Annotated in this window: 45 protein-coding genes and 9 pseudogenes (2 of these 54 running past the window's edge); 41 read left to right on the forward strand and 13 right to left on the reverse strand. The window is 59.2% G+C overall.

The genetic code is table 11. The features are described 5' to 3' along the window. The 8 genes and pseudogenes from RBRH_RS06670 to bla all read left to right on the forward strand — a co-directional run. Window positions 1-1,140, forward strand: the 3' portion of a protein-coding gene (locus RBRH_RS06670) for an MFS transporter (RefSeq protein ID WP_013435303.1). Its footprint begins 129 nt before the window's first position; only the last 1,140 of its 1,269 coding nucleotides appear in the window; its start codon lies off the left edge, out of view; it ends in the stop codon at window positions 1,138-1,140. 141 nt (window positions 1,141-1,281) lie between these two features. Then, window positions 1,282-2,392, forward strand: a pseudogene (locus RBRH_RS06675) (OpgC domain-containing protein). Between the two features lie 685 nt (window positions 2,393-3,077). Beyond that, a complete protein-coding gene (locus tag RBRH_RS06680) occupies window positions 3,078-3,281 on the forward strand; it encodes a cold-shock protein (RefSeq protein ID WP_041753508.1) in 204 nt (67 codons plus the stop codon). Window positions 3,282-3,491: 210 nt separating this feature from the next. Next, a complete protein-coding gene (locus RBRH_RS06685) occupies window positions 3,492-3,746 on the forward strand; it encodes a hypothetical protein (protein WP_041753510.1) in 255 nt (84 codons plus the stop codon). Window positions 3,747-4,135: 389 nt separating this feature from the next. After that, window positions 4,136-4,585 carry a hypothetical protein gene (locus RBRH_RS06695; protein ID WP_013435311.1) on the forward strand — a complete coding sequence of 150 codons (450 nt, stop codon included), beginning with the start codon at window positions 4,136-4,138 and terminating at the stop codon, window positions 4,583-4,585. A gap of 255 nt (window positions 4,586-4,840) precedes the next feature. Then, window positions 4,841-5,053 carry a hypothetical protein gene (locus RBRH_RS19650; RefSeq protein WP_013435313.1) on the forward strand — a complete coding sequence of 71 codons (213 nt, stop codon included), beginning with the start codon at window positions 4,841-4,843 and terminating at the stop codon, window positions 5,051-5,053. Between the two features lies 1 nt (window position 5,054). Beyond that, a pseudogene (locus tag RBRH_RS06705) lies at window positions 5,055-6,139 on the forward strand (multicopper oxidase domain-containing protein). A 181-nt stretch (window positions 6,140-6,320) separates the two neighbouring features. Next, the gene (bla, locus tag RBRH_RS06710) at window positions 6,321-7,262 is read left to right on the forward strand and encodes a class A beta-lactamase (RefSeq protein ID WP_041753515.1); all 942 of its coding nucleotides are present in this window, start codon (window positions 6,321-6,323) and stop codon (window positions 7,260-7,262) included. Between the two features lie 245 nt (window positions 7,263-7,507). Here bla and RBRH_RS06715 read toward each other — a convergent pair whose 3' ends face one another. The 3 genes from RBRH_RS06715 to RBRH_RS06725 form a co-directional block, all read right to left on the reverse strand. Beyond that, complete coding sequence (locus RBRH_RS06715; protein ID WP_049786455.1) at window positions 7,508-7,753, reverse strand: hypothetical protein; 246 nt, start codon at window positions 7,751-7,753, stop codon at window positions 7,508-7,510. A 166-nt stretch (window positions 7,754-7,919) separates the two neighbouring features. Next, complete coding sequence (locus tag RBRH_RS06720) at window positions 7,920-8,339, reverse strand: Hsp20/alpha crystallin family protein (RefSeq protein WP_041753517.1); 420 nt, start codon at window positions 8,337-8,339, stop codon at window positions 7,920-7,922. Between the two features lie 37 nt (window positions 8,340-8,376). After that, window positions 8,377-8,817, reverse strand: a complete 441-nt coding sequence (locus tag RBRH_RS06725; RefSeq protein WP_041753520.1) for an Hsp20/alpha crystallin family protein — start codon at window positions 8,815-8,817, stop codon at window positions 8,377-8,379. Between the two features lie 273 nt (window positions 8,818-9,090). Here RBRH_RS06725 and RBRH_RS06730 point away from each other — a divergent pair, with 273 nt between their 5' ends. The 4 genes from RBRH_RS06730 to dinB all read left to right on the forward strand — a co-directional run bounded on the left by RBRH_RS06730 (window position 9,091) and on the right by dinB (window position 16,193). Further along, entirely contained in the window at window positions 9,091-11,688 is a 2,598-nt protein-coding gene (locus RBRH_RS06730) for a penicillin-binding protein 1A (RefSeq protein ID WP_255743470.1), read from the forward strand. Window positions 11,689-11,917: 229 nt separating this feature from the next. Then, on the forward strand, window positions 11,918-13,015 hold the full coding sequence (locus RBRH_RS06735) for an NAD(P)H-dependent flavin oxidoreductase (RefSeq protein WP_041754270.1): 1,098 nt from the start codon (window positions 11,918-11,920) through the stop codon (window positions 13,013-13,015). 362 nt (window positions 13,016-13,377) lie between these two features. Beyond that, on the forward strand, window positions 13,378-14,547 hold the full coding sequence (locus RBRH_RS06740) for a chitinase (RefSeq protein ID WP_269764295.1): 1,170 nt from the start codon (window positions 13,378-13,380) through the stop codon (window positions 14,545-14,547). A 479-nt stretch (window positions 14,548-15,026) separates the two neighbouring features. Next, entirely contained in the window at window positions 15,027-16,193 is a 1,167-nt protein-coding gene (dinB, locus tag RBRH_RS06745) for a DNA polymerase IV (protein WP_013435325.1), read from the forward strand. A gap of 149 nt (window positions 16,194-16,342) precedes the next feature. On the opposite strand, the gene RBRH_RS06750 is transcribed toward dinB, so the two are convergent. Beyond that, entirely contained in the window at window positions 16,343-16,993 is a 651-nt protein-coding gene (locus RBRH_RS06750; protein WP_013435326.1) for a GntR family transcriptional regulator, read from the reverse strand. A gap of 219 nt (window positions 16,994-17,212) precedes the next feature. Between RBRH_RS06750 and bioB the strand changes: the two genes are divergently transcribed. From bioB to RBRH_RS06800, 10 genes and pseudogenes are all read left to right on the forward strand, one after another. Beyond that, entirely contained in the window at window positions 17,213-18,253 is a 1,041-nt protein-coding gene (bioB, locus tag RBRH_RS06755) for a biotin synthase BioB (RefSeq protein WP_157864370.1), read from the forward strand. Between the two features lie 17 nt (window positions 18,254-18,270). Continuing rightward, window positions 18,271-18,483 (forward strand): annotated as a pseudogene (locus RBRH_RS20170) (8-amino-7-oxononanoate synthase); the annotation flags it as partial. A 410-nt stretch (window positions 18,484-18,893) separates the two neighbouring features. Next, complete coding sequence (locus RBRH_RS06765; protein WP_157864371.1) at window positions 18,894-19,169, forward strand: hypothetical protein; 276 nt, start codon at window positions 18,894-18,896, stop codon at window positions 19,167-19,169. Window positions 19,170-20,222: 1,053 nt separating this feature from the next. Continuing rightward, on the forward strand, window positions 20,223-21,260 hold the full coding sequence (locus tag RBRH_RS06770; protein ID WP_049786458.1) for a LysR substrate-binding domain-containing protein: 1,038 nt from the start codon (window positions 20,223-20,225) through the stop codon (window positions 21,258-21,260). A gap of 171 nt (window positions 21,261-21,431) precedes the next feature. Beyond that, window positions 21,432-22,637 carry an ABC transporter substrate-binding protein gene (locus RBRH_RS06775; protein WP_013435332.1) on the forward strand — a complete coding sequence of 402 codons (1,206 nt, stop codon included), beginning with the start codon at window positions 21,432-21,434 and terminating at the stop codon, window positions 22,635-22,637. A gap of 12 nt (window positions 22,638-22,649) precedes the next feature. Then, window positions 22,650-23,567 (forward strand): branched-chain amino acid ABC transporter permease, encoded by a 918-nt coding sequence (locus tag RBRH_RS06780; RefSeq protein ID WP_013435333.1) that lies wholly within the window; start codon window positions 22,650-22,652, stop codon window positions 23,565-23,567. 14 nt (window positions 23,568-23,581) lie between these two features. After that, complete coding sequence (locus RBRH_RS06785; protein WP_049786379.1) at window positions 23,582-24,619, forward strand: branched-chain amino acid ABC transporter permease; 1,038 nt, start codon at window positions 23,582-23,584, stop codon at window positions 24,617-24,619. Beyond that, complete coding sequence (locus RBRH_RS06790; RefSeq protein ID WP_013435335.1) at window positions 24,616-25,386, forward strand: ABC transporter ATP-binding protein; 771 nt, start codon at window positions 24,616-24,618, stop codon at window positions 25,384-25,386. Before RBRH_RS06785 ends, RBRH_RS06790 begins: the two co-directional genes overlap by 4 nt. Next, window positions 25,383-26,099, forward strand: coding sequence for an ABC transporter ATP-binding protein (locus RBRH_RS06795; RefSeq protein WP_013435336.1), 717 nt, complete (start codon window positions 25,383-25,385; stop codon window positions 26,097-26,099). Before RBRH_RS06790 ends, RBRH_RS06795 begins: the two co-directional genes overlap by 4 nt. An 85-nt stretch (window positions 26,100-26,184) precedes the next feature. Then, window positions 26,185-27,048, forward strand: coding sequence for an alpha/beta hydrolase (locus RBRH_RS06800; RefSeq protein ID WP_041753528.1), 864 nt, complete (start codon window positions 26,185-26,187; stop codon window positions 27,046-27,048). A 188-nt stretch (window positions 27,049-27,236) separates the two neighbouring features. Here RBRH_RS06800 and RBRH_RS06805 read toward each other — a convergent pair whose 3' ends face one another. Together RBRH_RS06805 and RBRH_RS06810 are read right to left on the reverse strand one after the other, a co-directional pair. Next, window positions 27,237-28,370 (reverse strand): alkene reductase, encoded by a 1,134-nt coding sequence (locus RBRH_RS06805; protein WP_041754276.1) that lies wholly within the window; start codon window positions 28,368-28,370, stop codon window positions 27,237-27,239. Between the two features lie 67 nt (window positions 28,371-28,437). Continuing rightward, window positions 28,438-29,166 (reverse strand): annotated as a pseudogene (locus RBRH_RS06810) (MFS transporter); the annotation flags it as partial. 103 nt (window positions 29,167-29,269) lie between these two features. Between RBRH_RS06810 and RBRH_RS06815 the strand changes: the two are divergent. Then, window positions 29,270-30,172, forward strand: coding sequence for a LysR family transcriptional regulator (locus RBRH_RS06815; protein ID WP_041753530.1), 903 nt, complete (start codon window positions 29,270-29,272; stop codon window positions 30,170-30,172). Between the two features lie 133 nt (window positions 30,173-30,305). Here the strand turns inward: RBRH_RS06815 and RBRH_RS06820 are convergent, their stop codons facing one another. Further along, entirely contained in the window at window positions 30,306-30,950 is a 645-nt protein-coding gene (locus RBRH_RS06820; RefSeq protein ID WP_041753532.1) for a MarC family NAAT transporter, read from the reverse strand. Between the two features lie 637 nt (window positions 30,951-31,587). Between RBRH_RS06820 and RBRH_RS21280 the strand changes: the two are divergent. The 7 genes and pseudogenes from RBRH_RS21280 to RBRH_RS06860 all read left to right on the forward strand — a co-directional run. Next, a pseudogene (locus RBRH_RS21280) lies at window positions 31,588-31,738 on the forward strand (transposase); the annotation flags it as partial. Window positions 31,739-31,983: 245 nt separating this feature from the next. Beyond that, on the forward strand, window positions 31,984-38,385 hold the full coding sequence (locus RBRH_RS21055) for a non-ribosomal peptide synthetase (RefSeq protein WP_013435346.1): 6,402 nt from the start codon (window positions 31,984-31,986) through the stop codon (window positions 38,383-38,385). Continuing rightward, window positions 38,357-40,975: a condensation domain-containing protein gene (locus tag RBRH_RS21545; RefSeq protein WP_013435347.1), complete on the forward strand. Its 2,619-nt coding sequence runs from the start codon at window positions 38,357-38,359 to the stop codon at window positions 40,973-40,975. The genes RBRH_RS21055 and RBRH_RS21545 overlap by 29 nt, the downstream gene beginning before the upstream one ends. 36 nt (window positions 40,976-41,011) lie before the next feature. Continuing rightward, the gene (locus RBRH_RS21550; protein ID WP_232509277.1) at window positions 41,012-41,365 is read left to right on the forward strand and encodes a hypothetical protein; all 354 of its coding nucleotides are present in this window, start codon (window positions 41,012-41,014) and stop codon (window positions 41,363-41,365) included. A 63-nt stretch (window positions 41,366-41,428) separates the two neighbouring features. Beyond that, window positions 41,429-41,824, forward strand: a pseudogene (locus tag RBRH_RS06850) (chromosome partitioning protein ParB); the annotation flags it as partial. 166 nt (window positions 41,825-41,990) lie between these two features. After that, on the forward strand, window positions 41,991-42,269 hold the full coding sequence (locus tag RBRH_RS06855) for a type II toxin-antitoxin system RelE/ParE family toxin (protein WP_041753537.1): 279 nt from the start codon (window positions 41,991-41,993) through the stop codon (window positions 42,267-42,269). Then, entirely contained in the window at window positions 42,238-42,591 is a 354-nt protein-coding gene (locus tag RBRH_RS06860) for a HigA family addiction module antitoxin (RefSeq protein WP_013435352.1), read from the forward strand. Before RBRH_RS06855 ends, RBRH_RS06860 begins: the two co-directional genes overlap by 32 nt. A 673-nt stretch (window positions 42,592-43,264) precedes the next feature. Here the strand turns inward: RBRH_RS06860 and RBRH_RS19655 are convergent. Both RBRH_RS19655 and RBRH_RS18790 read right to left on the reverse strand, forming a co-directional pair. Further along, window positions 43,265-43,501 carry a hypothetical protein gene (locus RBRH_RS19655; protein WP_013435353.1) on the reverse strand — a complete coding sequence of 79 codons (237 nt, stop codon included), beginning with the start codon at window positions 43,499-43,501 and terminating at the stop codon, window positions 43,265-43,267. A 304-nt stretch (window positions 43,502-43,805) separates the two neighbouring features. After that, window positions 43,806-44,076: pseudogene (locus RBRH_RS18790) on the reverse strand (IS5/IS1182 family transposase); the annotation flags it as partial. A gap of 257 nt (window positions 44,077-44,333) precedes the next feature. On the opposite strand from RBRH_RS18790, the gene RBRH_RS06865 reads away from it, so the two are divergent. From RBRH_RS06865 to RBRH_RS06875, 3 genes are all read left to right on the forward strand, one after another. Then, window positions 44,334-45,086, forward strand: coding sequence for a hypothetical protein (locus tag RBRH_RS06865; RefSeq protein WP_013435356.1), 753 nt, complete (start codon window positions 44,334-44,336; stop codon window positions 45,084-45,086). 284 nt (window positions 45,087-45,370) lie between these two features. Then, window positions 45,371-45,625, forward strand: a complete 255-nt coding sequence (locus RBRH_RS17160) for a type II toxin-antitoxin system Phd/YefM family antitoxin (RefSeq protein ID WP_013435358.1) — start codon at window positions 45,371-45,373, stop codon at window positions 45,623-45,625. A 7-nt stretch (window positions 45,626-45,632) separates the two neighbouring features. Next, entirely contained in the window at window positions 45,633-46,037 is a 405-nt protein-coding gene (locus tag RBRH_RS06875; protein ID WP_041754277.1) for a type II toxin-antitoxin system VapC family toxin, read from the forward strand. A gap of 183 nt (window positions 46,038-46,220) precedes the next feature. Here the strand turns inward: RBRH_RS06875 and RBRH_RS06880 are convergent, their stop codons facing one another. After that, the gene (locus tag RBRH_RS06880) at window positions 46,221-47,663 is read right to left on the reverse strand and encodes an ISNCY family transposase (protein WP_232509278.1); all 1,443 of its coding nucleotides are present in this window, start codon (window positions 47,661-47,663) and stop codon (window positions 46,221-46,223) included. A gap of 142 nt (window positions 47,664-47,805) precedes the next feature. Between RBRH_RS06880 and RBRH_RS18795 the strand changes: the two genes are divergently transcribed. The 8 genes and pseudogenes from RBRH_RS18795 to RBRH_RS06910 all read left to right on the forward strand — a co-directional run bounded on the left by RBRH_RS18795 (window position 47,806) and on the right by RBRH_RS06910 (window position 54,072). Beyond that, the gene (locus RBRH_RS18795) at window positions 47,806-48,189 is read left to right on the forward strand and encodes a hypothetical protein (RefSeq protein WP_013435361.1); all 384 of its coding nucleotides are present in this window, start codon (window positions 47,806-47,808) and stop codon (window positions 48,187-48,189) included. A gap of 269 nt (window positions 48,190-48,458) precedes the next feature. After that, entirely contained in the window at window positions 48,459-49,016 is a 558-nt protein-coding gene (locus RBRH_RS18800; RefSeq protein WP_013435363.1) for a hypothetical protein, read from the forward strand. Window positions 49,017-49,035: 19 nt separating this feature from the next. Beyond that, window positions 49,036-49,281: a hypothetical protein gene (locus RBRH_RS18805; RefSeq protein ID WP_157864373.1), complete on the forward strand. Its 246-nt coding sequence runs from the start codon at window positions 49,036-49,038 to the stop codon at window positions 49,279-49,281. 61 nt (window positions 49,282-49,342) lie between these two features. Next, the gene (locus tag RBRH_RS06890; protein ID WP_013435364.1) at window positions 49,343-50,497 is read left to right on the forward strand and encodes an IS110 family RNA-guided transposase; all 1,155 of its coding nucleotides are present in this window, start codon (window positions 49,343-49,345) and stop codon (window positions 50,495-50,497) included. A 476-nt stretch (window positions 50,498-50,973) separates the two neighbouring features. Continuing rightward, on the forward strand, window positions 50,974-52,008 hold the full coding sequence (istA, locus tag RBRH_RS06895; protein WP_332415382.1) for an IS21 family transposase: 1,035 nt from the start codon (window positions 50,974-50,976) through the stop codon (window positions 52,006-52,008). Beyond that, window positions 52,005-52,778 carry an IS21-like element helper ATPase IstB gene (gene istB, locus RBRH_RS06900; protein WP_013435366.1) on the forward strand — a complete coding sequence of 258 codons (774 nt, stop codon included), beginning with the start codon at window positions 52,005-52,007 and terminating at the stop codon, window positions 52,776-52,778. The genes istA and istB overlap by 4 nt, the downstream gene beginning before the upstream one ends. 124 nt (window positions 52,779-52,902) lie before the next feature. Then, window positions 52,903-53,079: pseudogene (locus tag RBRH_RS06905) on the forward strand (IS5/IS1182 family transposase); the annotation flags it as partial. A 159-nt stretch (window positions 53,080-53,238) separates the two neighbouring features. Then, entirely contained in the window at window positions 53,239-54,072 is an 834-nt protein-coding gene (locus RBRH_RS06910; RefSeq protein WP_041753548.1) for a hypothetical protein, read from the forward strand. Window positions 54,073-54,159: 87 nt separating this feature from the next. Here RBRH_RS06910 and RBRH_RS06915 read toward each other — a convergent pair. The 3 genes and pseudogenes from RBRH_RS06915 to RBRH_RS06925 all read right to left on the reverse strand — a co-directional run. Then, a pseudogene (locus tag RBRH_RS06915) lies at window positions 54,160-55,674 on the reverse strand (SpoVR family protein); the annotation flags it as partial. A 104-nt stretch (window positions 55,675-55,778) separates the two neighbouring features. Further along, the gene (locus RBRH_RS06920; RefSeq protein WP_013435370.1) at window positions 55,779-57,050 is read right to left on the reverse strand and encodes a YeaH/YhbH family protein; all 1,272 of its coding nucleotides are present in this window, start codon (window positions 57,048-57,050) and stop codon (window positions 55,779-55,781) included. 143 nt (window positions 57,051-57,193) lie between these two features. Beyond that, window positions 57,194-57,671 carry the 3' portion of a PrkA family serine protein kinase gene (locus RBRH_RS06925; protein ID WP_013435372.1) on the reverse strand. Its footprint extends 1,445 nt past the window's final position, so the window shows 478 of its 1,923 coding nt (coding positions 1,446-1,923); its start codon lies off the right edge, out of view; its stop codon occupies window positions 57,194-57,196.

Below are 57,671 nucleotides of genomic sequence, written 5' to 3' on the forward strand. Positions count from 1 at the left end.
CAGGGAGAAATCGGCATCGCGCTGTCGGTGGGCACGATCACGGCAATGGTCAGCCAGGTGCCGGCCGGTGCGTTGATCGACGCGACGCAGAACAAGCGTGCCGCGGCGATGGCGGCGATCGTTGCAATCGCGATCTGCGCGCTGCTGCTGGCCGGCAGCCCGACGACGATTCCTGTGCTCGCTGCGGAGGTGTTCCACGGCTTTGCCAGTTGCATGTTGACGCCGGCTCTCGCGGCGTTGTCGCTCGCGCTGGTCGGCCGCCACGCGTTAGGCGACCGGCTGGGCCGTAACGCGCGGTTTGCCTCGATCGGCAGCGCGGTGGCGGCCGGGTTGATGGGATTGTTCGGCGAATATGTGTCAGTGCGCTCGGTGTTTTGGTTGACGGCTGCATTGACGCTGCCAGCCATTGTCGCGTTATACATGATCGATCCGTCTCATCTGGGTCCGGCGCGCGCCGCGCGCGACCTGCGACGGCGGCCCCTGCCGGCGGAGACGGCGACGGCGCCGCCGCGCGAGAGCATCGGCGAGCTGTTGCGGGATCGGCGCATGCTGACATTCGCCGCGTGCATCGTGTTGTTTCACTTGTCCAATGCGGCCATGTTGAATCTGGCGGCCGGCGAAGTCACCGCGCATATGGGCGACAACGTGCAACTGGTGATTGCCGCGTGCATCATCGTGCCGCAGATCATCGTGGCACTGCTCTCGCCGTGGGTTGGGCGCTCGGCGCAGCGATGGGGGCGCCGGCCAATCCTGTTGCTGGGCTTTGCCGCGCTACCGGTGCGGGCGCTACTGTTCGCTGGCATCACCACGCCGAGCCTGCTGGTGCCGGTGCAAGTCTTCGACGGGCTGAGCGCCGCGGTATTCGGCGTGATGCTGCCGTTGATCGCGGCCGATGTGGCCGGCGGCAAGGGCCGCTACAACCTGTGCATCGGCGTATTCGGCCTGGCTGCCGGCATCGGCGCGACGCTGAGCACCGCGCTTGCCGGACTGGTCGCGGACCATTTCGGTAACGGCGTGAGCTTCATCGGCTTGGCGGCAGCCGGCACATTGGCCGTGCTGCTAGTCTGGCTGGCGATGCCCGAAACGCGCGAGGCCGACGCAACGGACGCCGACATGCCGCCGCTCGCGCGTGACGTGTGAAAGGCATTGACGAGTGAAGACGCGGGGTTCAATGGCATAATATAGGGCTGTACCGATCGCGCAGCGCTTTGTCTTAATGACGGGCGGTGCACGGTGGGCTCCCGGCCTGCCTTGCCTTTTCATCCATCCCCTTCGTATTTGATGCAGCCATCGACTGCTCGCTTGGCCGAGCTCGACTTTTTTCGTGGCCTCGTATTACTGATCATCGTCGTCGATCACATCGGCGGCAGCATGTTGTCACGTGTGACGCTGCACACCTACGCGCTGTGCGATGCGGCCGAAGTATTTGTGTTTCTGGGCGGCTACGCCACTGCCATCGGGTGGACCACGCTCGCCGCGCGTTGCGATGAGGCCGCTGCGCGTCGGCGTTTCATCCGCCGTGCATGGGAAATTTACCGTGCTTTCCTCGTCACCGCCGGCTTGATGTTGCTCGTCAGCGCGATTTTGCGCGCGTTCAGCATCGAGGCGCCGAATATGGCGTCGTCTGACCTGGACGGGTTGATTGCGTCGCCTGTGGTGGTGCTGCGCGACATCTTGTTGTTTCGACGGCAGCCCTATTTGGCGTCCGTGTTGCCGATGTATGCGTTCTTTGCGCTGGCGGTACCGGTGATCATCCCGCTCGCGCGCAGCCGGCCCTGGTTGCTGGCGGCGTGCTCGCTCGCGCTGTGGTGCCTGGCCGGTGACGCGTACTGGCTGCTGCCGGCCGCCCAGGAGAACCGGTGGGACTTCAATCCGTTCGCCTGGCAAGCGATGTTCACACTCGGCGCGCTGGCACGCTGCCAGCCAATCTACGTTGGCCTGCGTCGTTTGCGCGCAGGCTGGGTTGTCAGCGTCGTCGCGCTGCTTACAGTGCTCGTCTGCGCGTATTGTAAATTGTCCGTCGATGGCGCGTCGTACAGTGTGATGAAGCGCGATTTGCAATGGCCCCGCGTGGTCAATTTTCGTCGCACTCGCCTGGCTGGTGACGAACCTGGTGCAATATGGCTGGATGCGTCGGCTGGCCGGATGGGTGCCGTGGATCGGCGTTGTAGGGCGCAAGGGCCTATTGTGCTTTGTGGCGGGTACGGTAATTTCGCTCAGTGTTGATTCGGTACTCTACTGGTGGACCGACGGGTGGCTCGATGTGCCGCTCGGGCTCGTCGCCGATGCAGTGGCGATCGCCTCGTTGCTGCTCGTGGCTGGCTGCGCAGATCCGCTCAAGCGATGGCTCGGGGCAGCCGCCGGTGCACGCCGCACGGCCGGCGCAGCTTGAGCGCGTACGTATCAACTTCGCGTGGCGGGCAACACGCTGCGGCCGTATAGTGAACCAACACGGCGAAGTCTGCAGATGCCGGCCTGCGGTCCGTCATGCCAGTGCGCCCGGCGGCACATCCTCGTTGCAGCGCCGCGCGAGGCTTGGTGTCGTCACCGGGCATGTCCGGCTGGCGCCATCGAAGTCGGAATGTGTGGCGCCGGAAACACATCTAATGAGTATTCCAGAAGTGTCGTGAACCGGTATATACGAGGTTTCGTAGTGGCGCGACACTGGAAGGGCCGCCGCGTCCGAGCCGCTCTCGTGACAGGATGTCCGCGACTGAGACCGTCAGGCCGGTATGGCAGACAGCGCGGCGCTCGCGCGGCAGCGCAGTGAGGATGTAACGGCATAAGCACTGGCCACGCGGAACGTGTCAGTTTGTTGGCCGCCGGGCGCGTACTGTGTCCACTATCAGAATCATCCACTATCAGGATTTTTATTGCTTAAGCATGGCCATGCGCGAAAACGTTTGACTGTATGCATCATCTCGCGTATCTTTGCTGACTGAAGTTTTCAGATGTCCGATTGCTGTTCATCATCTGTCCGCGACCCACGCGGTACGCTCGTTGTCCTCTCCCTCTTGATCGCTTCCGTACTGCCGCACTAAGCGGGAAACATTTATTTTCTTTTGAGGGATTCTTCTATGGATACCGGTATCGTTAAGTGGTTCAACGACAGCAAGGGTTTTGGTTTCATCACGCCGGACGCGGGGGGTGAAGACCTGTTTGCGCATTTCTCCGAAGTCACCGGAGAGGGATTCAAGACGCTGGTGGAGAATCAGCGCGTCAGCTATCAAGTCAAGCGTGGCCCGAAGGGCCTGCAGGCTGCCAACATCAAGCCGTTGTAAGCGCTATACGTCCGGATGTGTCCGGACGACAGACTGCCTCGCGTCCGTGGGGCAGTAGTATTGCCCGCCAGTCTCCCGCGCCGTGCCGTCTTCCGACCGCTCGGCCGTCGATCCAGCGCTTCGCGCTCCCATCTGAATGCGCCCATCCACCCTGGGTGTCGCCCGTTCGTGGCCACTGGCCGGCTGTGTCACATCATAAAGATAAAGACAATGCACAATCAAACTATTCAAATGTACCGCGGTTATGCGGTGCAGCCTTCCGCGCATCGGTTGCCCGATGGCTGTTTTTCTTCTAACGTGACGCTGGAACGGGAAAATTCGCCGTTGTCGTCGTCGCCGTTGACTGCAGTGGCGAGCGCAGCGACGTTATATTCTTTTTATTCGCTCGATTATTTTAGTTCTGAACAAGAGGCGGTTCGCTATTCGAATCGCTGGGCCCAGCAGTGGATTGATATGCGCGGCTGAACACCGTCGCCCACGGCTGCCCCGAATACGGCGCATCGGCTGATCGAGGCGCGGCGAGTTCCAAGCGTCCGGCAGGGCCATGATGCGGCCGGCTTCCCGGTCCGATTCGAAAGGGCCCATGCCATGCTGCCACAGCAACGCCCGGACGGCATCAAACATTAAAAAACGTTCATATCGACGTCGTGACGGCGGCCGACGAGCGACTCGTCCACCTCAACGTTGGCGCCGCTTGGCAAGTACTGCTCGACGATGGCTGACCCATCGTTGCGAATCCATTTGAGCATACTGATGGCACGCGCCGATGCAGCACTGTGTATGTGGCGAAGGCGCAAGGCCGCAGCGCTGTGATGACCGCTTAGCAGCCATCAGTTTATGCTAAACTGCCGCGCATGTCCGTTTGGCGCAGAGCTTCTATCGTCTTGCTGCTGGTGCTGGGTTTGCCGATCCGGCTCGCGGTGGCATCCGTGAATTGTGATCTATCGCAGTTCACGCCGCCTGTCGCGCATGCGCAGTCCGCTCATGTCAAGAGCGCCGTGCGCAGTACCGATTCGCATGAGGTGTTGGCCGCCCGGGCGATATCGCCGGACGCTTCATGCGTGGCCGCGTCCGATGGCACGCATACCGACCATCGAGGTCATTGTGACCACGCATCGCATCATGGCGCGGGCCAGTGCAGTGGTGGCGCAAACTGCTGCGTCAGCGCGCCGTTGCCGTGTGTCGGCGCGATTGCCGACATCCATGCATTCGTCCACCTCCATTTGCTGCCTCAGCCGTCCGTTGGCGCAATCCGCTTCCTGACTGGCGGTATTGATCGGCCTCCAAGCGCGCATCTCGTCTGAGTTCATCGTCCGCTCGCCGGTGCAGGCGAAGCGGTGACCTGTCGGCCGGCCGTCACGCCGGCCCTTGGACCTTGTTCGAGATCATCATGCGCAAGCTGTTTACAGCGCTCGCGTGCGCCGCGACTCATGTGCCGCAGTTCGTCACGCCGAGTCCGCTTTCCCCGGGCCGGCCGACGCCAGTGCGTCGGTTCCGGTTGTCACCGTGCCACCGGCCTTTGCCGAATATCGCCGATACGACAATAGTGACGCCGTCGAGTGGATTCGGTTGAATCGCGCGCTTGCGCCGGGCCGTGGCGAATCGGCCGCGCCGAGCCGTTCCAAACGGATCTGGAGCGTGCGCTCGGCGGCCGTTTGCCGACGGTGGCGCAGCACACTGGGGCTGTGGCGGCGGCGGTAAGCGTTCCTGTGGCAAGCCAACCGACGACACGCAGGCCGGCTGCTGCCCACGAGCAGCAGGAGGAGCACTGAGATGGTCACACGCCGACAATTTTTGAACGGCTCCGGCGCCGCATTGCTGGGAGCGGCCCTAGTCAGCAAGGCCGGTGCGGCAGCGTTGCCGGAGGCACCGTCCAGCGCCAGTGCCGCCACCCAGCCGCCGTTGGCTCCGCGAGAGGGCCGGCCGTACAATCCGGTCGTCACGCTTAACAGTTGGTCGCTGCCGTGGCGTATGCGCAATGGTTGGAAGGAGTTCCATCTGGTGGCCGAGCCGGTGATGCGCGAGATCGCACCGGGGATGCAAGCGAACCTGTGAGGCTATAACGGGCAGGCGCCGGGCCCGACGATCGAAGCGGTCGAAGGCGACAAGGTGTGCATCTTCGTGACGAACCGCTTGCCCGAGCACACCACCGTGCATTGGCATGGGATGCCGCTGCCATGCGGGATGGATAGCGTGGGCGGACTGACGCAGCCGCATATCCCGCCCGGCAAAACGTTTGTCTACGAGTTCCAGCTCGAGCGGCACGGCACCTTTATGTATCACCCACATGCCGACGAAATGGTGCAGATGGCGATGGGCATGATGGGCCTGTTCATTGTCCATCCGAAAGCGCACGGCGTGATGCCAGTTGACCGAGATTTTGCATTCTTGATGTCCGCGTATGACATCGATCCCGGCAGCTTCACGCCAAGGGTGAACGAAATGACGGATTTCAACGTCTGGAGTTGGAATGCACGGGTGTTTCCCGGGATCGACCCGCTGCCGGTGCGCCGCGGCGAGCGTGTGCGGATTCGCTTCGGCAATCTGACGATGACCAATCATCCTATCCATCTGCACGGGTACGCATTCGAGGTGACGGGAACCGATGGGGGCTGGATCGCGCCGGCAGCGCGATGGCCGGAAGTGACCGTGGATGTCAGTGTCGGCCAGATGCGGGCGATCGAGTTCGATGCATCGCGCCCAGGGGATTGGGCCTGGGCCGCGACGACTACCGGGATCCGGGCTGGTACCGGCACCCCAAGGGAACGGTCGCGTACGAATACGCCCAGGAGCCGGCCGCCACGCGCGGGACAGACGATGGATATGGCCCGGTTCTTTCAAACCACCATAAAGGATGATGAAATGAGCGCAGCTTCGGAAAAATAGGGGGTCTGCGTCCACTGCCAGGCGTTAATTTTTTTAGTGTCCTTGCAATTATCATTGCCTATTACCCACAAGGAAAAGGACTGATAATTCTCTCTATTGGGCAATACTGTTGGGCAACAACATTTTCTGCTTCGACTAACAAAAGGAAAGCTAATGCGTTATTGTCGCTCCCGTCGCGCGCTGCTGCGCGCCTGTGCAATGCTCCCGTGGATGCCGACGCTGGCAGCGTGTGCGGCGCAGGGACCGAGCGCCTCGGCGCCAGGGTCATCCGCGTTGCTAGGGCCGGCCACATTGCAAGGGCCGGCTGCGTTGCCACTCGAGGCGCTTGCGGCACTGGAAGCGCGCATGCGCGGGCGCCTCGGCGTTTGCGCGATCGACACGGGTAGCGGCGCGCAACTCGTGCACCGTGCAGCGGAGCGTTTCCCGTTCTGTAGTACGTTCAAGGCGGTGCTTGCGGCAGCCGTACTGGCCCGCAGCGGGGATACGCCCGACTGGTTGTCGCAGCGCGTCCGATATGGCTTGGCTGACGTGGTCAGCTATTCGCCGATCAGCGGGCAACATGCCGGCGACGGAATGCGCATTGATGAAATGTGCGCGGCAACGCTGCAGTACAGTGATAATACGGCAGCGAATCAGTTGATGAAGGTGCTTGGCGGACCGGATGCGGTGACGGCATTCGCCCGCTCGGTGGGCGATGCCACCTTTCGGCTGGATCGCTGGGAGCCAGATTTGAACACGGCGATACCCGGGGACGTGCGCGACACATCGACGCCGGCGGCGATGGCGAACACGTTGCGCGCAGTGATGCTGGGCGATGGATTGCGTCCGTGGCAGCGACAGCGATTGCAGCAATGGATGCTGGACAATCGCACGGGCGACAAGCGAATCCGTGCCGGTGTGCCCGCGCAGTGGCGCGTTGCCGACAAGACGGGTACCGGGGAGCACGGAACCACCAACGACATCGGAGTCCTTTGGCCGCCCGGACGAGCGCCGATTGTGCTGTCCGTCTATTTCACACAGCCACGGCGGGATGCGCCGGCGTGCGACGAGGCGATCGAGCAAGCCACGCGTATCGTGGTCGACGCGCTGAGTTGAATGCATGCCCTGGCGAGTCGCCATTCGGATCGATCATGAACGAGACTTTGTCGGATATGCCATCAAGCGCCCAATTGGGCAACCAGTTCATGCGTTGGCGGGCGCTGCATTGCGTCAAGTAGGCGCATGCCGCCGAGCTGTTTGGTGTCAGCCAGGCGACGATTTCCTGCTGGGAGGCGGGCTTACAACAAGTGGAGTGGGCCGAGCGGCGACGCGCGGCGCACTGTGCGCCCGCGCCTGCTTTGCTAGAGCGCGTCTCCCACGCCGGCGTGTAGTGGTGGCGGCGTGCGGATGGTCTCCAGCCGGCTCGCTGCGGCGAGCAGCGACTGGCCGGTCGGCGTAAGCATCGCACGGCGATGTCCTTCGGCGGGATCTTCCAACTCGACGAGTTGCCGCTCGAGCAGCGTGTCTAGCTCGGCACGGTTCATGTCGATCTGCTCCGGTGCGCTGCGAATCAGCATCAACGTAGCGAATTCGTGTGGGCTCAGCATCTTCGTCTCCAATCGTCCATGAAGCTGCGATCCTGTCGCCTGGGATTGCAAGATAAAGCGGCGAGATGACAGGCCAATGACAGCGGCCGCCCAGCGCTCCGACGCGCAATCGCGTCGGAGCGCAAGCCGTCGAGCGGCCACCGGTCCGCTCGACTCCTGACGGCGTTCAGCCGATGCTGACGTCGATCCGGCGAGGCTTAGCCTCGTCGCGGCGTGGAATGGTCAGCTTCAGCACGCCGTCGCGCAATTGCGCATCGATGCGTGACGCATCCAGATCCGCGCCTAGCGCAAACGTGCGGGCGAAATGCGGATCGCGCAATTCGGCGTGCTGGACCCGCAAGCCGGCGGGCGTCGGCACGACGGCCTCGGCCTCGATCGACAGCGTGCTGTCCTGCACGCTCACATGCAACTTGTCGCGTGGCACGCCGGGCAGGTCAACCAGCAGTGTAACGCCGTTGTGGTCCTCGAAGATGTCCACGGTGGGCGCCACTGTCGTGCGGCGCGATTGCGGCGCCGTTGCGCCTTGTGCGGCGACGTTGGCGTCCTGCTGGGTGGGACGTTCGACCAGTTCAGTAGTGTGGCTCATGGTGTGCTCCTGGTTTGCGTCAATGCGGGTCAACAGGTCATTGCACCGTGATCGCTCGTGGCTTGGATGCCTCAAGCTTGCCGATAGTCACGCTCAGGCAGCCGTTCACATAGCGCGCCTGGACCTTGTCCGGATCGGCCTGGTGCGGCAATTCGATGATGCGGCGGAAAGTGCCGCTGAAACGCTCCTGCAGATAGGTCCGCGTGTCGTCGGCGCGCTCCGGTTGCACACGCTTGCGCTCGCCGCTGAGAATCAGCAAGCCGTTGTCGATCGACACATCGATCTGCGCCGGATCGAGTCCGGGAGCAAATGCGACGATCTCGATCGACTCGTCCGTGCTGCCGATGTTGACCGCGGGGAATGTCCCGACGCGCGACGCGCGCAGGCTAGTCGGCATGTTGGCGAACAGGTTCGCAAACTGCCGTTGCAGACGGTCGATGTCGTTGAAGATGTCCGTGCTGAAAAACAAATCACTCATGGCTTGCTCCTTCGATCCTTCGTCGAAGGGGCGAACCGGGCTACGCGCTCCAGTCCGCCCGCCAACGTGGATCCGTCGACAAACAAATCGAAACACGCAGCGCGTCATACACGCGGCTGCCTAAGTGATTCATAACATAGTCCCGCCGCGCGAAATTTCAAGAGGGAGCCGACATGGGGGGATGCCGATTTTGGTACGATTCAGCCTTTCATCGAACAATAGCCGACTGTGAGACGCACGGACATTGCCCCGCTGCGCGCGTGGTGCGCCGCCCTGCTGGCCTGTGTGGGCCCACCCGCCGTGAGGCTCTGGCGGCGCGCGCGGCATCCGGGCCGGCGCGAGTTGGCCTGGGTGGCTGCGGCAGTGCCTGCCGCGATGGCGCTGTACGTGCTGATCCTGGTGCCGTTCACGCCCGGCATCGGCGATATCCGCAAGGCGAAGGTCGAGCAACCGGCGCAGGTGTTGTCCGCGGACGGCAAGTTGCTGGCCCAGTTCAAGCCGTCCAATCGTGAATGGGTCGCTTTGTCCGACATCTCGCCGCACGTGCTCGATGCGTTGATCGCGACGGAGGATCATCGGTTCTATCAACATCACGGCCTGGATTGGCGACGCACAGCAGCAGCGGCCGCGCATACGTTTTCCGGCGACCGGCAAGGCGGCTCGACCGTCACGCAGCAGCTTGCCCGCAACCTGTACCCGGACGAGATTGGGCGGGCACCGACGCTCACGCGCAAAATCAAGGAGGCCATGACCGCCTTGAAGATCGAGGCCGTGTACACGAAAGCCGAGATCTTGGAAACTTATCTAAACACCGTCCCGTTCCTGTACAACGCGTATGGGATCGAGATGGCGGCCCGCACCTATTTCGACAAGCCAGCCCGTGAATTGGACGTGTTGCAAAGTGCGACGTTGGTCGGCATGCTCAAGGGCAATAGCTACTACAATCCGGTCATCAACCCGGATCGCGCGTTGCAGCGTCGCAACACGGTGCTCGCGCAGATGGTTAAGTACGGCAAGCTGACGCCGCACGCGTACGAATCGCTGGCGCGCCGGCCGTTGCGGCTGGATTTCGAGCGACAGGTCGAGCCCCCCGGCCCCGCGCCTCATTTTGCGCAGCAATTGCGCAAATGGTTGATCGCGTGGGCGGATCGCCACGACTATAATCTCTATTCCGACGGCTTGATCGTGCGCACGACCATCGATTCGCGGCTGCAGGCGATGGCCACGCAATCCGTCGTGCTGCATGGTCATCAATTGCAGGCCATTGCCAATGCCGCTTGGTCGACCGCTTCGGCGTGCGTGGGCAGTCACGATTTTGTGCAGACCTTTGTGCGCGACACGCCGAACTACCGGGCGGCGCTCGACGCGGGGTTGACGAGCCAGCAGGCGCTGAAGCGGCTGTTGGCCGATCGTGGTTTCATGCAGGCGCTGTGTGACGAGAAAACACGGGTACAAGCGGACTTCATCGCGATTGATCCGCGCGATGGCGCAATCAAGGCATGGGTGGGCAGCCGCGATTTCAACAAGGATCCATTCGACCACGTGCAACAGGCGCGACGGCAACCCGGCTCAACGTTTAAGCCGTTCGTCTATGCCGCCGCGTTCGAACAGGGCGCCCGTCCCGACGATACGATTGTCGACCAGCCAGTGTCGATCGCGCTGCGAGGGGGAGAAATTTGGCGCCCCGCCGACGACGTCCCGCCCAGTGGGCAGCCCATGACGCTGCGCGACGCTCTGGTGTACTCGCGCAACCGCATCACCGCCCAATTGATGCAATCGGTCGGGCCCGCGAAGGTGGCCAAGCTTGCACAGGCGATGGGCGTGCGCGACAGCATGCTGAACCCCGTGCCATCGCTGGCGCTCGGCACGAGCCCCGTCACGCTCAAGGAGATGGCGTCCGCATACAGTACCATCGCCGATGGCGGCCGCTATGTGCGGCCTATAATGGTCACACGTATTGAGGACCGGGACGGCAACGTGCTGGCGCAATTCGCGCCGGATGCAGGCAAGCAGGTGCTGCCTGCCGACGTCGCATGGACGTTGCTCGACGTGATGCGGGGCGTGATTGATCGGGGCACCGGTGCTGCGATCCGCACCCGCTTCGGCATTCGTGCGGACGTAGCTGGTAAGACGGGCACGACGCAGGACAACGCGGATGGCTGGTTCATCCTGATGCACCCGCAGTTGGTCGCCGGTGCATGGGTCGGCTTCAATGACAGCCGCGTGACGCTGCGCAGCGAGTACTGGGGACAGGGCGCACACAGCGCGCTGCCGATCGTTGGCGACTTTTACCAGCGCGCGCTGCGCGCGCGGCTCGTCGATCCGCGCCTGCGGTTCGCGAGCGAGCCGCCGCCCGGTATTGTGCAGCGCGTGCTCGCGCAGGTTCGTGCCTGGTTCGTGCAAGTGTTCCCGGCGGCGCACCAGGCCAAGCCCCCAGCGCCGCCGCGCCGGACGCCGCGGCGGATCGAGTCGTCCGCGGGTGAGCTTGCCGCGCCACCGCTAGCGAGCGGCATCGCTGTGGACGGCGCGAGCATGGGGCTGCCGACGGCCGCGTCGGCGGCATCAGTCGCGTCGGCCGCGGCAGCTGTGTCGGCCAGTGTGCCGCCGACATCGACACCGGGTTCGATCGCCGGGATGCCTGTCACGCCTGCTGCGTCGCCGGCGACGGCATCCGGTGTGCCGGATGGTGCCGTGGCGTCGGTCGGCCCTGGCGGCGCAGCCGACGGGCCGGCCACGTCGCCCGGCCCATCGTCGCCGGGCCCAGCTCCCTTGCGTACCTTACCCTCGTTCGGCAATGAGGTGCCGTGGGATCCGACGCCGAGCCCTGACGCAGTGGATCCGGATGCCGCCGGACCAGATGCCGGGGGGTAAAGCGCCTGCACCGGAGAGCAGCCGCGTGGGTGGCCTGCCGCATGGCTACCGTGTATACCGTGTCGAGCGCAATGACAGATCTGTTTTGGCGATGGTTTGCATCTTGCATTTTCATTGGATCGCCGGCGGCTGAGCCCGTATGCTTTGAGCGTGCCTTGTTCCAGCGTCCGTGCTGCCGGACGTACCGATCTGGCTAGGCATTGGCCCGATCCGCCACCAGGAGACCCCCGTGAACCATTCGCCTTCTTCACCGAACACCGGCGGCGACGCTCGAAGCCGTGCGGCCGCGTTCTGCAGCCAATTTGGGCTGTCGGCGCCGATCTTGCTGGCACCGATGGCTGGCGCGTGCCCGCCGGCATTGTCGATTGCCGTGGCCAATGCAGGTGGCATGGGCGCCATGGGGGCGCTGCTGACGCCGCCGCAAGGTATCGTGCAGTGGGCCGACGCATTTCGCCGTGGCAGCACCGGGCGCTTCCAGTTGAATCTATGGATTCCTGATCCGCCGCCCGAACGCGACCGGGACAACGAGCAGCGCGTGCGCGCATTCCTGGCGCAGTGGGGGCCTGGTGTGCCCGAGTCGGCAGGCGATGCGGTGCCACCGGATTTCGCAGCGCAATGCGATGCCCTGATCGAGGCGCGGCCGGATGTCGTTACCTCGATCATGGGGGTATTTGCGCCCGCGTACGTGAAACGCTTGAAGGACCACGGCATTGCCTGGTTCGCGACGGTCACGTCGCTGGACGAAGCCCGGAAGGCACAGGCAGCGGGAGCCGATGCGATTATTGCGCAAGGCTTCGAGGCGGGCGGTCATCGTGGCGCGTTCGATGCGGCCCGAGCGGAGCGGCAAGCTGTTGGCCTGTTTGCGCTGCTGCCTCGCCTGGCCGACCACATTCGCGTCCCGTTGGTCGCCGCCGGCGGTATCGGCGATGGCCGTACGCTGGCGGCCGCGCTGATCCTCGGCGCGAGCGCGGTGCAGCTTGGTACCGCTTTCCTGCGTTGCCCGGAGGCGGCGCTGAACCCCGCATGGGCGGACGCGCTGGACGGATTGGAGCCGGAGGACACCGTACCGACGCGCGCGTTCACTGGCCGTCTCGGCCGTTCGGTGGCAACCAATTACGTGCTTGCAGCAGCGGCGCCGAATGCCCCACATCCGGCGCCGTATCCAGTACAGCGCGCGCTTACCGCATCGATGAAAGAGGCAGGCGCAGCGGCGCGTGACTATCATCGAATGCAGGTATGGGCTGGGCAGGCTGCCGCAATGGCACGGGCGGTCCCCGCTGCGCGCGTGGTGCGCGACGCGTGGGCCGACGCACAGCGCTATTTATAAAAAGTGCGTTCGTCCTCGGGCCTTCGCTAGGCGCGATGCCGGCTCGCGCCTGGCGATACATGAATGCCCGCTTTCGCCCATGATCCGGCAACGTTCGTGGACGGCACGACGCAACGGTCTGCTTCAGCCAGCCGCAGGGGCGCAATAACGTTTCGACTCCCGAAACTGATCCTCAGCTTTGCTCGAAGCGCCACGAGAATCAACTCGGACGTTGTCTATAGCGACTATCACAAACAGACAGGCCTGTATTGTCGAATGTTAATAGAGCGATGCAGCCAGCGCGCCTGTGGTGGTCACGTTCCCTTCATCAATCAGGAGAAGCAATGAAAAAGCACCTGTTGAAAGCGATAGCCCTGTCAGCCATGAGCGTTGGTCTCTGCGGGCATGCGTTTGGCGAAGGCGTGTATGCGCCTTATGTCGACATGACGGCATGGCCCACGCCCTCGCTGGACGAGGTCGGCGTGCGGCAAGGGATCCAGCAATTCACAATGGCATTCGTGCTGTCCGGCGGCAACCAATGCGTGCCGTCGTGGGGCGGCGTGCAGCCGATCGGACGCGGCCAAACGTCAGATTTGCTGACCTCCATCGCCAAGTCGATCAACAATTATCGAGCCAAGGGCGGCGAGGTGTCGATTTCGTTTGGCGGCCAAGCTGGCATGCCGTTGATGCAAGCATGCAGCAGCGCGTCGGCGCTGGCCGCGGCGTATCAGACGGTGATCGATACGTATTCGTTGACGCATATCGATTTCGATATCGAAGGCGCGGCGCAAACGGACAGCGCGGCGCTGACGCGCAATTTCCAGGCTGTACGGCAACTGCAGCACACGATGCGCACCAACGGCAAGGCACTGCATGTAACGTTGACTCTCCCGGTGATGCCATCGGGGCTGACCGCCGATGGCTTGCGCGTACTCGACGCAGCGCTAGACAACGGTGTGACGCTGGATACGGTCAACATCATGGCGATGGACTATGGCAATGGCACAGCTGACATGGGCGCGGCGGCGAAGCGCGCTGCCACGTCAGTCTACGCGCAGTTGGATGCGGCGTACAAGGCGGCGGGCAGCCCGAAGACCGACGCCCAGTTGTGGCAAATGATTGGCGTGACGCCGATGATCGGCAAGAATGACGTGCAAGGCGAGACGTTCTCGCTGGCAGACGCGAAGGCGCTGCTCGACAAAGCTCGCTCGGATGGTATCGGACTGCTCAGTAACTGGTCGATCGGCCGGGACAAGGCTTGTGCGAGCAATAGCGGTGGCGCATCGCCCAGTTGTTCCGGCGTTTCGCAGCAACCGTATGCATTCACGCAGGTGTTCCGGCAACTGGGCGGCCATTGGGGCACTGGCGTGACGCAGGATTCGTCGTATGGTGGCGGCTCGCACGGTGGCAAGCCGACGCCGGGCGCGCAATGGTCCAGCTCGCAAATCTATACAGCCGGGATGACCGTCAAGTACCACGGCGTGACGTATCGTGCAAAGTGGTGGACGCAAGGCGACGTGCCGGGCCAGTCGGAGGTGTGGGCGAAGGTCTGAGCATGCCGCTGTTGCGGCCCGTGGACAGTGTCGGGAACGTGATGAGCGGGGCGGCGCTCAACTTTGCCTTGGATGCCGCCAGCGTGGTGCCGCTCGCCGTCTTGATCGGCGTGCTCGCATAGGTTGTCAGCGGCATATACGGCACCGACGCGGTTAATGACCAGTGCGTATTCAGCGCGTAGTTCAACCCGAGGTCCCGCCGCAACGCCGACTGCGGGCCGCGACCATCGCCGTCATCGGCAACAGCGTGAGTCTGGCGCGCCGGACAGGTGGGCAGGCGAAACACGGCAATACACGTTGCAGGTACGGGCCAGCAATAAAAAGCAGTCCATATGAAATGAATGCGGATGCCATCGACGCCAGTGTCGATCCCGCGATTACCGGTTTGACAAAACGTACGCGTTCCCGCTGCGCCGCCTGTACAAATATACAGGTATACTATCGCCGTTCAACATTGCACAGCCGCCATTCCGATTGCCATGGTTCTGACGCGCCGGATCGCCCATCTTGACATGGATGCCTTTTACGCATCCGTCGAGTTGTTGCGCTATCCCGAGTTGCGCGGCAAAGCGGTGGTGATTGGCGGTGGCCGGAAGGCGGCGCCGCAGACGCTGCCGGACGGCACGCGCCGGTTCGCCCGCTTGGGCGATTATGCGGGGCGCGGTGTGGTCACCACGTCCACGTATGAGGCGCGCGCGCTCGGCGTATTTTCCGCGATGAGCATGATGAAGGCCGCGCAGCTTGCGCCCGACGCTATCCTGCTGCCCACCGACTTCGACTCGTATCGCCACTATTCACGGCTGTTTAAGGCCGCGGTGGCGACATTCACTGATCAGATCCAGGACCGCGGGATCGATGAAATCTACATCGACTTGACCGCGTTGCCTGACGACACGCGAGCGTTGGCGATGCGCATCAAGCAGGCGGTGCGCGACGCGACCGGTCTTACGTGCTCGATCTGCGTTGCGCCAAACAAGCTACTCGCCAAGATCGGCTCGGAGTTGGACAAGCCGGACGGCATGACGATTTTGTCCATCGCGGACCTGCCGACGCGGATCTGGCCACTGCCGGTGCGCAGGGTTAACGGTATCGGCCCGAAGGCGGGCGAGAAGCTTGTGTCGCTGGGCATTGCCACGGTCGGCGATCTGGCGAAGGCCGATCCCGGACTGCTGCAGGAGCATTTCGGCCACAGTTATGCCGCCTGGCTGGCCGATGTCGCCCACGGCATCGATGAGCGGCCGGTGCAAGTCACGTCAGAGCCGAAATCGATGAGCCGCGAAACCACGTTCGAGCGTGATATGCACGTGCGCCACGACCGCGCCTCGCTCTCGGCGATCTTCACGGACTTGTGCGTGCGCGTGGCGCAAGACTTGACGCGCAAGGGCTATGTCGGACGCACGGTCGGGCTGAAGCTGCGCTATGCGGATTTTCGCACTGTCACGCGCGATGTCAGCTTGCCGGAGCCTACCGCGGATGCGGTTGTGATCCGGCGTGCCGCCACCGAATGTCTGAAGCGCGTGCCGCTGGACAAGCGGCTCAGGTTGCTCGGCGTGCGGGTCAGTGCGCTGCGACCAGCGCACGCACAGCGCTTGGTGCGCGAGCCGGTGCAACACAAGTTGCCGTTTGCCGAAGCGGGGCTCAGTTGAGGTGAACTGCACACCCCGTGCTGTGTTTAGCGGACTCAACTCGTGAACGACCTGCGACAGAGCAGGATCGCTCTTACTGCACTCACGTGCGTGACGAAAGCCGTCGATGATCAGCAGCACGGCTCGGTGGCGCGACGGATATCACCGCGCTAGCTGACCGGGAATCCGACGCGCTCCATGGTGCCGATGTGGCGTGACAACAATTGAGCGGCGCGCTCGAGATCATGGCTTTTCAACGCGTCGATGATCAGTTGATGGTCGTGGTTCGAGCGCGATTGCCAGCCGCGCGCCCGGCCGACGGCGAGCACGAAACGCGAACTGGTCAATTGCAGCACGTCCAGCGTCGCCAGCAGGCGGGGCATCGCGCAATGACGCACCAGCGCGTAGTGGAACGCTCGGTTGGCCGCATCCCACGACGCAAGCGAATTGGCGGCGTCGCACGCGGCGTGGGCGCTTTCGAGCGCCTCGAAATGTTCGGCGCGCAGGTGTGGCATAGCGTGGCGCAGCGCGAGCGGTTCGAGCACCGCCCGCATGTCAGCCGCTTCCTTGATGGCGACACGGTCCAATACGGTGACGCGCACGCCACGCCTATGCAGGATTGTCACCAGTCCGATTGCCTGCAGACGCTGGAACGCTTCACGCACGGGCACATGGCTTGCCCCAAATTCCTTGGCGATGTGGTCTTGCCGCAGGGCGGTACCGCCGGCCAACTCCCCACTGATAATACGCTCGCGCAACCGGTCCACGATATGCTCGACCAAGCTTGATGTGTGGGTATCGCTTAGGCGCACGGTGTCCATTTCATAGATTATCTATTTTCATGAGTAAGTAAACTGACGCCAATTCCGTTATAACATCCAAGAAGCAATCGGCGTGAGCATGGGAAGTTGATAGATTATCTATTAAATGAGCTGGGTGGTCGACACCCACCACGGCCGCGGCGTGCCAGCGACGCGTGTCATCCCTACCCGTGGCCGCCGGGCCATTTTGGACCCCCACCCGCACAGGAGTATCTGCATATGTCGATTAGGGCAACAGAATCATCTGCTCAATCCTCCAGTCTGTCCGGCGACGACGCAGCGCCGATCCGGCACGACTGGACGCACGAGCAAATTGCGGCGTTGTTCGATTTGCCATTCGATGACCTGCTATATCGCGCGCACACCGTGCAGCGACGCTATCATGCCGGCCGCGGCCTACAAATTTCGCAATTGTTGTCCATCAAGACGGGCGGATGCCCGGAGGACTGTGGCTACTGCAGCCAATCGGTCCACGCCGAGACCGACCTGAAGGCGAGCGCATTGATGAGCGTGGACGCAGTGCTGCAGGCCGCTGCGCAAGCAAAGGCTGCCGGCGTGCAGCGCTTTTGCATGGGAGCCGCATGGCGCAGTCCGCGCGAGCGCGACCTGGAGCGGGTCTGCGCGATGGTCGAGGGTGTGAAGGCGCTGGGACTGGAGACCTGCGTGACGCTCGGCATGCTAACCGGCGCACAAGCGCAGCGCCTGGCCGAATCCGGCCTGGACTACTACAACCACAACATCGACACGAGCCCCGAATACTATCCGTCGGTGATCACTACGCGTACGTTGCAGGAGCGGCTTGACACACTCGAGCACGTGCGCAACGCGGGCCTGAAGGTCTGCTGTGGCGGCATCATCGGCATGGGGGAGTCGCGCGAGGATCGAGTCGGCATGTTGCAGACATTGGCCAATTTGCCGGCACACCCGGAGTCAGTGCCGGTCAACTCCCTAATGCGGGTCGAAGGTACGCGGCTCGCGCACGAGCGCGACGTCGATGGGTTGGAGTTCGTGCGCACGATCGCGGTGGCCCGCATCGTGATGCCTGCGTCCGTGATACGGCTCTCGGCCGGGCGTGAGCACATGAGCGATGAGCTTCAAGCGCTGTGCCTGTTCGCCGGCGCCGGCTCGGTGTTCATCGGAGAGAAACTGTTGACTACGCCCAATCCGGCTCCCAGTCAGGACCGCGAGCTGATCGACCGGCTTGGCGCGACGAGCCAGGAGGCGGCCCCAATCCAATGGATCGCCAAATCACGGCAATGACCTCCAGAAAAACTCGCATGAAGTTGATCGAATTGCTCGGGCGCGACTTGTCGGCGCTCGATGCAGAGCACTTGCGCCGGCATCGGCGCATTGCCGACAGCGCATGCAGCACGCGGATGAGCGTGGACGGGCGACGCATCGTGGGTTTTGCGAGTAACGACTATCTGGGACTTGCCGCGCATCCAGCGTTGATCCAAGCGTTGGGCGATGGCGCGCGACGCTATGGCGCACACGGACGAAGACCTGGAGCGGCTGGAGACTGTACTGGCCGGCGTGGCGATGACATCCTAATCGATACTGGTGCCGATGGGCAGTCCACGCTGCCGTATCGGGAAGGCCACACACAGATCGATGCCGCGCGCGTTTTCCGCGGCGACGCGCATGCTTCGATGCGCGCCGTGCAAGTTACGCCGCTCGGCTGGGGCGCACTGCACGAGCAGTTCGGTCTGGATGACAGGATGCTGGCAAATGTCGCTGAAGTACCTGAGCCCCATCCATTGGCCTGAGCCGCGTGGGCACGCACCGCGGCGATTGCCGCGACGCCGCGATCGATGCCGGCCAGAAGGCAGGAGGACGTACGGGCGGGCGCAGGCATTGGAAATGCTTAACACCACCTCGAATTGCGACAATGGAGAGCATCATGGGACATCAACGCTATTCGGATCACGTGACGCGCGCCCGTCGGCACGCACAATGGGCGCAGCGGCAGGTGTCCAGGGCTTCGCGGCCGTCATGGCCACACCTCGGCCTGGCCGCATTGGGGTTGGTTTGCTGCGTCGTCGCCGCTGTGCCGCGGGCAGCACTCGCGGGTACGACGGATCGCCCAGCTGGCAGTCGCTCAGCCGACAGGGGGCCTGTTGATGCGGCGGCACAAGTGAAGCTGGCGTCGGCGACGCCGGACCCAGTGGCGGCGTAGGCGAAGCGGGTCACGCCGCCGATGCAACAATCCGGCGGCAGTGCCGACGGCACGCGTCACCATGGCGGCGCGGGGAACCATCCGCCCAGTGATCGAAAGAACGGGCTGGGTTTTGACACCGACAAGAGCGGGCTCACTGAGCAGCCACAGCCTTCCAAGCTTAGGCGTTAGCAGTGCGCTCCGCACTACGGCCGTCGGCGGGGCGCGGAATGTGCCACTGGACGAATCGAGATGGATCAGGATGGACGGCAGCAGTGTATTGCGACCTGCGATGCATGCGCGGCGTCTGCGACCACTGCGCGAACGCGTGCCTGCTCAAGCCGTATTCTGCGCCGCTGACCGGATGCGTACGGTTAGACATTGATTGCGCACCGGCGTGCCGTAGATTCACCTGAAGGTGCTGGCCTGCATTGCGGGCTGCCCAATTAAAACTGTCTGCGCATACCGATTGCGCATACCGATCGCAACTGTCTGCGCATACCGGTCACGAATCTCGTAGTGCCAAAGTTACCACTAGCTATTAAGTCATGCAAAGTACTGTAATCTGCACCGTCGCGATCCAATACCGCATGATGCGGCATAGCCGGCCGGTGCATATAGCGCCGTCGATCGGATAGAACATCTTTAAATTGGCTAGGCGATTTGCCTGTCTAGGAAGCAGGGCAAGGCGCTGCCACACCGACACAAGTACAGGCCACCGCAAGCATCGTTATATTTTTCATCTGGCTTCCTTCGATCAACGCCCGCTTGCACTAGCGGGGCAGACAGGTAGATGCCCGCCGGCACCTACGCAGACCGATCGGTGTGTCGGAAAAGGCCCGCCCAATCTAGGGGCCGGTAAGCAAAAAAATAATGAAAATTCCAGGCCGTTATAGTCCAAACAGTAATATCGGCCGATAGGTCAGATCGACGGCAGGCACGGCGGGGATGCTCACGCTGTATGCGGATGATCGGGACCGCGCATTTCTGCGTTACGCTATGGGATCCGGATAAGGGACCGTGCTGCCGCGCCCTCGCTTGGGACGATATATGGAGGATCGACGAGACTTCACGATGAACGAAAACGTACACCAACCCTTGCCGCATACCCATAAGCTCACGCACGTTTCGCTGTCGCGCAAGCTCAAGTTGCAGCAACTGATCCTAATCGCCCAGGTCATCGACAGCGGGTCACTGCTACGCGCTGCCAACGAGTTGAGCATGACGCAGCCGGCGTTGACTAAGTCCATTCAGGAGTTGGAAGCATTCTTCGGCGAGGCATTGTTCGAGCGCACGAACCGCGGCGTCGTGCCCACGGAACTGGGTCGGCTGCTGGGCCGTCGTGCTAAATCGATGCTCACCGAACTGCGTTACCTGACCGACGAGGTCAATGCTCTGCAAAGCGGCACGGCCGGACACGTGATCGTCGGCACGCTGATATCGGCGTCGGCCCGGCTGCTGCCGGTGGCGATCTGCAAATTGAAGGAACAGGCGCCCGACATGCTGATCACGGTGCGTGAGGGGGCGACTGCGCAGTTGTTTCCGGCGCTGGCGACCGGCGACCTGGATATCGTGGTCGGCCGTCTGCCCGAGCGCGAGCTGCCGCTTGCCAATGCGTTCCCGTTGCAGCACGAGGTCCTGTTCCAGGAATCGATGTGCGTGGTGGTCGGTGCTAGGCATGCGGCAGGCCTGCCCGCGCAACCGGGCCTTGCCGACTTGATGCACTTGCCGTGGATCGTGCCACTTGGCGATTCTCCAGTCCGCTTGCGGGCTGAACGGCTGTTCCATGACGCCGGCTTGCCGATGCCGGCCGATCGTGTCGAGTCGCTGTCAATGCTGACCAATCTCGGCTTGTTGCTCGAGCGGCCCTGCGCAGCGCTGATGCCGCGCGCCGCCGCACATCAGTTCGTCGATGCGGGTTTGTTGGCGATTGTCGAGATCACCGAGGCGGCGGACTTTGGCGCCGTGGGGTTTTCAGTCCGCGCAAACAAGAAAATCAGCCCTGCATGCATGCGCTTCATCGCCTGCCTTCGGGAAAGTGCAGCCTTGGTACACGACGCGCTCGACAGCGGACAAATCGCTACTATAACGGTAGGGAATAGCGCATCCTGAAAAGGTTATTATTGTTTACACTCAGTGCCGCTTAGACTGGCTGCACTGATCTGTTTCGTAGACCTGACGCGCAGCTCGGGCAGGTCGCCGCGGCGATGCGGCAGCATACCGGGGCCGGGCCGCCGCGCCGTCTGCTGAATCGATATAACAGCCTCGTCAGGAGACCCACGCATGACCGACCGAGTCGATCACTCCACGCCGCGTCGTCGCGGCGTCCGCATGCTGATTGCGCTGGCCGCTGCCGTACTGTACCCAATGCCGGCGCAAGCCGCCGAGCCGAGGCCGCTGAAAATCGGCTTCATTGGGACATTGTCGGGTCCAGGCGGCGCGCTCGGCCAGGACCAATACGATGCATTCATGCTGGCTGTCGAGCAAAAAGGCGGCAAGCTGGGCGGCGTACCGGTTCAGGTGCTGCGCAAGGACGACCAGCTCAAACCGGATATCGCCCTCCAGGAAGCCCAACAACTGATTAATCGCGATGGGGTGAAAATCATCACCGGCGTGACGTTCTCCAACGTGATGATGGCGATCCACAAACCGGTAACCAGCGCCGGCGTGTTCCTGATCGGTTCCAATGCCGGTCCCACGCAGCTTGCCGGACCGGGGTGTTCGCCGCTGTTTTTCTCGACCTCGTGGAACAACGACGAACTGCATGAAGCAGGGGGGCAATTGGTGCAGGACTTGGGCTATAAGCACGTCTATGTGATGGCCCCGAACTACCAGGCGGGACGTGACGCGATCGCCGGCTTCAAGCGCGATTACCGCGGCACGATTGTTAATGAAGTGTACACGCAGGTCAACCAGCCTGATTACTCGGCCGAATTGGCTCAGTTGCAGGCTGCGCGGCCGGACGCCGTCTATGTGTTCTATCCGGGGGGCATGGGCGTGAACTTCGTCAAGCAGTATCGGCAGGCCGGTTTGTTGGGCAAGGTCCCGTTGATTTCGGTCTCGACGATCGATGGCACGACATTACCGGCACTCAAAGAGAGCGCAGTTGGCGCGATTACCGCCGCACCGTATGCGCCTGATCTGAAGAACGCCCAGAACGCACAATTCGCGTCGTCTTTCGAGTCCAAGTACCGGCGCAAGCCATCGATGTACGCGGCGCAATCCTATGATGCGGCGAACCTGCTCGATGCTGCGTTGTCGGCTGTTAAGGGTAACGTGGCGGATCGCGATGCGCTACGTGCCGCACTGCGCACCGCGCGTTTTCAATCGGTGCGAGGTGACTTCAGCCTGGAATCCAACCAATTCCCCCGTGCCGGCTTCTATCGCGTCGACGTCGTGCACACTGCCACCGGTGCCGCGTTCGAGAGCAAGAACCCGATCGTGCCGAAGTCCCGCACGCCGGTCTTGCAGCAGTGCAACATGAACTGAGCGGATGCCACGATGAACCTGACGTTGGCGATCATGCAGTGCCTCAATGGCCTGCAGCTCGGCATTCTATTGTTCCTGATGGCGGCCGGCCTCACGCTTGTGTTTGGTATTGCAAACTTCGTCAACCTGGCGCACGGCTCACTTTACATGATAGGCGCTTTTGTCGGCGCGTTTGTATATAACTTGACAAGCTCGTTCATGTTGGCGACGCTGGCCGTCGTTCCCGCCATAATGGTAGTGGGCATCGCGCTGGAAGCGGGAATATTCCGCCGCCTCTACGCACGAAGCCACCTCGATCAGGTGCTGGCCACGTTCGGGCTGATCTTATTCTTCAACGAACTGGCCCGCACTTTATGGGGTCCTTCTCCCTACTATATGGAAGTGCCGCCCTCGTTGTCCGACGCCATCGACGTATTCGGCATCAACTACCCCGTCTATCGGCTGCTCATCGTGGCCGTCGGTATTGGCATTGCCCTGAGTTGCTACGTCGTCATTCATCGCACCCGCATAGGCATGCTGATTCGTGCGGGCGCAACCCATCGTGACATCGTCGCCGCGCTGGGCGTCAACATGGGATTGCTCAATGCGTTGTTGTTCGGTGTCGCCGCTGCGCTGGCAGGCGTTGCCGGGTTGCTCGCCGGCCCGATCTTGTCCGTGCAGTCTGGCATGGGCGAGCCCGTTCTGATCCTGACGATGGTGGTCATCGTCATCGGCGGGATCGGATCGGTCCGTGGTGCCTTTTATGCAGCACTGATCGTTGGCGTGGTGGACACACTCGGCCGTACGCTGCTGCCGGTGGCGCTGCGCGAGTTGCTGGAGCGCAGCGCCGCTGACAGCGCCGGGCCTGCGCTCGCATCGATGCTGATCTATATCCTGATGGCGGCCGTGCTCGCGTGGCGTCCGCAAGGGCTTTTTTCGGTCAAACACTGAATAGGCGGACGATCATGTCGATCCCATTAGCCGCGCGCCGTACGGCGCGTTCAACATCGAGCAGCCACGAGTCACCCGCGCGCGCGACGCTCACTGGCAGGATGTCATGGCTGATCATGGCCGCGTTGATCGCGGTGCCGCTCTACGCACAGGCGACCCAGCAGCCGTTTTTACTGACGTTGGTCACGCGCATCGCGATTCTCGCCATCGCCGCCATGTCGCTGGATCTGATATTGGGCGTTGGCGGTCTCGTGAGCTTTGGACACGCGCTGTTCTTTGGGCTGGGCGCTTATGCTACCGGGATGCTCGCGCAACACGGCGTGAGCAGCGGCTGGCTGCATTTGCTTTGTGCGGTCGCGGTCAGTGTACTGGTGGCTGTGGTGACTGGGGCCATCGCGTTGCGCACCCGCGGCATCGCATTCATCATGATTACGCTGGCGTTCGCGCAGATGTTTTACTTTTTTGCGGTCGGTCTTCGCGAGTATGGGGGCGACGATGGCTTCGCGCTGGCTGCCGGCAGCCAGTTCGGCGCCGTGCAGCTGACTGATCCGCTCACGCTATACGTCGTATCCGCATGCCTGCTGATGGCGCTACTCGCGTTCGGCAGACACTTCCTGCACACTGCAATGGGCATGACACTAGGTGGCATTCGGATTAACGAGCGCCGGATGCAGGCGCTTGGTATACCCACTACGCGATGCAAACGGGCTGCCTATGTCGTTGCCGCGGTATTGTCAAGCGTCGCTGGCATGTTGTTCGCGAACCTGACCCAATTCGTGGCTCCGTCGTATCTGTCCTGGACGATGTCCGGCGATCTGATCGTGATGGTGGTGATCGGCGGCGCCGGCACGTTCATCGGCGCAGTGCTCGGCGCGTTTGCGATCGTGTTGGCAGAAGAGGGGCTCAAGGCAATGACGGAGCACTGGATGCTCGTCATGGGACCATTGATCGTGGTGGCGGTGCTCGTCAATCGCCACGGGCTTGCAGGGCTGCTCGAGTCGTTCGGCGCACGCACGGCCCGTAGCCCCCGTGCGACGGGAGAGCAAGTATGAGTTTGTTGCAAGTGACGGGATTGGTCAAGCGTTATGGCGGCTTTGTCGCGACCGACCATTTCAGCATGACGATCGAGGCGGGCGAGATCCATGCGGTCATTGGGCCGAACGGGGCCGGCAAGAGCACGCTGATCGCGCAACTGGCCGGCGAGTTGCGCCCGGATGCAGGCACGATCAAGTTTGACGGCCGCGACGTGACATCGACAAGCATCAGTCAACGGGCGCAGCGCGGCTTGACACGCTCATACCAGATCACATCTGTGCTCCCGGACTATACCGCACTGCAGAATGTCATGCTTGCGGTCAATGCGCTCGGGCCGCGGCGCTTTAGCTGCTGGGGCGCGCTCGCGCGCCAGAGCCGCGTGCGTGAGCCCGCACTGGCGCTGCTCGAGCGTGTCGGATTGGCGCAGCGTGCGCATGTAAGCGCGGCGCAGATGGCGCATGGCGAGCACCGTCAATTAGAGCTGGCGATGGCGCTCGCCGGCCGGCCTAAGCTGCTGTTGCTCGATGAGCCCATGGCAGGCATGAGCCAGGCCGAGTCAGAGAACATGATGGCACAGCTGCACGAACTCAAAGGCCGTCATGCGATGTTGCTGGTGGAACACGATATGGATGCGGTCTTTGCACTGGCCGACAGGATCACTGTATTGGTCTACGGCAAGCCGATTGCTACAGGCCGTGCCGACGAGATCCGCACTGATCCTCGCGTACGCGAAGCTTACCTCGGTGATGACACGGCACTGCACGGCAAAGGGAAACACGTATGACGGGCCGATTGCTTGAAGTCAAATCGCTGGTAGCGTTTTATGGCCGCAGCCAAGCGTTGTTCGGTGTCGATCTGATGGTCGACGACGGACAGTTCGTGACGCTGCTGGGTCGTAACGGGATGGGCAAGTCCACGACAGTCAAGTCGATCACCGGCTTGCTGCGCAGTTGCACGGGCGCCGTCCGGCTCGGTGGTAAGTCGGTGCATTCAAGCGCGTCCTATCGGATCGCGCGGGCCGGCATCGGTCTCGTGCCCGAGGGCCGACACGTCTTCCCGACTTTGACGGTGCGCGAGAATCTTGTCGCGACGGCACGCGCCGGCCATCCGCGGCCAGGGGGGCCATGGACGCTGGAGCGTGTCTACCAGCTGTTTCCAAGGCTCAAGGAACGCGAGCGTAACCTCGCTTCGAACCTGTCCGGCGGGGAGCAGCAGATGCTTGCCATCGGCCGCGCGTTACTCACCAATCCGCGCCTGCTGATCTTGGACGAAGCGACAGAAGGGTTAGCGCCGTTGATTCGCGCGGAAATCTGGCGATGCCTTGCTGAACTGAAGCGGACCGGATTGGCGATTCTTTGCATCGACAAGAACCTCGCATCGCAACTGGCGATTGCGGACCATCACTACCTGATGTCCAAGGGACGCGTGGTCTGGCACGGCGACTCGGCACAGCTGCAGGCGCAGGCGGACAAGTTGAGCGTGCACCTAAGCATCTAGCGACACGGCAGCTGGCGCAGCGTATCATGCCGCCGCGGCAGTGGCTGCGGCGTATCATGCATTTCGAACTGACAGCGGGACCATCATGCCGTTTGACTTGACGTTTTCCGACCTCGCTGAACGCGCGGTTCAGTACAATGCTCGCGCCTCCGTAGCCGACTTCGATGCGCAAATGCGCCTATACGCGCAGCTAGCCGAGCAGTCCCGGCAAGCCTGCCCGGCGATACTCGACCAACGCTATGGCATGGGACAGGCCGAGCGCATCGATATCTTTCCGGCCGTTGCGGCCCGCCAGCCCGCGCCGCTCTTCGTCTACATTCACGGTGGATACTGGCGTTCGCAGCGCAAGGAAGACGCGTGCTCGATGGCGCAAGCGCTGACGAGCCACGGTGTGGCGGTGGCGATGGTCGAATACACACTATTGCCTGAGGCGACGCTTGCCGAAGTCGTTCGCGAGGTGCGCAGCGCGCTCGCATGGTTGTATCGCCATGGCGGAACCTATGGCATCGATGTCCAGCGGATCATCGTCTGTGGCAGCTCGGCGGGAGCGCATCTGGCCGGCATGCTGTATGGCGACGACTGGCAACGCGCGTTCGAGGTTCCGTCCGACGTCATCAAGGGAATCGTCGGCCTGAGCGGACTCTACGATATTCGGCCGTTGTGCGACATCAACGTCAACGAATGGCTACGGCTCCATCCGGAGCAAGCGGCGTTGCTCAGCCCGGCGTTGCGGCTGCCGCACGACGGACCACCGGTAGTATTGGCGGTCGGGGGACTAGAGACAGCCGGCTTCAAGCACCAGACCTATCATTTCCATGAACTGCTGGTCGCAAAAGGATTGCCGGTCCGACTGGTGCAGCAGCCAGATTGCCATCATTTCAATTTGGTCAACGAACTCGCCGATCCATCCAGCGAACTGCTTCACGCCGTGCTGGCGCTGCTGCAGTAGAGCGGGGCGGTTGCGGCCAGTGATGCGTCATGCCAAAGGAGAGTTTCTGGCGACCACTGATGTCGGCAGATGTGTCGCTCATAGCGTCCGGCTTGCCGGTACGATAGCATGGCCCCGCGCCATGGCACCGATGTGGCTAGCCATACGATCGAGCCGCGCGCAGAAGGAATTTTTTACGGCCTCTCTGGTCACGCGGATACCATGACACCCGCACGATTTTCGTCGAGCACTGGATAGTCCGTGAGGCCCTTCGCGCCGCCGCCGAACAGCGTCTCGCGATGAAGCTGCGCGAGCGGTGCGCCACGGCGCAGGCGCTGCACGAGATCGGGATTGGCGACGAACGGACGGCCGAACGCAATGAGGTCGGCCCAGCCCGCTTTGATGGCGTCGCGCGCGCGTTCACCCGTGTACTTGCCCGCATAGATCAGTATGCCTGAATAGGTGGCACGCAGCTTGCGCTTGAATTCGAGCGGCATGTGGGGGGCGTCGTCCCAGTCGGCTTCGGCGATATGGACGTAGGCCACGCCGATCTCGCCGAGCCGCTTTGCCGCTGCGAGATAGGTCGTTTCCGGGTCCGCGTCTTCGCAACCGTTGAGCGTGGTGAGCGGCGCGAGCCGGATGCCCACGCGCTGCGCGTCGCCCGTGCCTTCGATGAGCGCGCGCGCCACCTCGTCGAGGAAACGTAGACGATTTTCTAGCGGCCCGCCGTATTCATCGGTGCGCGTGTTCGCGTTCGAATCAATGAACTGGTTGACGAGATAGCCGTTCGCGGCGTGCAGCTCGACACCGTCGAAGCCCGCCTTGATCGCGTTGCACGCTGCCGTGCGGTACTGGTCCACGATTTCGCCAATCTCGTCGATGCTGAGCGCACGTGGTTGGGAAGCCTGAACGAAGCCCGGCGTGCCGCGCTCATCGCCGGCGATGAACACGTTCACGCCTTTAGCCTGAAGCGGCGATGACGACACCGGCTGCTCGCCGCCCAGCAGGCTCGTGTGACTCAGGCGCCCCACGTGCCAGAGCTGCGCGAAGATGCGGCCACCTTTGGCATGAACCGAATCCGTCACCTTGCGCCATCCGTCGATCTGGCCTGACGTGTGGATGCCGGGCGTCCACGCGTAACCCTTGCCGAGCGGCGCGATATACGTGCCTTCGCTCACGATGAGGCCGGCGTCGGCGCGCTGCGCATAGTATTCGGCCATCAGGCCGTTGGCCTCGTCGCCGGGCTGGCTTGCGCGCGAGCGTGTCATCGGCGGCATCACGATGCGGTTGGGCAGGGTCAGTGCGCCGAGTTGGAGCGGCTGGAAAAGCGGATCACAGTTCATGATGTATTTCCTGATTGGATTCACGGCGTAATTGCCGCGAACGTTCAAAATGGACTTTGTCGGGTTAGACGAGCACGACGCTGACCTCGGATGGCGAGAATCCCGTAATCTGCTCGAGCAACGGCGCCATGAACGTAAAGGCGATGAGCGAGCCGCCGTAACCCACTGCAGTCATGGCATAGACCAGCGCGAGACGCGGTTGGGCGAGCACCCGGAACTGCTGGAGCAGCCCGGCAGGATGCGTATGCGCGAGTTGGCGCGGAACGAAGGCCATGGCGCCGAAAAACGCGATCAAGCCGAAGCTGGCCACAATGAAAAAGGTTGCTCGTCAGCCGAAGTGCTGACCGATAAAGGTACCGAGCGGAATACCTGCAACGAAGGCGACCGTCATGCCGCTGAACATGGTTGCGATCGCGCTAGCCGCCTTGTCCTTCGGAACGAGCGTCGTTGCGATGATCGAGCCCACGGAGAAGAAGACGCCGTGGGCGAGGCCGGTTAGGACCCGCGCCACAATCAACGAGTCGTAATTGGGGGCGCGCCAGGTGATGAGATTGCCTATGGTGAAAAACGCCATCAGTCCCGCGAGCAGGAGCTTGCGCGGCACGCGCCCGGTCAGGGCGGTGAGCACGGGTGCCCCGACCGCGACGCTAAGCGCATACAGGCTCACGAGGAGGCCGGCGGAGGGCAGGCTGACGCCGAGGTCGGACGAAATCGTCGGTATTAGACCAACGATCACGAACTCGGTCGTGCCGATGGCAAAAGCGCTGATAGTGAGCGCGAGGAGGGCGAGGGGCATGGCTTACAGTCCTGGCTTCGGTGAAGACGGGACGGAGTGTGCACGCTTTACTTTTGTTTAAAAAGTCGTCTATAAACGAAATCGTTTTGATTTGAAATCAAAAATGAAGATCACACTGGACGAGTTGCAGGCGCTTGTGAGCGTTGTCGACACCGGTTCCATCACCGCCGGCGCGCAACAGCTCGGCCTGACCATTTCAGCCACGAGCCGCACCTTGGGAAGGCTGGAGGAGAAGCTTAAAACTACGCTGGTGCGCCGTACCACGCGCCGCCTAGAGCTGACGGAGGAAGGGCGGGCGTTTCTAAGCGACGCCCGAGCGATCATCGCATCGGTAGAGAGCGCGCAGGAGCGGATGGCCGCGTACCGCGAGCGGCCATCGGGGCGGCTGCGTGTGGATGCGGCCACGCCGTTCATGCTCCATGTGATTGTCCCCCTCGTGCAGGGTTACCGTGAGCGCTATCCGCACGTCGAATTGGAACTTAACAGTAACGAAGGCATCATCGATCTGCTGGAGCGGCGCACCGATGTGGCCATCCGGATTGGGGCGCTAAAGGATTCCACGCTGCATCGCAAAGCCGTGGGCCGTAGCCGCTTGCGCATCCTTGCGAGCCCCGCGTACCTAGAAGCCCATGGCCACCCAAAGCGCGTTGAAGATCTGACAAGGCATGCGCTGCTAGGATTCAACCAGCCAGAGGCGCTCAATGTCTGGCCGATATTGGGGCCGGACCAAGAGCCGTATCGCATTACGCCAACGATCTGGTCGTCAAGCGGAGAAACGCTTCGGCAACTCGCGCTGGCGGGTGCCGGTGTCGTGTGCCTGTCCGACTTTATGACCGTGCGTGATCGGCGCGACGGGATGCTCGTGGAGCTTTTCCCGCGTCAGACCCAAGACGTCCGGCAGCCGATCAATGCGGTCTACTATCGCAATACCGCGATTTCGGCGCGCATTGCGTCGTTCGTCGATTATCTAGTCGACGCGGTGCGCGACACCGAATTCGGGCGGTAGCTTGTTACTTGATCAGCTTCATGCCGGCTGTTTTTACCGCTTTCGCGTCAAAGGTTACCGTATACTGGCATTGCATTGAGCATAGTGGCAAGTCTCGCATCCCGCGGCACACTCGCCGGGAACCGCGTAACGGTCATTCTGACGCCATGAAGGCCCCGTGCAGCCCATTTAACCCAAACTGAACCCCCATGCAGACCAGCATAAAACCCATTACTCGGGAAATGGCATCGGTGCCAGACCTTCCTAACAAATGAAGCACCCGTGATGCGCTGCGCAAAGTCATCCACAGGATCAATGTAAGCGCAATATCGACGGTCAGCACGACAAGATGATCGATTAGACGATACCCACCCGTTCGGTGGATTGCTGAAGCATCGCTAACAATCATCGCGATCGCGCCTGGTCCAACGGTCACGGGCAAGGTAAGTGGAATAAAAGCCACATTTGATGGATGCTTTGACGCTATTTTCTCTTGTGCCTCAATCTCGTGATATTTTGGGAAAAGCATTCCAAAACCAATATAGGTAACAATCATCCCTCCCGCGACACGCATTCCCGGAACCGAAATACCGAATGCGCTCATAATGGCACTGCCTGCGTAAAAACAGACCAATAACGATATCAGTACATAAAGGGCGGTCAAGTTGATCTGCTGATTGCGCTGCGCGGGGCTCATATGAGCGCTCAATCCGAGAAATACGCTGGCGCTAGTAATCGGATTGATGATCGGTAAGAGTGTTATCAGGCCAATCCCAACATAACTCAGATAGTCGTTCATACTATTGTGCTCCTTTTCTGTGCATAGCTCATGCCGTTTGTTCCAGATTGTGGACCGCCTATCAGTTTCCTTGCATATTTCGCTCCTGCTTTCGTAAGCATCGGCTGTGCCAACTGCAAAATACAATGATGAGCGGGACTATCCGAATGTTTCGTGCAGCCTGTATTTTCGCACATCTAGGCTGAAGCAAATTTTTCCCGCCCCGAATAATTCAAAATATTTTTCCAAATCGAGTGCGTTGCTCTGCTGCTGCGCATGCTCGAAATGCTGAAACGGCTTGCACGCGCAAATGTTCGCTTGGTGGAATTCCCGCACTCGCATCTGTTTACGTACGCTGGTACTTTCGCGTCGGCCTGGGCCTGCATGATATCGCGGAGCGGCTGTTCAAGCGCGGTGTGGCGGTGAAGTACGAGTCAATCCGCTGGCCAGTCTTCTGACAGGTAGCAAGATATTTGAAGCAACGAGTCTAGCTCAGTAACAAAAAATTTGAGTCGATGTACATTTCGTTGTCTTCGCTATGTTCATTCTTCATAGCAGCCCATGACAATCGGGCACAGAGCTTGCGGAAGACGTGAAGTAGTCAAATGTCGACATGCTAGTACGCTTTACCTGGGACTGGTGGTCGTCAACTAGCGCTTTTATCTGCGCCGTTCTGGGCTTGCAGACGATGCGTGGCGTGCAGTTCACCGCGGCAGTGGGTAGGCTCACCGAACTTGACGACTTGTCCCGCTTCACGCACCCGCGCCAGTTTAATGGTATGGCTGTCGCTTGCCATATCGCGCGAGACATTTCCCGCCTGACGCGGCGCTCGCCCATTAACCTGACGATGGAGGAAGCGTTTCCTAAAGGCGGCGTAGCCCGGCACACGAGTCATCCGCGAGGACGCTACGTAACGAATTGCATCCGACTTGCGGCGCTAGATAGCGGAAGGCTCATTGGGTGGACTTCTGTCATGCAGTAGCTAATCCGCGCATATCAGCGTGGTCCACCGTCATGATGTACTGCGACGTCGCTCTTAGGGAATTCGGACAACATGCATTCGAAAACTGAAAAACTGATCTCGATTGACACCGGCAGTCATATCAGCATCATGCCTGTTATGTATCCATTATCCACTGCTCAAACTGAGATTTGGCTCGCGCAGCAGCTCCGCCCAGACAGCCCGGTCTACAACATTGCCCAGTACACAATGATCAACGGCCCCATTGACACGGCTGTCTTTAAAGCGACATTACGTCAGGTCATGGGTGAGGCGGATAGCCTACGGCTGCATTTTGTTAAAAACGATGACAGGCTGCAACAGTATATCGGCTCGCCTGCGTGGTCGTTGCCAGTAGTTGATTTCAGCGCAGAAGCGGATCCGCAAGCCGCTGCTCAAGCATGGATGCGCGCCGATGCTGAGCGGCCAGTGAATATTTTACAAGGACCACTGTTCCATTATGCGCTGTTAAGAACTGCGTCGGACCAAGTGCTGTGGTACCAGCGCTATCAGGCTATCGTAATGGATGGATTCGGTATGCACCTGCTTACGCAACGCGTCGCGCATGTGTATAGCGCAATGTGCAAAGGTGTCGCGCCTGCTCCATGTCCTTTTCAGTCGCTATCCCAGCTGTTAGAGCGGGATGCCCAATATCGGAATGCGGCACAATGGGCGCGCGATGAAGCATATTGGCTCAAGCGCTGCGCCCATTGGCCTGAACCGGTGATGCTGACAACCCAACCTGCGAGCGCTTTTTTTCATGATCTACGTGATACCGCTGGTCTTGCCCAATTGGATAGCCATGAGATTGCTACATTCAAGTCTTCAGCCATTGATTTAGCGCAATGCGTTACCGCCGCCATGGCGGCCTATTTGCATCGGCTAACTGGCGTGCAGGACGTAGTACTCGGCGTTCCAGTGACTGTTTGCTCGAGTATAGACCAATGCGTCCCCGGCAGGATATCCACTGTACTTCCGGTACGGCTGACCGTGCGACCGAGCGCAAGCCTCTTGTCATTGAAAGACCAGGCCGCGCAGCAAATCCATCAAGGGCTGCAGCATCAACGCTATTCGATTGATGCATTGCGTCAAGCATTGGGATTATCGCCCACTCAGCGATTGCTGAGTTCCATACTGGATTTTGTATTGATCGATAATAATTTGCCGTTTGGTGCGTATTCTTCAACGAGTCATCTTTTAGCCAATGGGTCTATTGAAAGCCTCGCCATAGCCCAGCTTCAATCTGATAGCTGTATGTTGCAGGTTGATCTTGATACGAGTCACACATTCGGCACGGCAAATAAATTCAGCACTTCTCAACATGGTTTTCTGACGTTCCTGACAGCGCTCAACGCTGAGCCTACTCGGCCTATCAGCGACGTTGACTGGCTCAATGCAGCGCAGCAGCAGTGCATATTGGTCGAATGGAACACTACCGAGCAACCGGTGCCTGACGCGACGTTGCCCGAGTTGTTTGAACAACAAGTCGAGCGCACTCCCGATGCCACTGCGCTGGTGTGCGTAGATCAGGTGCTCAGTTACGCAGGACTGAATGCTCAAGCGAACCGTCTGGCTCATCGGTTGATCCGGCTGGGGGTGGTGGCGGAGACGCCAGTGGCAGTGTTGATGCAACGCTCGCCCGAGCGCGTGGTGGCAGCGCTGGCCATCCTCAAAGCCGGTGGCGTTTATATGCCATTGAACGAGCAATGGCCTGACAGCCGGCTGCACACCTTATTGAGTGAAGCGCACGCGCCCGTCGTGCTGACAGATCGCACATTGCAAGCGCGCTGCGATGCGCTAAGCGCCCATGTCATTGTCGTCGATGCCGATGCGTCACTCGATGATGAGCCAAGCGATAATCCAGCGGTGGTTTGCTCGCCCGAGCAACTGGCGTATCTAATGTACACGTCGGGTTCGACCGGCCAGCCTAAAGGCGTGGCCATTGTGCATCGTACGGTGCGCAATACGGCCTTAGACCGGCGCTTGTCAGCAGTGCGAGAGCGCGTACTGATGCATTCGTCGCATGCTTTTGACGTCTCTATGTACGAGTTGTGGACGCCATTGCTATCCGGCGGTCAGGTAATCCTTGTGCCGGCCGGTGAGTTGGATGTGCACATGCTGCAAGAGACCATCCGAGCGCATCAGGTGAACGCGCTATGGTTGACCGCAGGGCTGTTTCAGGTCATGGTCGAAGGTGACTTGAGCTATCTGCGCAGTGTCCGTCAGCTGACGGTGGGCGGTGATATTGTCTCATCCGCAGCGGCGCAGCGCGTGCTTGAGCACTGTCCCGCACTGCGCTTGATCAATGGGTATGGACCGACCGAGACGAACTTTACCACTTGCCATCTGTTCGAGGCGCCGTATCAAGCGCAAGCGTCTATGCCGATAGGCACGCCGCTGGATAACGTTACGGCCTACGTTTTGGACGCGTGCTTGCGTCCGGTGCCGGTGGGCGTAGTGGGGGAGTTGTATATAGCCGGCGCGGGCGTGGCCAGGGGTTACGTCAACCGACCGGGATTGACCGCCGAGCGCTTCATTGCTAACCCGTTCGATGCAAGCGGTGCACGGCTTTACCGGACGGGCGATCTTGCATATTGGCGCTCGGATGGCACGCTAGAGTTTATCGGCCGGGAGGACCAGCAAGTCAAGATCCGAGGTTTCCGGATTGAGCTTGGCGAGATTGAGGCGGTGTTGCAGCGTCACTCGGCCGTCGCGCAAGCTGCGGTAATCGCTCGGGAAGACCGGGCTGGGGACCAACAACTTGTTGGCTATATTGTGCTTGATGAAGCCCCTGCCGAGCGAGATTTTTCGACGGAGGCGAGCCAAGTCGAAGAAGGGCAGAAGGTCTACGATACGTACTATAAAGACGACGCGGACTATGCATTTGGTGAAAACTTTAATATCTGGAAGAGCAGCTACGATGGTCAGCCGATTCCGTTGTCGGACATGCAAGCGTGGCGCGCGGACGCGGTCGCACGTATTCGTGAGTTGCAACCGCGGCGGGTGCTGGAGATTGGTGTAGGCACGGGACTGCTGCTCGCGCACCTAGCACCTCATTGTGAAGTGTATTGGGGCACGGATATTTCCGCCCCCGTTATTGAAGCGCTCAAGCTTCAAGTGGCGCAGCACGCTGAATTAGCGGCACGCGTTGAGTTGCGCACGCAAGCCGCACATATTACTGAGGGCTTGCCGCAAGGCTATTTTGACACTATCGTCATTAATTCCGTTGTCTTACATTTCCCGAACGCTGATTATTTGATTGATGTGTTACGTCAGGCGATGGCGCTACTTGCGCCGGGAGGCGCTCTTTTCGTCGGGGATGTGCCAGACTTGCGCTTGTTCGAGTGCTTCACTAGTGCCGTCCAATTATACCAAGCGGATCCCAGCACGGATGACTATGCCAGTTTGCGCCGACGGATCAAGCAAAGCCAATTGGCCAGAAAGGAATTGCGCCTGGCACCGGCCTTCTTCAGTACGCTGCACCGCGCCATTGATGAAATCGCGGCGATTGATATTCAGCTCAAGCATGGCGATTACCATAATGAATTGAGCCGTTATCGCTACGATGTGGTGCTGCGTAAAGGGTCGGTCAACACGCTACCGCTGGCGCACGCGCCGCAACTGCATTGGGCAGAGGCCACTACGCTTGAGGCGGTGAAAACGCATTTAGCCACTGAACGTCCCGCCTGTTTGCGAATTGTCGGTGTGCCCAATATGCGCGTAGCGTGCGAACTTGAAGCCACGCAGGCGTTGAATAACGCTGATTGTGATCTTGAACTGATCCAGCATCGGCTCAAAACGGGTTATGCACAGACTACTGCGCCCACTGTTGAAGATTTCTACGCATTGGGTGAATCGTTGGGTTATTGGGTCGGTGTTACGTGGTCGGAACATACTGCTCCGGCATGTATAGATGTTGTGCTGGTGCAGGCACGCGACATGGCTTGCGCCGTCCCGACGGATCTCTATTTGCCGCCTTCCTCCAGTAGTGGGCAAACCCCTCATGCTTATGCAAATAACCCGACAAGCTTAGATCAATTCGCAGATATTCGTCAGTATGTAGCAACACGACTACCCGAATACATGGTGCCGGCCGTTTTCATGCGTTTGGATACATTGCCGCTCACGCCGAACGGTAAGCTTGATCGACGTGCGCTGCCGGCCCCAGACAGTACACTATTAGGTCAACTATATGAAGCGCCGCAAGGGGAGTTGGAAACCAAGCTTGCGGCGATTTGGGCCGAGCTGCTCGGGGTCGAGCGGGTGGGGCGCCAAGATAGCTTCTTTGCACTGGGTGGTCATTCGCTGCTTGCAATACGGATGATCGAACGCTTGCGTCGGTTTGGGTTGACAGTCTCGGTACGCACGTTGTTCGACTCGCCCACGCTGAGCGCACTTGCCGAATCGCTTGGTCAGCACCGTGAAGTGACGGTACCGCCCAACGTAATCACACCCAACACCACCGCGATTACGCCGCAGATGCTGCCGCTCATCGACTTGACTCAAGCGGACATCGATCAAATTATTGAACGAGTGCCGGGCGGGGTGGCAAACATCCAAGATATTTATGCGCTTTCGCCACTGCAAGACGGGATTTTGTTTCACCACTTGCTGGCTACTGAGGGCGATCCATATCTGCTGGTTTTTCAAAAAGCCTTTGCCAATCGGGAACGGCTTAATGGCTACCTAGAGGCAATTCAACATGTCGTGGAGCGACACGATATTTTGCGTACTGCGTTCCTTTGGCAAGGTCTATCCACGCCCGCGCAAGTCGTCTGGCGTCACGCGCCACTATCCATCACGGAACTCGCGTTGGATTCAGCCGAGGGGCCCGTCATCGAGCAGCTAAATCAGCGCTTCAACTCCCGTGTTTGCCGCATCGATTTGACTCAAGCCCCATTGATGCATTTTGTCATTGCGCAAGACAGTGATGGCCGCTGGCTGCTTATCGAGTTGGTGCACCATTTGATTGCCGATCATTCAGCACTGGAGGTCATGCACACGGAAGTGCAGATGTTTATCGAAGGCCGGGGTAAAACATTGCCTTCGGCGCAGCCGTTTCGCAACTTGGTCGCACAAGCGCGCTTGGGATTGAGTGAAGCTGAGCATGCACGATTTTTTACTGACATGCTCGCTGATGTAAATGAGCCCACGCTGCCGTTCAATTTGGCCGATGTGCATTGCGCTGGTACTCAAATCACCGAAGCACATCGGATGTTGTCAGATGCGCTAAATGAGCGTCTGCGCGCCCAGGCCAGGCGCCTGGGGACGAGTTTGGCCAGCCTATGCCACCTGGCGTGGGCGCAAGTGCTCGCGCGGGCAAGCGGTCAACAGCGGGTCGTGTTCGGCACATTGCTATTCGGGCGAATGCAAGCCGGTGATGGTGCGGATAGCGCGGTGGGGCTATTTATCAACACGCTGCCACTGTGTCTGGATCTAAAAGATAACGTTGAATACAGCATAAAAGATACGCACGCACGCTTGGCCGCGCTACTCGAGCATGAACACGCGTCGTTGGCGCTCGCGCAGCGCTGCAGTGGCATGTCGGTCGGCACGCCGCTTTTTAGTGCACTATTCAACTACGTGCACGATGACATGCCGCCGGTTGACAGCCCAATGGTGGACGGTGTTGAGCTGCTCAGCGTAGAGGAACATACCAATTATCCGCTTACGTTGATGGTGCAAGATTCTAAGCAGGCATTGAGCTTAAATGCTCAGGTTATGCAGCCACTTGACCCGAACCGGATGTGCGGTTATATGCAGCAGGCATTGGAAAGCCTCGTTGACGCACTCGAGTACGCGCCCGACAAGCCAGTTTGGCAGCTGGAGGTGCTGCCAGGAGAAGAGCGAAACCTGATGCTTCAGACGTGGAACGCGACGCAGCGTAATTATCCATCTCACTTATGTGTGCACCAGTTGTTCGAATCGCAAGTGGCGCGTACGCCCGAGGCGACGGCGCTGGTGTTTGAGGAACAGAGTCTAAGCTACGCCCAGTTGAATGCGCAAGCCAATCGCTTGGCGCACCAGCTCATTGAGCTGGGGGTTAAGCCGGACACGCGCGTGGCGATCTGTATTGAGCGTTCCCCGGCGCTTGTCGTCGGGCTGCTGGCGATTCTTAAAGCCGGTGGGGCTTATGTGCCGCTGGATCCCAGCTATCCGAGCGAGCAGCTTGCACAGAGGCTGGTCGATGCCGCGCCGAGCATCGTGCTCGCTAATGCGAGGGGGCGCGCTGCACTTGGCGACGCGGCGCTTGCGCCCCGTACGGTGCTTGATCCAACTGCGCTGCCGGCGTTGCCCGATACCAACCCATCGGTGCCGGGCCTGACCGCCTGCCATCTTGCGTATGTAATTTATACGTCCGGCTCGACCGGCACCCCGAAGGGCGTGATGGTTGAGCATCGCTGCGTTGTCCGACTAGTAATCAACAATGGCTATGTCGACACTTGGGACGGATGATCGCGTCGCGTTCGCGGCCAGTCCCGCTTTTGACGCGAGCACCTTTGAAATGTGGGCCCCGTTACTCAACGGCGGCTGCGTGGTCATATTCGATTCGGACACGGTGCTGGATCCATCCCGTTTGGAGGAGGCGCTTTCACGATATCAGGTCACCACGCTTTTTTTGACGACCGTGTTGTTTAATCAGCTGGTTCCAGTAATGGCATCGGCTTTGGCGCGATTGAAATATTTGCTTTGTGGCGGAGAGCAAGAGAACCCAGAGTCCTTCGCGCAATTGCTAAAGCAGACCGGACCAAGCCATCTAATTCACTGTTACGGGCCGACCGAGAGCACGACTTTTTCAACAACTTATGAGGTAACTGAGCTTGGTGATCGGCCTAAGCGTTTACCGATCGGCCGGCCAATCGCGAACACGCAGGTTTATCTGCTCGATGCACATGGTCAGCCCGTGCCGCTAGGCGCGGTCGGGGAGTTGTATATTGGCGGTGCGGGCGTCGCGCGCGGCTATCTGAACCGCCCGGAGCTGACCGTAGAGCGTTTCGTGCGCGATCCGTTCTCGGCCGAGCCGGATGCGCGAATATACAAGACGGGGGATTTGGCGCGCTACTTGCCTGATGGCAATCTGGAGTTCCTGGGCCGTAACGATCATCAGATCAAGATTCGCGGTTTTCGCATTGAGCCTGGTGAGATCGAAGCGTGCCTGGCTGTGCACCCGCAAGTACATGATGCGGTGGTGCTGGCCTTGGGCGAAGGTCACGACAAGCGGCTCGTCGCGTATGTGGTCGCTCATCAGGCCGATGAGTCGCTGGCCAGCACGCTGCGCGCACATGCGGCCGCAGCGCTGCCCGAGTATATGGTGCCGGCCGCGTTTGTGCGGCTTAACGCGTTGCCGCTCACGCCGAACGGCAAGCTAGATCGCCGTGCGTTGCCTGCGCCCGATGACGACGCGCTCGCGCATCAAGTTTATGAAACGCCGCAAGGCGAGGTGGAAACGACGCTCGCGGCGATTTGGGCGCAGTTGTTAAGTGTGGAGCGTGTGGGCCGCCACGATAGCTTCTTTGCGCTCGGTGGCCATTCGCTGCTCGCGGTGCGCTTGATAAACTGGGCGAGAGAGCTGGGTGCCGACGTGTCGCTGGCCACCCTGTTCGCCATGCCGACGTTGGCCGCGTTTGCAGGCGCGCTCGAGACCTACTTGCAGAAAGGCCCCGATACGCCGCCCGAGATCATGCCGGTGTCGCGCGAGGGTTACCTGCCGCTATCGTTCGCGCAGCAGCGGTTGTGGTTCCTCTCGCAGCTCGAAGGTGTAAGTCGCATCTATCACATTCCGCTGGCACTGCGCGTGTGCGGATCGCTTGATCGGGCCGCGTGGCAACAAGCGCTCGATGCGCTCTTCGCACGTCATGAAGCGCTGCGTTCGACGTTTGTGAGCGTCGAGGGTCAGCCGCAGGTGCAATTGCTGCCGGCGGACACGGGCGTGCCGCTGCACTGGTATGATCTGCGTGGCATGCCGGACGCAGATGTGCAACTGGCACGCTTAAGTCGCGAAGCAGCGCACGCGCCGTTCGATCTGGTACATGGACCCCTGTTGCGCGCATGTGGCATGCAGCTGGCCGATGACGAGCACGTGGTGCTGCTCACGCAGCACCATATGGTGTCGGACGGCTGGTCGCTTGGCGTGTTGGTGCGCGAGCTCAGCGCACTGTATGCGGCAAGCGTTGGGGTCCAGGCTGATCCCTTGCCGCCGCTGACGGTTCAGTATCCGGACTATGCGGCTTGGCAACGGCAGTGGCTTTCAGGCCAGAGGCTTAAAGCACAAAGGGACTACTGGCGCGCCACACTCGCCAATGCGCCAGTGCTGCTGGCGTTACCGACCGATCGGCCGCGCCCGGCGCAGCAATCGTTTGCCGGCGCGCATGTATCAGTACACATTGATGCGAAGACCACGCGTGCACTGAAGCGTTTCAGCCGTGAGCACGGCGCGACGCTGTTCATGACGGTGCTCGCCGCGTGGAGCGCAGTGCTCTCGCGCTTGTCTGGTCAAGAGGATTTGGTCATCGGCACGCCCAGCGCCAATCGCAACCATCGCCAAATTGAGCCGTTAATTGGCTTCTTTGTCAATACGCTCGCATCGCGTGTGGATCTGTCGGGTAAGCCCAGTGTGGCACAGCTGCTGGAGCGGGTGAGACGCACGACGCTGGAGGCGCAAGCGCATCAGGATCTGCCATTTGAGCAAGCAGTGGAGATCGTGCAGCCGCCGCGCCGGCTCGATTATACGCCGCTGTTTCAGGTGATGTTCGCGTGGCATAACAACGAGAAAGAACAATGGCGCTTACCCGGGCTAACGGTTACGCCGGCTGAGATCGATTATGACGTGGCAAAGTTCGATCTCGAGCTGAACTTGTACGAGGCAGGCGAGGAAATTATTGGCAACTTAGGTTATGCGACGGCGCTGTTCGATGGCGCGACGATCGAGCGGCACGTCGGGTATCTGCGGAAGATGCTACAGGCGATGGCCGCTGATGTGCTACAGCCTGTCACCCGCATCGAGCTGCTCGCGCCGGCCGAGCGAACGTTGTTGCTTGACACGTAAAACGCGACGCAGTGCAATTACCCGTCGCACGTGTGCGTGCACCAATTGTTTGAAGCGCGTGCCGCAGGCGCCGGAGCTGGTATTGAAGTGCAGGCACTGAGCTACGCAGATTTGAATGCACAGGCTAATCGTCTCGCGCATCGGTTGATCGAGGGGGCACAAGCCCAATGCACGGATGGCGACTTGTGCTCAGTGTTCCCCGGCTCTTGTTGCGCCGGGTTGCCCGTCTGCGAGATCGGGCTTCGTCGGTGGTCGCGGTGGATCGAGTATGAACGAGCCTTCCATGTCATGGGAGGCATCGTGCAGTACGACCGGGGTCAAGGGCCACACTACGCAGGCTGCCTGATGCGCTTCGTCATTTTGCGTGGCTCGCGCCATGTGCGCACCTGATCAAGACGCTCGTCCGTTTGCAGCGGCCGGCACGTCGAAATCGCTCTTGGGCGGCTTGGCATCGAGCAAGCATTGCAGGGCCACGCTCCGGACAGGCTCGCCGTGGCCGGTGCCCTCGTCACCATCGACCGCAAGGGCGAAGCCGTGATTCATCGCGGGCTGCGGTGCGAGGCCGAGGCCAAGGTGCCGCGCACCTTGCAACGGCTACGGTGGGGTCTCGCGGAGGGCGGAGCCACGAACGAAGGAGACGTCGCCGCCGAAGCGCCCAAGGCCGCGAACGTTTCCGATCGGCTAGCGCAGTGGTTGAGCGCGCATCGCACGGCGGTGCTGCAGATCGAAGTTGGCCGGCATCCGCGGGTTGCGCTAGCTGCACTGGTACATAGCCCGGACTGGCCGCAGTCGCCTGCCGCCGTGGCTCTGCGCGCCACACCGCACCAGCCGGGGGCGGCACTCGCGCAGGCAATGAGACTGGTCCAGAGTTACGCTGGCGTGTGAGGCCGTGTCTGGACTACGAGATCAGCCGCTTCTGTCGTTTCCTTGAATTGATGACACGTTCTAGAATAATTACCTCTCTTCTATTGGTCTTTTTCTTGTAGCGCGTTGCGCATCATGCTACACTCGCTGCATGATAATCAGTTTTCGGCACAAAGGGCTTGAAGCCTTGTTTCGCGAGGATTCCACGCGAGGTGTGCAAGCAGCCCACGCGGCCAAACTCCGCCGCATCTTGGCTGCGCTCAACGCTGCCTGTTCGCCGCGAGAATTGGATCAGCCCGGCTATAAATTGCATCTCCTGAAAGGAGACATGAAAGAGCACTGGTCAATATGGATCAACGGTAACTGGCGCGTCACCTTCCGATTCATCGGTGTTGACGTTGAGCTGGTCGATTACCAAGACTATCATTAAGGATTACGACATGATGAAGCATCATCCGCACCCCGGCGAGCTGCTGCGCGAGGACGTGCTGCAACCGCTTGAAATTGACGTGACCGAAGCCGCTGCGCGGCTCGGCTATAACCGCACGTCGCTCTCGCGTGTGCTGAATGGACACTCCGGCATCAGCCCCGATCTTGCCTTGCGCCTGGAACGCGCAGGCGTCAGCACGGCGCGTTTCTGGATGAACCTGCAAACCAATTACGAACTTTGGCAGGCTGAACAGCGCGAACAGCCGCCTGTAAGGCCGTTGCAGTCGAATGACTCCATCCCGGATGCATTAAAAGTGCGATGACCTGGTGGCAGGCGGCGCATCCCTCAAGCGTGAGCAATGGCCGGGCAGTATGATTGGTTCGCCTGGCCGATCTAATCGACTGGAATCGGTTGGGTACGACGATGGTCAAGGTCAAACCATCATCATCGAACGCAACCATGTGCCGGTGGCTCGGATCGTGCCCCCCGAGTTGGGGGTAGCCTCAAAACCCTAGTCACACCTGATGCGTGGAAACCGTATGTGTTCGGGGAGATAAAAGTTTATGATGTTCACTGTCGCCACGGAGAGATGCTTAAGCCAGAACCCACGGCCACTATTGGTTCCATCCTAGCCTGTCAGCTAGACAAATGGGAGAGCCAGCAGGCGCAAAGCCAGAGCCGTATGGGTGCGTATGGGTCCCACCCCGGCACTTTCCCAGGGAGAAATTGAAACGTCGCCCATCGGTGGGCGGTGTAAGTAGCAAGGCGGCAGGCCCTCACGGTCAACAGCACCAGATTGCTCAGACCAGCGTCGCATGAGGGCATGGTGATCGAACCGCGCCAGGGAACTGGTGACCCGGAAATGGCGCCGCTGATGCGATGAAGCTTGGCGCTGTGTAGCACCGCCAGGCTTCATCGCATAACAATCGAAGAATGACAATTACCCAAGAATAACTTTATCCCGTGAGGCAACACGTCGGCCAAGCTGCTTGACGCTATCTAGGCGGCCGAGCAGGGGGTTCGACCGGATCTTTGTCGCCCCAGTTCATCCAATGGCCGCGCACCGTCCGGTAGGTCTCGAACGTGGTTTTTGTGTCGGTGTAATTGGACAGCCGGGCGCGCACCGCGTCCAGATCGTTGCGCGCGGCGAGTTGCGCGGTCTCGGGCGCGCCGCGTGGGTGCCGTCGCGCCCGTCTAAGTGCTCGGGCAATATGAGCGCCTCGGTGTGTCATTAGCGTTAGATATATAACTTATTGAAAAAGTGCGGCGCGTGCAGCAGCGCACATCCACCCAGTCCGCATTGGGCCGCACCTCTGGCCCGATTAGGCGGCCACGCCCGCCGACGCGCGCGCTCAAAAAGACTCCGTGACGCCGTCACCGACATTCGCTTTTTATACAAAGGCTCATGTGGCCGCAGGCCGGTTAGCAAGCATAGTTCAGCCTATAGCCGATCTCGGGCCAGCCGCTTATATTCATCCATTGTTATGGCGCGCACCACATTGTGGCTACCACGTCCGTCCTGAACAATTAACTTTGCTCTGCGTTTGCCTTTATGTGTCCAATGGCCGGCTCGATCGCACTGCGCCGCCGGATCATTGCCCGCAAGCCTCACGTGATACCGCGTCGCAAGCCCGGGTGATAGATTTCACACCGTCGATCGCTACGCCCTTGTAGCCGCGATCGACGACCGTGGTCTGCGGTTGCACCTCGCTCAGGATCGCCGCCTCTCCCTGACTACCAAAGCATCCTTGTGTGTGGTCGTGATCGACACCTTCACGCCAAATTCGTACGGCTTGCACGCTTTTCCGTCGTACATGGACGCCCCTCGGCTTGCCAAGCTCTCAGTAGTTGACAACGCGAGGTAAAGATTGCACCCGTACATTCGGACTCATATTGTGGCCTTTCGCCACAGTCCCTGATGGAATGTGCTGGTTGGCGCCGTAATCGGGTAATCGCAGCAATTTCCCTGATGGGCAGAAAATCGATTTATATAATTTTGCGTATGCTGACGCCGAACGACGAAGTCCTAGACAAGGCAGCACTTGGGCCGCTGTTGAATCGCTAATGTCACAATTACCAGACGATCAATTTCCTTTTGCAAGCACCTATCAAAATTTTATAAGCCGACTTCCCGAGTTAAATGCGGCCGAGCAAGCTGAACTAATTGTGGAACTAGCGTTTCAGTTGCAATACGGAATCCTCGGCGCTAGTCATGTTAATGCAGTAACAACGATCGCTGAATATTATCAAATACTACAGGAATGGGTGCGACGTTTGCCAAAGTTGTACCAAGGTGAGCCGATCGGTGCATTAGCTAATTCAATGTGGGCGCTAAATGCACAAAGGTTTGAGCACTATGTTGAGCTGCGGGACTTGGCACTATTACTGCCAAATCACCAGTTGGGTAACGCACTACGCTACCTGCCGGTCGCGTTGGAGACACTACCGTGGGAACATCACGCGTACGAACTTTCATTGCTTGAAGATGCAGCTCAGCGTGTGATACCTGGACAACGTACACTGGTGGCTGTTGGACTGATCAAAGCTGCTCCAGGAGTGGGCGAAGCTTTATCGAAACGGATGTGGCAACTTGCACTGCACCTGCTCGACGGCGGCAATGAAACGGACATACTCGATGTTTTCCATGAATTGGAAAAAACCGATAGTATATTAGCTCTCGAAGAGAATCCGAGGATAATCTTATATTTGCCAAAACATGCAAAAACAGAAATTAAGGATTTTATCGAGCGCAACCGAATTAGTCAGGCAATTTGCGATGAGTTATTTACCTACCTTGCACAGCGAACTTACTCGTAACTACTGTGATGCTGCTGATAGTTTGTCAGAATCTGAATGGCCAAGACGTGCATCAAGCCCTGAATCGCACCCTCTTGCATGACTAAAATCAAGTCCACATGCGCTTGCTCGAGGGAATTCCGGAGCGTCACGATCTGCGGCTTACCACCCTCGCTATAGGCGACAGCACAGCCCGTCGGAATCTCCTGGATCCGATCAAACGGCAGCTCATCCGCTGATGAACCCTTGCATTGCGGTGATGACACATATAAACTAGTTATATGTCTAGTCATTAGGGATCCGCCATGCATGCTTGGCCTGTACAAGACGCGAAAGCCCGTTTCAGCGAGCTACTTGACGCCTGTGTCAGTGAGGGGCCACAGTTGGTGACCCGTCGCGGCGCAGAAACAGCCGTGCTGGTGCCTATCACGGAGTGGAAACGGCTCAACGCCGCCGCACGCCCTTCGCTGAAAGCCTTGCTGTTGTCCGATTTCAGTCGTGGTGACCTTGACTTGCCACAACGTGGACGGGCGCAGCGTCGCACCACTCTTGCTCTATAAAACCACCGTGTTTCTTTTGGATACGAATATTGTTTCTGAGCTTCGCAAACTTCGCCCGCATGGGGCAGTCGTGTCATGGCTCGAAAGCGTTCCCGACCACGAGCTTTATCTGTCCGCTGTGACACTCGGTGAAATCCAAGCAGGCATCGAAATCACGCGCGAGCAAGACGCCGACAAGGCATCAGCGATAGAAGCGTGGGCCGATCAAGTCAGCGCGACCTACAATGTCTTGCCCATGGATGCTGCGACCTTCCGGATCTGGGCAAAGCTGATGCATCGTCAGTCGAACACAGTTTATGAAGACGCCATGATCGCGGCTAGCGCGCTGATGCACAAACTTATCGTCGCCACGAGAAACGTTCGCGACTTTGAACGCTTTGACGTACCGGTGTTCAACCCATTCGGGAAATGAGTCTACCTACATCTTGATTTATCGAATTTCCAGAAAGGCCGTGGAAATGCTGGACTTGGTTTCTACACGTATTTCAAGATGTCGTAGCGCCAGCCATTTAAAAATGTCGTGTTTTGAGGGTTTATCTTTAATGGGTTACAAATCACGCCGTGTCGAAGAGCGGATCCTGAACGGGCAGGTCACTTACGCCTGTTCCACTGTCCCTGGCAGACCAACGGCCAGGTTTGCGCAGTGGTTGTTGCGCCTGTCTACGCCCGGCAAGATTACGTCCTCAATGTCAGCCTGCGTGAACTCGCGCTGTTTCTTCTTACCCGGTTGACGTTCGTTCCGGTTGCTCCGGGTTGAATCGCCCAAGTGCATTCGAGACGGCGCTTTACCGATCCGGCTGTTATCGCGTTGTGCTTGAATGGCTTGCGCAATTTGCAGCACATGGCTCAAGCGTTTGTGTTCGACAACGGCGCCCTGATCGATTTCAGCCAGCCGGTCATACTGCCTGCTGGGCAACACACGGCCGTCGGCTCGAAGCTCAATGCGGCCATCCGGATACTCCCACACGTCGATATAGCGGTCGATCAGCTTGCGATTCTCTAGCGTGTCATCCAGCAGGTATATGACGCGGTCGTATTGCACCGTGAGCGACTTCGTTACCTTGCGCGGCTCGCGCCAGGTGAGCGCCAAATCAAGGCTCTCGTCAAAGCGTAGCGGCCGATGTGCATCGAAATCGCTCTTCGGTGGCTTCGCGAAGCGTACGTTGTAAGCCGCGATGAAGCAGGGCGCATACGCATTGGCCTGGGCCACCGTGCTGATGCCGCGAAGCCGCATCTCCTTGACCAACCGGTCCTGCAGAGTCAAATGCGCGCGCTCAACGCGCCCCTTGGCCGAACTGCTGTTTGCGCAGAACGTATCGATGTTCAACTCGTACATTGCGCGGCCAAAGTGCGTTACCCGGTTTCCAGTCTTGCCCGGGCTGACATTGCGGAACACGCTTGCCTTGTCGCTGTAGAACGCGCCAGGCTTGCCGTAGCGCTCGATATACACCCGCGTCGCTTCGAAATAGCTGAACGTCGATTCCGTCGTCGTGAAGTGCAAGTGCATCAGCCGGCTCGTCGCATCGTCCACGTACACTAACAGCGTGCATGAGGGCGCTCGGTCTTCGAACCACGCATGCTCGCTGCCGTCAATCTGGATTAGCTCGCCCAGGCACGCGCGCCGTGCCCGCGGCTGGTAAAGCTTCGGCGGACGCTGCCGGCGCGGTATCCACAAGCCGGCCTGTGTCATCAGCCGGCGAACCGTCTCCTTAGCCAGTCCAATGCTGTGGCATTCCCACAACTTCTCGCAGGCCAGTGTTGGCCCAAAATCGGCGTAGCGCTCGCGGATGAGCGTCAGCGCCCGCCGGGCCAGTTCAGTGTCCAGCTGCCGGTTGCCGGGACGGCCACGCTTGCGCGAGGCTAGTCCAGCCGCGCCGCATTCCCGGTACCGGATCACGAGTCGTTCGATCTGCCGTACCGTCAGACCTAGCCGCTCAGCTGCACGCCCGGGCTTGAGCCTGCTATCGACAACAGCCTGTACCACCTTTAGACGATCCAATTCTCGCATATTCAATGTCACCAGTGCTGCTCGATGCATGGTCGGCTCCGTCATCCCACCAGGAACCAGCAAGCATACCGAGGTCCAAACACGACATCTCTAAATGGCTAGAACACGACATTTCTATAAAGCTATTACACGCTAATAATGCGATAAATCACGTTATGTAAACTAATATGCAATGTCCGGCTCGATACACCGCACGGTTATGAGCCGGTTCGGAGCCCGGCGCGAACGTGACACAGATGCACTACACGCGCCGCGGCATCAACACTTCGTAAGGCATTTACCCACTTTAACACGCCCTGGCGGCTTCACGCTGAGTTCACCACCTGCAGGCCCAGCGGCAGCGCAAAATGGTAAATTTTGTTTCGACGGCATGATTTACCTTTGCAATAATGAAGAATTAAAACAAAAATTTGGAAATGCACTGACCGAGTTGATGAGAAATTGTACCGCCGGAAATAATGCAATCGTTTTCAAAGACAGCATTGCCGAAACGATTCTAATTGGTGGAGTGGATGTTGCCGAACATTTTGTCAGCATGTTTAGCAAAATTCCGTGATTAATGAAGGCACACTAGGATTGCATATTGGCATTGGAATGGGCTTACAAATGCCACACATCGATTTCATCGCGTCGCGAGCACGGGTTGTGGGCGCAGCCGAGACCTAAGCAGATCACAAACGCCCTTGGGAATTGAGGGTATCAAGTAACGGCCTGTAGTTCGCAAGCGAAGTCTAAAATGTGCACTCTTACGGAAATTGCTAGCTCCTATTTTTATTTAACCGAGCAACTCAGGCTTATTGCCCACCTATAAAATGGCGGGAGAAAATGAAAGCTGAATTTTATTTTCATGAATTAACTGCGCGCTGCATACCGATTGTTACAGATACAATTGCAAGTGAAAAAATTGCGAAAAAGCATGACTTTGAAGTTGTAAATTTTAATGATTTTGATTTTTCAAATCATCAAAATACTGCACTTATTTTGATTGCAACTTACGAAAGCTATGAAAAATTAAAGTATTTGTGGGACATTTGCAACTCCACGGTGATGCATCTTTCAATGGTTAAGTCAGACTGTTCGCCACAAACCATTGACTATGCCCTAACCAAACTTTTATCAGTGCGCTTTAATGATGCACTAAAAAGGCGTTCGGATGCCTATGCAGATATGCTTTCAACGTATTGCGTTGAACTTGGATCACAAGGCGAAAGTATTTTTTGCCAATTTAGTGAAGAAGTTTTGGTTGTAAATAACTCTGATTGTTTTGACGGCATCCTATTTTTATGCAATAACGCTGATCAAAAAAACAAAATTTCGCACTCTCCTTCAAAAATTTATGGAATGCTGCCCTACCGGAAACAATCAACTAATCATCAAAGATAATATTGCCAAGAAAATCATAGTGGGCGGCATAGACGTGACAGATAAATATTTGGGTTTATTCGGAAAATTTAATCACAACTCTATTGCCATGGAGTTTGCAGTTGGCTGTGCGGATTATGCTGATGGAGTGGATTGGTCAGAAAATGCCTTACTAAACGAAAGTACAGTCGGTGCTTATATTGGCATTGGGATGGGGATACAGATGCCCCATATTGATTTTATTTCCTCTAAAGCAAAGATAATAAATAGATCCTATGTAGCGTGAGAACAGGCAAAGCTTAAGTTGTAAGATTAAGTGAAACAAGGCGAACGCAACGGAGGTTATCATGCGTACAGATCACTTAGCCGGAGTCGATACCGAGAACATAATACTGGCGACGTCACTCGAACTGGCGGGGGCCCAATGGAAAATTGCGCTGCACGACGGACGCAGACAGAGTCCAGCGGTGCACACGGTAAGGGGGGCGCAAGCGGCCATGCGAGTGCAAGCCCTATTGGAGGTGATTGAGCGATACAAGCAGAAATGGTCGCTGCCCCAAGAGGTGCGTGTGGTGGTCAGTTATGAGGCTGGACAGGATGGATTTTGGATCTATAGAGCACTGCGCTCGCGTGGCATGGAGTGTTACGTGATCGATGCGGCCAGTATTCCGGTGGAGCGGCACAGGCGTCGCGCCAAGACGGATCGGCTTGATGCGATCAAGCTGGTCACGAATTTGCGAGCATGGCTGCATGGCGAACGCGACCGCATGCGCGTAGTGCGAGTGCCCTCGCTGCAAGATGAAGCGTCGCGCCAGTTGATTCGTGATCGAGGCCAGTTGCACAAAGAGGTGCTGCAGCACCGCGAGCGTATGCGTAAGTTGTTGATCACGATGGGTTGCTGGGACGGTTTCGATCATAGGACGTTTGCCAAGCGGCTAGCTAGCGGCAAACTGGTTTGTCATGATGGCACGCCGCTGCCCAGCGAGCTGCATGAACGACTGTTACGCGAGACGGCCCGCCTGGCGCTTGCCGAAGAACAACTCGCGGCACTTGAGCGCACACTGCAAGAACGCCTACCGGCACCTGTACGCAAACGCATCGCTTATCTTAGGCACCTCAAAGGTGTAGGCCATATCGGGGCATCGCGCCTGATGCTTGAGTTGTTCTGGCGCGAGTTTGATAACCGGCGGCAGCTGGGCGCCTGCGTAGGCCTGGTCCCGCAGCCCTACGATAGCGGACAGAGCCGGATTGATCAGGGGATCAGCAAGCAGGGAAATAGGCGAGTGCGAACCCAACTCATCGAGATGGCCTGGTGCTGGTTGCGATATCAGCCTAGCAGTGCGCTGGCGCAGTGGTTCAACAAGCGCACGCAGGGCACCGAAGCCAATCGCCGTGCGCGGCGCATTGCGATTGTCGCGCTTGCCAGGCGGCTAGTGATTGCATTATGGCGCTACCTAAAAGACGGCGTGATTCCACAAAGCGCTCAGTTGAAAGGGGCATGAGTAGGCATGGCTCATAGCTGTAGGGTCAACCTCTATTGGAGGGGCTGAACTGAGATATGCCCGTAGGACCGACGGGTTGCTGAACGTAACCGATGATTAGATGGGGCATATCCATCGGACCAGGATGTCCGACTTAGCGCGCATACAGGATGAGGCCGGCCAAATCCGGCGGATAGAAGTGGGTGAGATGTGAATGTCTCACGTGCGCATAATCGGCTCGACCCCACCCGAACGAGCGTTGATATTGCTTGGCTGAAATTTGAGGTATCTGCTTATGGATTGTTTCTTTGCACAAATTCTTGACAACTTTCTACTCATAGAAGTCGGTCCTGAATAAACCGCAGACGCTAGTGCAGTAAGGCTCTGAGGCCAGAATGGTGTTGTGGGATTTGTTGCGCGCAAAGTAAAAATGAGCCACTTCGCGCAAAGTAAATGTGAACCACCTTTCAGTACAGTCAGCCTTTTTCGCGCGAAGGCTGGCGATGCTTCAGAAGGAACAGTGGATGCAAGTCCATGTACTCAAAGCCCAAGGGTTGTCGTTGCGAGAGATCGCGCGGCGCCTGGGCGTGTCTCGCAACACTGTGACGCGTTACTTAGCGTCGCAGGACGTGCCTCGCTACAAGCAGCGTGAACCACGGCCGAGCAAGCTTGATCAGTTTCAGGCGTACATTCTTGAGAGGATGCAAGCGGCCTGGCCCGAGACGATCGCCGCTCCAGCGTTGCTGCGTGAACTGCGCGCGCTGGGCTATGAAGGGCAGCTGCGCAGTATTCAAGCTTTTATGAAGGCGCACAAACCTGTGCCGGCACCTGATCCGCTCGTGCGCTTCGAGACCGAGCCGGGGCGACAGATGCAATGCGACTTCGTCGTATTTCGTCGCGGCGCTGATCCGCTGTACGCGTTCACCGCCACGCTCGGTTTTAGCCGTTGGCGCTGGGCACGCTTTGCCACCAACGAGAAGGCCGAAACGCTGATTGCTTGCCATCACGCTTTATTTGAAACGCTCGGCGGGGTGCCTTGCGAGATCCTGTACGACAACGCCAAGACGATCGTGCTCGAGCGTGATGCGTACGGTAAGGGTGAACATCGATGGCATCCAGGTCTACTCGATCTGGCTAAGCGCTACGGCTTCATGCCCAGACTCTGCCAGCCCTATCGCGCGCGCACGAAGGGCAAGGTCGAGCGCTTCCATCGGTATCTGCGCGGCAACTTTTATGTGCCGCTGTCCAGTTGGCTCAAGCAGTCGGGTATGGTACTGGACGTCGATACGGCCAACGCCGAGGTAGGCAAATGGCTGCGAGACGTTGCAAACCAACGGGTGCACCCGGTCACGGGAGCGCCACCAGCAACGCTTCTCGAAGAGCGCGAACGAGACACGCTGCGCAGCTTGCCCGCGTTTGCAACACAGCTATGGGTAACCACGCCGGTCGGCAGACCGTCGGCACCTTCAGCCATATCGTTGCAGCATCCCTTGTCGGTCTACCAGCAATTGCTGACCGAGGTGCATGCATGAATCTGCAGCAAGAACGTATCGACGATCACTGCCAGAGTTTAAAACTTGAAGGGCTCATGCAACGCTATGTCGCGCTGGCCAGCGACGCCGCGGCCAAGCAGTGGAGCTTCCTCGACTTTCTTGAGCACGTGCTGGCACATGAACGCGAGATACGGCAGGTTCGATCGCGACAGACACTGGTACGCATGGCGGCATTTCCGGCGATCAAGACGCTGGACGATTACGACTACAGTTTCGCTGTGGGCGCTCCGCGCAAGGCCATTGACGAATTAGCCACGCTGCGCTTTATCGAACGTGGTGAGAACGCCGTGTTGCTTGGTCCATCCGGTGTCGGCAAAACGCACCTGGCGATTGCAATCGGATACGCCGCAACACAAGCGGGTATCAAGACCAAGTTCATCACGGCGGCCGATCTCATGTTGCAACTCGAAGCAGCACGGCGCCAGGAACGCTACGACGCCGTACTTCGACACAACGTCCTCGGCCCAAGACTGCTCATTGTCGATGAAATCGGATACTTGCCCCTCTCGGAAGACCAAGCCAGCCACTTCTTCCAGATCGTGGCAAAGCGATACGAGCGCGGTTCAATGATCCTCACCAGTAACCTTGCGTTCACCCAATGGGACGAAACATTCGGGCGCAATGCAACGCTAACTGCGGCCATGCTTGACCGCATCCTGCACCACGCCCATATCATTCAGATCAAAGGAGACAGCTACCGACTTAAACAACAACGAAAGGCCGGCCACGTCCTGGCACCAAAAATGTAACGATTGGCTCACTTTTACTTTGCGCGATCACGCGCGAAGTGGCTCAAATTTCAGATGCGCTTGACAGATTTGCAAGAGGCAGGCATATTGAGGCGAGATTCCTGCAAATTTCGACGAGGTTTGGATGGGTCCGAAGACGCCGGTGCCAGAGGGAGATTTGTTTCGCCAACCGCTGCGCGAGCAGATCAACTTGAAGCATCCGTTGGTTCGTCTGGCTGATCTAATTGACTGGGACCGATTGAACACAGCGATGAGCGCGAGCTTTGTGTCGCAGCGCGGCCGGCCGGCAACGTCGCCGCGTCAAGCTCGTCTGTTGGCTTCTGTTTAGTGCCATGGGTCGGCTGGATCAGCAAAACAAGCGGGTGTTCGGAAATTCACCCCCACACTTCGCTTTTAGGCATTCGATCATAAAGATCTTGCGTATTGTCAATGTCATACACGCCTGCTCTTGCGAGGGAAAATGCGTATCAATGACATGCTGAACTCGACGAGCTTCCCACCGCGCGCTCACGAGGAAAAACAGAAAGAAGCCAACGTGCAGCCTAGCAACATACAGCCCAATGCCCGGCTAGGTACGCTAGCAGATCAAGACGGCCGCGTTACCAAAAGAAAGAAAAGCGCTGACCCCACCCGATCCATTATTAAGCAGATGTCGGGTCAATTTGCGCTGAAATCGTCGAGCCCGGCCGGCGCGATGGCGTCCTCAAATAGAACCACCGAAAGCAGCACAAGTGGTATCGATGCGATGGCCCAGGAAACGCCTACTGACACGAGTGCAAGGAACGTGGGCGCCGACACGGGTACAAGAACCGCGACTACCGGCTCGGCCGAACAAACGACTAAGCGTGCGACCGATAGCCGCAACGAGAGTACGACCGCGTGGCTGGCCACTAAAGTTGCGGCTGGAAAAGCTGGCTCGAGTGACCCGGCTTTCTCGGTGCTAAACCTCAGGCCGAAGCAGCGTCTCACAAGATCTGAAGAATTAATTAATACATATCTTCAGCGCAGTTCCAACACCAAGTCAGCGAAGTATGTAACGCAGTTACGACATTTTAGCGCATGGGCTAAGAACGGCGATCCAAGTCGAGAACCGCTTGATGATGTATTAAACTTGGAATTGACGCCAAAGAACCAGCTGGTTATTAACGCTTGGCGCAACGCTAGACCCAATCCTTACGCTCGCGAAGGTTATGCCGCATTTAACGACTTCCGGGCAACGTACGGTAAAACGGTCGACCCACGCAAAGAGCCGCCACCACGCTATGATACGATGGTGAGCTTAGATGACGCTTAGAGGCCAGCCTCCCCGCCAAGATGGGTTGTTGGCCGTTAAGCCACTGTAGCCGCGCGCCGGTTCGCGCGGTGAAGCAGCCGGCCGACCCTAGACCCGCACCGCCGGCGCAACGTAAGGACATTCATAGCGTCGTCGCACAGCGCCGTTTTCATCGACGCTTTCCAAGTACACATTGAATTGCCACAACCGCGCCATGTGCTTGAGCACCTCTTCGGTGTCGCTGCCCAGATGCCGATTGTCGGTCATGAAGTGACGCAGCGTGAGGCTGCGGTCACCTCGTGTGTTCACGGACCATACTTGGATATTGGGCTCGCGGTGATGAATATCATATTGGCGCGACAGCGCCTGCCGGACGTATTGGTAGCCGCTTTCATCATGGATCGCGGAGATTTCCAAGGCTTCTTTCGAATCGTCGTCCAGGATCGAGAACAACCGCATGTCCCGAATTAATGACGGCGATAAATATTGGGCAACGAAGCTTTCATCCTTGAAGTTGCGCATCGCATAGTCGAGCGCTTCAAGCCACGGGCGGCCCGCCAATTCGGGAAACCAGCGCCGATCCTCGTCGGTCGGCTGCTCACAGATGCGACGAATGTCCGTCATCATCGAAAACCCAAGCGCATACGGATTGATCCCGCTGTAATACGGTTTGGTCACCGGTGGCTGATAGACGACATTGCTGTGCGAATGCAGGAACTCGAGCATGAAGCCGTCAGCTAGCTTGCCTTCGCTGTACAGCGTGTTGAGCAGTGTGTAGTGCCAGAAGCAGGCCCAGCCCTCATTCATCACCTGGGTTTGCCGCTGCGGATAGAAATACTGCCCGATCTTGCGCACGATTCGTATGACTTCGCGCTCCCACGGCTCCAATAGCGGCGCATTCTTTTCAGCAAAGTACAACAAGTTTTCCTGCGGCTCGGGCGGATAGCGGGCGTCATCCGCATCGTCCACGGTTTCGGGCTTTGAGCGCGCTGGCAGTGTGCGCCATAATTCGTTGACCTGCGTCTGCAAATACGCCTCGCGCTCGCGTTGCCGTTCCAGCTCCCGCTGTAGCGACAGCTTTTGGGGACGCTTATAGCGGTCCACGCCGTAGTGCATCAGCGCATGGCATGAATCGAGCAACTCCTCGACGCGGTCCAAGCCGTAGCGCTCCTCGCATTCGGCAATGTAGTGCTTAGCATAAACTAGGTAATCGATGATCGCGTGAGCATCGGTCCACAGCCGGAATAGATAATTGCCTTTAAAGAACGAATTGTGGCCGTAGGCGGCATGCGCGATCACAAGTGCCTGCATCGTCATCGTGTTTTCTTCCATCAGATAGGCGATGCAGGGATTCGAATTGATGACGATTTCGTATGCCAGCCCCATCTGGCCGCGCCGATAACTTTTCTCGGTCGCAAGAAAGTGCTTGCCGAAAGACCAGTGCCGGTAATTAACCGGCATGCCGACCGACGCATATGCGTCCATCATCTGCTCGGCGCTGATCAATTCTAGCTGAATCGGATAGGTGTCGAGTTGATAGTGCTCTGCCACGCGCGCAATTTCAGCGTCATAGCGCTCGATTAACTCGAAGGTCCAGTCCGACGGATTCGGCAATGGCTGGCGACCATTGCCATGGTCGCTCGGTCGCATGCGAGCATCCCCGTTAGCATCGTCACCGAGCATCGCGACAGGTTCCTTGCCCGACTTGCGAGATTTCGGGTTGGAGTTCATACGTCCACCTGTTTTTCGAACAATTCACGAAACACCGGATAGATATCTGCCGCATCATCGACCTTTTTCATCATGAAATGAGGTACTACGTCAGCCAGCTTACTGTATTCGAACCAAAGGTTCTGCACTTCCGGGGCCACCTGGATATACGCAAAATACCGCGTTTTCGGCAGGATGTCGTTTTCTAGCAGTTTGTGGCATTTTGGCGAATCATCCGTCCAATTGTCACCATCGGATGCCTGTGCGCCATAAATATTCCATTCCGTCGGCGAGTAGCGCTCGTCGATGATCTTCTTCATCAACTCCAACGCGCTAGAGACCACGGTGCCACCACTCTCGGTCGCATGAAAAAACGTGTCCTCGTCGACCTCTTCCGCACGCGTGTGGTGCCGGATAAACACCACCTCGATCTTTTCATAGCTACGCGTCAGGAACAGGTATAGTAGGATGAAAAAGCGTTTGGCCAAGTCCTTGCGCTGCTCGTCCATCGAACCGGAAACGTCCATCAAGCAAAACATGACCGCCTGGCTGGACGGAGTGGGATGCTTGACACGATTCACGTAGCGCAGATCGAATGGGTCAATGAACGGGATCCGCCAGATGCGCCCCTTCAGGTGATGAATTTCGTCCTCAAGCCGTTTGATCTCGGCCCGGTGATCACCCGGATCATCCTTCAACTCGTCCAGCTGTGCCTCGAGTTCGCGCAATTGGTTGACCAAAGGCGCACCGAGCGCGATGCGCCGACTCAGTGCACTGCGCAATGAGCGCACGACGTCGATGTTGTTCGGCGTGCCTTCAGTAGCCCAACCGGCACGCTGGTTCTTCCAACTTGGCACTGCCATCAGGTGCGTCTTAACCAACCGCGGCAGTTCCAAGTCGTCGAAGAAATACTGCATGAATTCCTCGCGGGACAACTCAAACACGAAGTCGTCCTGCCCCTCGCCTTCGTTGCTCGCCTGCCCCCCGCCCCCACTGCCCTCACCGCCGCTGGGCGGGCGCGGAATCTTGTCGCCTTTCACGTAGTCCGTGTTGCCCGGATGGACGATTTCGCGCCGCCCGCCCGGTGCGTGGCGGAACATCGGCTCGCCGATATCCTTCTTCGGAATCGTGATGCGCTTCGTACTCTGGATGTCCTTGATACTGCGGTCGCGCACGGCCTCGGACACCGCTTCGCGGATATAGTGCTTGACCCGCCGCAAGAAGCGTTCGCGATTCGCAATGCTCTTATTCTTGCCGGCGAGTCTGCGGTCGATGATCTGATGAAGCACGTTACCGTCCCCCGCTCTCGTGAAAGGCGCCGCCCGCGCGCGGCGCGGCAAAGCACGCGGTGATGTTCGCCGCCGCGCCGACACCGCCCGGTACGCAAGACGCCGCGTTGCTCATGGCGCCAATACGCTATGCACGCTTGCCGTCAGGAAGCCTTGCGCACGCGCAGATACCAGTCGCACAGCAGGCGGACCTGCTTGGGCGTGTAACCCTTAGCGACCATCCGGTTGACGAAGTCCTCATGCTTGCGCTGCTCCTCGGCGGAGCCCTTCGCGTTGAACGAGATAACCGGCAGAAGTTCCTCCGTGTTGGAAAACATCTTCTTCTCGATCACGACACGCAGCTTTTCGTAGCTGATCCATGCCGGATTCTTGCCACCATTGGCCGCGCGCGCGCGCAAGACGAAGTTGACAATCTCGTTGCGGAAATCCTTCGGATTGCTGATTCCCGCCGGCTTTTCGATTTTCTCCAATTCCGCGTTCAACGCCGCGCGATCGAAACTCTCGCCGGTGTCGTGATCCCGGAACTCCTGATCCTGGATCCAGAAGTCCGCATAAGTCACATAGCGATCGAAAATATTTTGGCCGTATTCGGAATACGATTCCAGGTAGGCAGTCTGGATC

This window comes from Mycetohabitans rhizoxinica HKI 454, from assembly GCF_000198775.1.
Lineage (GTDB): Bacteria > Pseudomonadota > Gammaproteobacteria > Burkholderiales > Burkholderiaceae > Mycetohabitans > Mycetohabitans rhizoxinica.

Bases quoted from the DNA above. Each gene is read 5' to 3' on its own strand.
- RBRH_RS06880 (WP_232509278.1), bottom strand. From the start codon at position 47,663: ATGCATCGAGCAGCACTGGTGACATTGAATATGCGAGAATTGGATCGT.
- RBRH_RS06890 (WP_013435364.1), top strand. From the start codon at position 49,343: ATGCGTACAGATCACTTAGCCGGAGTCGATACCGAGAACATAATACTG.
- RBRH_RS17160 (WP_013435358.1), top strand. From the start codon at position 45,371: ATGCATGCTTGGCCTGTACAAGACGCGAAAGCCCGTTTCAGCGAGCTA.
- RBRH_RS06815 (WP_041753530.1), top strand. From the start codon at position 29,270: ATGAAGATCACACTGGACGAGTTGCAGGCGCTTGTGAGCGTTGTCGAC.
- RBRH_RS21055 (WP_013435346.1), top strand. From the start codon at position 31,984: ATGCATTCGAAAACTGAAAAACTGATCTCGATTGACACCGGCAGTCAT.
- RBRH_RS06750 (WP_013435326.1), bottom strand. From the start codon at position 16,993: ATGGACACCGTGCGCCTAAGCGATACCCACACATCAAGCTTGGTCGAG.
- bioB (WP_157864370.1), top strand. From the start codon at position 17,213: ATGTCGATTAGGGCAACAGAATCATCTGCTCAATCCTCCAGTCTGTCC.
- RBRH_RS19655 (WP_013435353.1), bottom strand. From the start codon at position 43,501: ATGACACACCGAGGCGCTCATATTGCCCGAGCACTTAGACGGGCGCGA.
- RBRH_RS21545 (WP_013435347.1), top strand. From the start codon at position 38,357: ATGGCTATGTCGACACTTGGGACGGATGATCGCGTCGCGTTCGCGGCC.
- RBRH_RS06720 (WP_041753517.1), bottom strand. From the start codon at position 8,339: ATGAGCCACACTACTGAACTGGTCGAACGTCCCACCCAGCAGGACGCC.
- RBRH_RS06685 (WP_041753510.1), top strand. From the start codon at position 3,492: ATGCACAATCAAACTATTCAAATGTACCGCGGTTATGCGGTGCAGCCT.
- RBRH_RS06865 (WP_013435356.1), top strand. From the start codon at position 44,334: ATGTCACAATTACCAGACGATCAATTTCCTTTTGCAAGCACCTATCAA.
- RBRH_RS06770 (WP_049786458.1), top strand. From the start codon at position 20,223: ATGAACGAAAACGTACACCAACCCTTGCCGCATACCCATAAGCTCACG.
- RBRH_RS06680 (WP_041753508.1), top strand. From the start codon at position 3,078: ATGGATACCGGTATCGTTAAGTGGTTCAACGACAGCAAGGGTTTTGGT.
- RBRH_RS06805 (WP_041754276.1), bottom strand. From the start codon at position 28,370: ATGAACTGTGATCCGCTTTTCCAGCCGCTCCAACTCGGCGCACTGACC.
- RBRH_RS06800 (WP_041753528.1), top strand. From the start codon at position 26,185: ATGCCGTTTGACTTGACGTTTTCCGACCTCGCTGAACGCGCGGTTCAG.
- RBRH_RS06790 (WP_013435335.1), top strand. From the start codon at position 24,616: ATGAGTTTGTTGCAAGTGACGGGATTGGTCAAGCGTTATGGCGGCTTT.
- RBRH_RS18795 (WP_013435361.1), top strand. From the start codon at position 47,806: ATGTCCGGCTCGATACACCGCACGGTTATGAGCCGGTTCGGAGCCCGG.
- RBRH_RS06795 (WP_013435336.1), top strand. From the start codon at position 25,383: ATGACGGGCCGATTGCTTGAAGTCAAATCGCTGGTAGCGTTTTATGGC.
- RBRH_RS06785 (WP_049786379.1), top strand. From the start codon at position 23,582: ATGTCGATCCCATTAGCCGCGCGCCGTACGGCGCGTTCAACATCGAGC.
- RBRH_RS06855 (WP_041753537.1), top strand. From the start codon at position 41,991: ATGATAATCAGTTTTCGGCACAAAGGGCTTGAAGCCTTGTTTCGCGAG.
- RBRH_RS06740 (WP_269764295.1), top strand. From the start codon at position 13,378: ATGAGCGTTGGTCTCTGCGGGCATGCGTTTGGCGAAGGCGTGTATGCG.
- RBRH_RS06695 (WP_013435311.1), top strand. From the start codon at position 4,136: ATGTCCGTTTGGCGCAGAGCTTCTATCGTCTTGCTGCTGGTGCTGGGT.
- RBRH_RS06780 (WP_013435333.1), top strand. From the start codon at position 22,650: ATGAACCTGACGTTGGCGATCATGCAGTGCCTCAATGGCCTGCAGCTC.
- RBRH_RS06765 (WP_157864371.1), top strand. From the start codon at position 18,894: ATGGGACATCAACGCTATTCGGATCACGTGACGCGCGCCCGTCGGCAC.
- RBRH_RS06910 (WP_041753548.1), top strand. From the start codon at position 53,239: ATGCGTATCAATGACATGCTGAACTCGACGAGCTTCCCACCGCGCGCT.
- RBRH_RS06725 (WP_041753520.1), bottom strand. From the start codon at position 8,817: ATGAGTGATTTGTTTTTCAGCACGGACATCTTCAACGACATCGACCGT.
- RBRH_RS18800 (WP_013435363.1), top strand. From the start codon at position 48,459: ATGAAAGCTGAATTTTATTTTCATGAATTAACTGCGCGCTGCATACCG.
- RBRH_RS06715 (WP_049786455.1), bottom strand. From the start codon at position 7,753: ATGCTGAGCCCACACGAATTCGCTACGTTGATGCTGATTCGCAGCGCA.
- RBRH_RS06820 (WP_041753532.1), bottom strand. From the start codon at position 30,950: ATGAACGACTATCTGAGTTATGTTGGGATTGGCCTGATAACACTCTTA.
- RBRH_RS06775 (WP_013435332.1), top strand. From the start codon at position 21,432: ATGACCGACCGAGTCGATCACTCCACGCCGCGTCGTCGCGGCGTCCGC.
- istB (WP_013435366.1), top strand. From the start codon at position 52,005: ATGAATCTGCAGCAAGAACGTATCGACGATCACTGCCAGAGTTTAAAA.
- bla (WP_041753515.1), top strand. From the start codon at position 6,321: ATGCGTTATTGTCGCTCCCGTCGCGCGCTGCTGCGCGCCTGTGCAATG.
- dinB (WP_013435325.1), top strand. From the start codon at position 15,027: ATGGTTCTGACGCGCCGGATCGCCCATCTTGACATGGATGCCTTTTAC.